Raw genomic sequence first — 57,671 nt, forward strand, 5'->3', positions numbered from 1 at the left:
TTTCAGGTGGTGCAGGAGTAGTTGCTGTTCCTGCAATTAATGCAAGTGGATTAGCAATATCTGGTCATGGAACTGGTGTGTTTACAAGTGCTTGGGGGAACCTTGGGGACGGTTATAGTTATGACTCTGGGAAGTCTGTTAATAACATGGATGAATTTTTTGTTACAGACTTTGGATTTGATTTTAAGACGAATACCTCAAAAACTAAAAAACGTGTGGATGGACAGAATGTTTATAAAGTTGGAAATAAAAATCTAAAAGAATATGGATTGAAAAATGGAGATCAAATTTATCTAGATGGGTTACATAAAGATCATTTGGAAGTATTTAATAGCAATGGAAGATTCCAAAAAGTATTGAACCTAGATGGATCAATAAATGTTGAAAAAACAGCAAAAGGGATGGGGAGAGTTTTAAAATGACGATAAGCTCGCAAGTTTTTCTTGATTTATTAAAACTGTATGAACAAGTAAATGAAAAAAATGGTAATAAGATTGATTTAACAGCATTTAAAATAGATAATGATGTTGCAGAAGGAGAAAAGAGCATTGTCTATGATTTAAAAGAAGATGTGATAGATGACATTATTGATGAACTAAAAAATATGAAAGAAATTATGACAGAGTTGAATAGTATAGATGTGACTAAGAGCATGGAAGAGCTTAATTATATGTACAAATTTAAACTAAATATGGTTAAGTTAATTGGTATCTATTCGAGTCTCAGTAGTGATTTTGATGACTTATATGAGTTTCACAGTAAATTTCTTCAAAGTTTTCCAGAAGGACCAAAAAATGATTCTGAGCTTCTCTAAATAAATAACAGCAGATAAAAGAGTTACAAGATATTATGTAAAATTTTATAAGAGTTCACCTATCCCGAAAATATGGTTTTAGGCTAAGGAATGAACCATATATTTTATAACAAATTAGTAAGTAGTCAAAAGTGATTTTGCACAGCTGCAGTGAGATTACTTTTTCAATTTATATATATATGTGATTGATTATTGTATACAATAGCATTTTGAATTAGGTAGCTTAATCAGATGTTGCTTAAAAACAATAGGAAAGAGGGTGATAGATCATGATGAACAAGCTAAAAAACAAGTGGTGGTTATTTACTATTTTATCTGGTATTTGTTTATACTTAAATCCTTATTTTGGATTGTTTTCTATTGTTACAGTACTTATTCTATTTTTTGATATCATTTATTGTATCCTTATTAAAGGTCACTTTAATATCTTTTCAAAAAGAATAGCAGATAAAACAGAACATAATGATACAATCAAAAAAGTATTTAGCAAAGAAATCCTTTTTTTTAAAATTGGGAAATTGTTTACTACTGTCTTTATGATCTTTGTGATACTTGTAATTTTTATAAATAATATAGAAATACAAAAAATAATGGCTCCATATTATTTTTTATCAATAGAACAAAATTTTGGCATACAAGTAATGTTAATTGTTTTGGCTGTAGCTTCAATAATATTTTCGTTTATTTTATTTTGGATGTATGTAGATCTATATAAACTAAGATTGAATGAATTAGAGTAGTAATGTGTACATTAATAATTAATTCCCAAAAGTATCAATAGAAGGGGGGTAGAAAAATGCGACAAAATCATAAAATGGGTGACTATCTGTATAAAAAAGGGAATATATATAAAATTGTCCCTCATTGGGATGATTTGTTCGCTTATGGTGGTCTCGTCTCATTATTTTTACAAGAATCAACAGGGAAAATGTTTTATAGTCCCTATTTAATAGAAAAAGATGACTTTAGTTACATACCTGCAACAACAGAACAAATAGAAATGTTTGACTTGGTAGAAAAAAATTATCACTGATTCTCAAAAAATGCTGTTAACAGGAGGTAAATTAATGATCGATAAAATCAATAGTATGGACACAGAAATACTAAAATTGCTCACACTTGCAACGTCAGAAAAGAATAGTGAAAAAATATTGGAAGATTACTTAGGACCTTCTAATAAACACTTGTATGTAAAGCGTTGTAATAATGTGGCAGTAGGTTGTATAGGCATTAATATATCCGACGGAAACTCATTAACAATTACTCATATAGCTGTTGGAAAACCTTATCAGAGGAATAGAAATGCTAGTGAAATGATTGATTTTATCAAAAGAGTATATAAACCATCAATGATAATCGCTGAGACAGACAACGAAGCAGTAGGCTTTTATCAAAAATATGGGTTTAAAATAAATAGCCTAGGTGAAAAATATCCTAATGTTGAGCGTTTTCAGTGCTCTCTTATAATAAATCATCATAAGAACGATGTATCAAAAGGACAAACGAAAAAACTGTAGACATCATCCCATTTCAGGACATCGTCTACAGTCTGAGACACCTTCCAAACAATGGAAAGTGTCTTTTTCTTCTTATTCTTAGAAGAAAGCTCCTACAATTGAACCAACTGTATAGCCAACATTATACCAAAAACCTGGTGCAGCTACTTCTTCATATTTTTCGATACGAGATAAAGTCATCATAATTTGCTCCTTTCTATAAAAATTTATTCAAATAATTGCTACTATTTCTTAAAAGAAAGCTCCTACAATTGAACCAATTGTATAGCCTACGTTATACCAAAATCCCGGCGCGGCTACTTCTTCATACTTTTCGATTTGCTTTAAGACCATTGAAAACCCCTCCTTTTTTTAATAAAAATAGTCGTATTAACCTCTAATTCCGTCAACAAGTCCATGACAGAAGTCAATAATATTTGCCACGATCCCTGGAGCTGCGACTGCTTCGTACTTCTCAACTTGAGTTAAAATCATCATTTTAGTTCCTCCTTTTTTTAATCTTTAATGGTTCAAATTAACCTCTGATTCCGTCAACGAGTCCGTGACAGAAATCAATAATATTTGCCACGATCCCTGGAGCTGCTACTGTTTCAAATTTTTCCACTTGCGCTAAAGTCATCATCTTAGTCCCTCCTTTTTATCTACTTGTTGTTGGATAACTTTGACATAATCAACACACTCTCTGATTTCCTGTTTACAAGTCTGCTTCGATTTTGCGGAATCAATAAAAGCCAATGTTCTTATTTTGTACTTGTAACTCAACAGCATGAGCTCTTTTGATAGACTGGAACAGATCACGATAAAGTGTAAAGGCAGATAGTTATCATGGGCTAAAAACTCTTTACTAAACCGCATAAATGTTTCAACAGTTGGAATGTAAATAAAATAGAGGCTTAAAGAATTTTTTACGGGCAAGTGATGAAATGAGCGCTCATTTTTCATGCATACGTATGATGTAGACACATCTTCTTCTGCGACTTCTTTTAGCGCTTTCGTTATATTTGTATATTCAGTTTCATAGATAATTGAATACAAATGTAGTAATTCATTGCTCCCCATGTGACGATCCTCCTTTCAATTTACAACGGATCTTATCAAGTTTGTACGTGTTATCCTTGCTACACCACTAACTATACAGTGCTTCTTCAAATAAATACTTCTCTCCCTTCAAACAGTTCGCTTTTTGTCGCGAACTGTCTTGAATGAACCATTCACGGCGGAAAAATTACCGTTTATGAAACACGATTCTCTTCCTTTAACATATTCGATAAAGTCATAGTATCAATAAAAATTGGAGGACGAAAAAATGAAAATGACTGATTTACAGATAACAGAAAAAGAAGATCATTATGTTGTCCTAAAAGAAGATCAATATTTTCGATTAGGTATTTCAGAAGGAAAAGTTCTAACAGAATTAAAGGAAGGACGTTCACTAGAAGCGATCTCCGAACAATATGGGGTTCCTATCGAGGAAATAGAACGCTTTATTCACTCGTTGGAAGAGCTAGGTGTATTAGGGGAGAAAAAAGTAGAAAAAAAGAATTGGCTCTATTACAGAATCAAGGTATTCAATCCTGATAATCAATTTCAGTGGGTCGTAGACCATTTACTCAAAAATAAGCTCTTTAACCGACTGTTCCTTTTAATCTTGGGTGCTATTTGTCTAGGAGGGATTGTGGAGTGGGGACTGCATTCCCAAATGATTCTCACTAATATTTCTTATGACATAACAGTGAAAAATATTCTGATCCTTTATACAGGAACAATTTTAACAGTGTTCTGTCATGAGCTAGGGCACGGCTTGGTCTGCAAGTATCACGGTGGAAAAGTGAAAGAAATTGGTTTTTTATTTATTTGTGGTTCACCAGCGCTATTTTGTGATGTGAGTGGGGTCAGAGAATTTAATGAAAAAAGAAAAACATTGGCTACATTGTTAGCAGGAGTAATGGTTCAATTTATCATTACAGCGTTATCTGTGATGGTATCTATCCGTATGGGCGGAGCAAATGCGTTGTTAAATACATTCATTTGCTGGAACTTGATCATGATGCTGTCCAATCTTTTGCCTGTGACGAAACTAGATGGCTATTGGATACTCTCGACTCTTTTAAATATTCCCAATCTTTATGACAAGTCGATTAAATTAGCTTTAGGCAAGAAAAAAGATGTTCTGTTTAATAAATATGAAGAAAGTAAAGCTGGACTTATAAAATTTTATGGAATCATGAATCTCGTCATTATGTCGGTAATGATTATTAGTATGATTTTAGGTATTTCAAAAATAAAACTTGAAAGCAATAATGTCTTTTCCACAGGGTTAACTATTTTCCAAGGTATTCTTGGGTTCGCCATGATTTTTTATTTACTAAGAATGATTGTAAAAGTACGGAGAGAGAACTAAATAATAGAAAGAAGTGAAATGTGTAATGATTGAACTTAAGTCCGTTTTCAAAAGCTATAAATTAAAAAAAGAAACGGTTCCAGTATTAAAGGATATCCAACTAACGATAACAAAACCTGGGCTGGTTTACCTAATGGGGGAATCAGGCAGTGGCAAATCTACTCTGCTGAATATTATTGGTGGGTTGGATCAGATCGATCAAGGCAGCTACTGCCTTTTTGGAGCAGATACAGCAACCTTGAGTGAAAAAAAATGGGCTGCGATCCGCCAAAGTAAGATGGGGATTGTATTTCAGCAGTATAACCTGATCGACCACTTATCGATTTTAGAAAATGTTAAATTGAGTTTAATGTTAGGGAAGTCTAATGAAAAGGAACAGAATGCAAAAGCAGAAGCATTATTGAAAAAGGTAGATATGTGGGAAAAAAGGGACTATTTTCCAAATCAATTAAGCGGTGGACAAAAACAACGTGTAGCAATTGCTCGTTCCTTGGCTAATGATCCAGAAATCCTCTTGGCAGATGAACCGACGGGTGCATTGGATTCAGAAAACGCAGATAACATTATGGCCCTCTTCAAAGAAATTTCTGAACAAGGAAAGCTGGTCATCATCGTGACGCATTCACAAGACTATATGGAACTGGCAGATCAAATCATTGAATTGGCGGATGGGAAGATTATCAATGAAACACAGATAGCGACCAATAGCTCAGTCCAATCAGCTAAAAATAAATTAAGGCAAAAAAGATTGTCGCTAGCAGCTGTTGTGAAGCTAGCCTTTCGCAATATCAACAGTAAAAAGAGCCGGACATTCCTAACGGCTATGGGTGCCTCAATTGGAATCATGTCGGTCTTACTGATTTCGTTCTTTAGTCTAGGAATGAACAAGTATATTGAAAATGAATTTAGTATCTATCAAACCAACCAATTGTTAATGGTGAATAAAGCTGGATACGGATTACTCTCAGAGGAAACCAGGGCAGAGCTTGCGAAACAACCGGGAGTGAAAGAAGCAGTAACTGATTATGTTTTTTCAGCGAGTTTGAAAAGTGGAGAAAAGGTCCAAAACATGAGTCTGTATACAGCTTTAGATAAGAAAAATATCTCTTTGTACAATGAAAGTATTTTAGAGAGTGGGCAAATGCCGATCAAAGACACAGAAATAGCTATCCCCGAAGACACAGCAGATCAGTTTTTCGGCAGTGCAGAAAAAGCAATAGGACAAGAAATCGAGCTAGTGACACAATTAATGTCAAAAAGTGAGATGATGCCAACGTCGCAAAGAAAGGTAACCATTTCAGGAGTGACGCGAAAGAAAATCGTAGAACTGCTAAATCTAGCCTATGTTTCCCATTCTTTAGCGGAATCTTTAACGAATGATTTTGACTTAACAGCAAAGCAGTCAACGGGAATGATTTTACTCTTCGATACTGTTGTAGCTAGTGAAAAAGTCAATAAATCACTAAAAAAAGAGGGCTACATCTCCGTTACACCTGAAGAAGATACCGAAACAGGCAAACAGTATATCACCATTCTCTTTGTCTTCTTAGGCTTAGTAGCAGGTATTTCCTTAGTCGTTGCAGCGATCATGATTGCAATTGTGATTTATGTTAGTGTGATCGAACGTAGAAAAGAAATCGGTATTTTAAAATCCATTGGTGCAGCCAGAAGTGATGTGCGACGTTTGTTTGTAACAGAAGGTGCGATGATCAGCTTATTAGGTGGATTTACCGGTGTTCTGTTGAGTTTAGTGATTGGGACAATTGCGAATTACTTACTAAAAAACAAACTAGACTTTGCTACCTCATTACTTGAGTTTAATGGTGGCACAATCATCATCATGCTTGTCTTTAGTGTGCTATTAGGCATGATTGTTTCCTTCATACCTGCTAGAAAAGCAGCAAAAGCATCAATTGTTTCCGTTTTAAATAATCCATAGAGGTGAGAAAATGATTCGTATTGAAAATGTAACGAAAAGTTATCAACTAAAAGATGAAACGATAACCGTTTTAAAAGAACTTTCTTTTGATATCTATTCGGGTTTAACGTATATTTCAGGGAAATCCGGAAGTGGGAAATCCACTTTATTGAATATTATTGGTGGGATCGATCAGGCAAGTAGCGGTCAAATTTACTATGATGATCTAGAAGTCACTGATTATTCAGAAAAGGAATGGGCTGAGTTTAGGAAAAAAAATGTTGGGTTTATTTTTCAATCCTTCAATCTTTTAGACCATTTGACTGCTCTGGAAAATGTAGAAATCAGCTTAATGCTTGCAGGTGTAGAGAAGAAAAAAAGGCGGGCAAAAGCGCAAACTCTTTTAGAAAAAGTTCATATGACAGAGTATAGCCGACACCGACCAGGCGAATTAAGTGGCGGGCAAAAGCAACGGATTGCTATTGCCCGAGCTTTAGCCAATGATCCAAACGTCATTCTTGCAGATGAACCAACAGGGGCTTTAGATAGTAAAAATTCAGATGAAGTAATGGCTGTTTTAAAAGAAATTAGTGAAGAGGCTGGCAAAACAGTGGTCGTCATCACGCATTCAAAAAAATATACCTCACTTGCTGATCAAATCATCTATTTGAAAGACGGCAAAATTGAAGAAATCCAACAGCAAACAACGATAGTTGCTCATTCAAAAGCAGTGGTGAACACTGTTCGTAATTTTTCGTTGTTATCGACCCTTAAATTGGCGTTTAGCAATATGAAAAAAAGGAAAGCAAGAACATTTATTACAGCTTTAGGCGCTTCTGTAGGAATCTTTGGTATTTTGATGATCACGTTTTTAGTAGCAGGTTTAACAAAGCAAATGAATACGATTGCCTCAGACCGAGTGAGTGAAAATACACTTGTTGTTTCCAAAGAAGATAAGCAACTATCGCCTGTTTCAGATAAAAAGAAGTTAGCGAGAGTGGATGATGTGGCTCTTGTTTATGAAACGAACCGTTTCCGTACACAATTAGAGTATGGAGAAAAGCAGCTACAGGCTGAAGCAATCAATATTGCACCAAAAAAATCAACTATTTCTGAGAATTATATTGATTTGGGGGAAGTTCCTTTAAATCCAGGTGAAATCGCTTTGTCAGAAGAGATAGCGAAGCAATTATTCACACAGTCAACAGAAGCTTTAAATAAAAAAGTGACAGTAAAAACGCAGTTGATTACAGCGGATACAACAGCCGTCTATCCTGTAGTAAGTAGTGAATTTACGATCATAGGTATTTTCAAAGATGAAGAACAGCATCAAGCAAGAGTTGAGCTATCCTATAAAAGTGCACAGCAACTGATGCAAAAGGACGAATCCACCAAAAATCTGACGAATTACTTTACCATTGTTCCAAAAAATTTAAACAGTATCGATGGACTAATGAAACAACTAACGAAAATGAACTATTCTTCTGAAGATAATACATTAACATCAATGAAAAATTACTTGAACATTGCCAGAAGTATTTTGGTCGTCCTATCGTCGATTTCATTAGTTGTCTCTACGTTATTGATTTGTGTTGTATTGTATATCAGTGTGACGGAACGAACTAAAGAAATCGGTATTATGAAAGCTTTAGGTGCGACACCTACGAACATTCAGCGTTTATTTCTTGTTGAAGGTGGATTGATTGGATTGGCAGGTGGTGTCTTGGGCTTAGTTTCTGCACTAGGAATTTCTTATGCTTTAAATGCAGTGATCGAACACGCTGTTAAGTCGATCAAGTTTCAGTTCTTTACGTTTGATGTAGCAATTATCGTCGTGTTATTGGCTTTTAGTGTTTTGATTGGTGTATTGGCAGCTTATTTTCCAGCTAGGTCAGCTAGTAAGAAAGTCCCTTTGGAAGCATTGCGTTTTGAATAACACAGAAAGGAGCAGCTTTAATGGTTCAAGGTGTATTAATTGATAATCAGAAAGAAACGATTTTGGTTCCATTCAGTGAACTTCTCTATATTCAGACGACAGAAAATTCGCATAAATTGAAAATCGTTACCTTAAAAAATAGTCACTATATCTATAGCTCATTAGATAAACTAGAAGTAGAATATCCTGCGCTCATTCGTTGTCATCGAACGACCTTAGTCAATCCTAAAGCAATCAAAGGAATCGATAAAAAGAAACGAGCAATCATCTTCTTTGAAAGCCCTCAGGAAACATGTAATATTTCAAGACGTGTCTACCAGAATTTGCGTCTATCTTGGTTAGAATATTAGGAGACTAAATGTTGCAACAGACGAAGGAACAACAAATAACGACTGTTCCTTCGTCTATTTGGCGTAAATTATTGATCATCTTCAAGCTAAAACAATAAGTGAGAAGCTAATTTTTCATTATTTTCTACAAGGCGAAAACATTTTGAGGTGGAAAACGAACCGTTTAGGGTATATAATGACTAAAACATTTCCTTTCTTTTGTATAATTAAATTGTCATAAGGAGGGAAAATTATGTATCATTCGATTTCATTATTTATTCTTAGAAAGAAACTCAATTGTGATCATTTTTTATCAACAGAGGAATTTGCCTATGCAGTATATAATCTAGAAATGTTACTGATTAATCTAGAGAAAGTCATCACTATTTATCTTTTTTCCTATATTTTTCTGACTATTCAAACAACATTGATTGTTCACTTGTCTTATTTTTTGATTCGACTGTTTGCAGGAGGATGGCATGCCCAGTCTTCAAAAGGGTGTACTCTTAGTTCGATTTTTATCTTTATGTTGCTTCCTAATCTTGTACAGTCATTGCAGGTTACGGTGAACACATCGTTGTTTATCATTCTTGCGATGGGGATATGTGCGACTATTTGGACCTATGCGCCTGCTGGGACAGAGAAGCGAACGATAACGGATGCTGTATTACGCAGAAAATTAAAGCAAAAATCATTATTCGTTACATGCCTCCTACTAGTATTTGCTTATGTAACACCCGTAGCCGATTTACGTACGCTAATGCTGTTAGGCATAGGTATTGAAACAATGACGATCCATCCCTGTTTCTATCAACTAATGAAAAGAGGAAATAAAAATGATTAAAAATGTGAAAATCCAAAAATTAATTCGAAAATATTTGCTCAATACTTCCTACGTTTGTCCTTATTTTTTCTATGAACCAACACATCCAAAGCTGAACAAGTCTAAAGAGACGTCGAAATGATTCCGAGTATTACGCTTCTAGTATTACTTTTGATTCAACTTGTAGCACTTATGCTGATTTATCAGCAAATCAGTAAATCAACACTATTCTGGAAGGAAATTGTAGGACTCTTTTTAGTGGCCTTTCTTACGTTGTCCTTTATGAATTATTTTTTCTATTTAATTATTATCCTATACTTCTACGTGATAGGAATACGGCATCATTTAAAGAATAAAAAGCATCTAGCTGCCTTTTACGCCATTTACAGCGTGACAATTTTATCCGTGATTGGAAATATCGTGCAATTACTAATCGACAAGTTTTTTTCGACGAATATTCCGATTACATTATTGTTACAATTGGCACCATTCTTTATGAATACCTTGATGCTTCATCTGTTCAAAACCAATTTTGATTTTCTAGTAGAAAATTATGAACAGATCAATAAAAAAATTCTGGTCAATATTAATGCCTTACTGTTCCTTTTATGCACCATTCAGTTTATTGGTTATTTTTTCGAACTAAGAAGCCAGAATATAGACCGATTGAATGTGATGAAAACCTTTGCTTTTTTTGTGATTATTCTTATTTTGTTGTTTTATTTGAATATGAAAACGCAACTACTCCAAAAAGAACAGCTGGAGAAACTAAAGGAAATGCAACTGAACGATCTAACGGAATATACCGCCCAAATTGAAGCTTTATATGGAGAAATCCGTAGTATTCGCCACGATTATGTGAACATTATTGCTAGCTTGAAAACTGGGATCGAAGAAAATGATATGGCACAGGTGAAAGAAATTTACACGGATGTTTTAAGTGAAGTGAAACAATCATTACAAAACCAAAAATATGATCTGATACAGCTTAGGAAAATCAAAATCCCAGCTGTAAAGGGAATCCTTTCGGCAAAACTGTTGGCAGCCCTTCAAAAAGAGATTGTTGTAAATATAGAAATTTTGAATGAGGTAGAAGAATCCTACTTTAATACATTAGATTTTATTCGGATTCTTTCAATCTTTTTAGATAATGCGATTGAAGCAGCTAGTATTTCAGATCAAAAACAAGTGACGATTTGCTTGATTCAAGAAACAAATAAGCAAGTTATTATTATTAACAATTCCACACGAGACACCGTGATCGACAAGCGAAAGATGTTTACTAAAGGCTATTCCACCAAAGGAGAGCAACGTGGTTTAGGCTTAGCGATCGTAAAAGATATTTTAGGCAATTATCCTAATGCGTCGTTAGAGACAGAGTTTCAAGCAAATCATCTTACGCACACAGTAGTGATTCAGAAGAAAGGAGCAACAGGATGAATGTTTTTATACTAGAGGATGATTTGTTTCAGCAGCAGTACTTAAAACGAATGATCGAGCGAATCGTAAAGCAAAACCTTTGGATGTGTACCAAGCTTATTGCGACATCGAAACCCAAAGAATTACTGGCTGAAATTGCGAATAGTCAAAACGGTGCGAATATTTATTTTTTAGATATTGAAATCAAACGAGAGCAACAGGCAGGACTGGAGCTAGCCAAAGAAATCAGACTGCTGGACCCTTTTGGACAATTGATTTTTGTTTCTACTCATTCTGAATTTCTACCCATTACCTTCAAATATAAATTGACTGCTTTGGATTTTATTGACAAGGGGTTTGATGAAACTGAATTTTCTAAACGTGTCGAAGAATGTCTGGAGATTGCATTTACCAATAAAAAAGAGTTGGTTGCTTCTGATGCATTTGTGTTTAAAAATCAACATTCCGATTTTCAAGTTCCTTTTGCGGATATTTTATTTTTTGAGACAACGGAAATCACCCACAAGATCCGCTTGATCACAAAAAATCGATACACGGAATTTTATGCTAAGCTTCAAGAAATCGAAGCGATGGATTCTCGTTTTTATCGTTGTCATCGCTCGTATGTTCTCAATGTTGGCAACATTCAGTCTGTGGACAGAGTGAATAAGCTGGCCTTTTTTGATGGAGAGGAACAATGTATGATTGCGAGAAATAAAGTGAAAGAATTAGTCCATAAATTAGAAGAAGTTCGGTTGATTCGGTGAAAATAGTCAAATGGATAAAAACAAGCAGCTACTTATCATGTGATAGCAAAAAATGGTTGGTTGTGACAATACGATAAGCAGCAGCTTGAAATCCGCAAGTTCTGGTCGTTTGCGCATTTTTTACTCAATACTTGATTTTCCGCTAAATCAAGTATTAAGGGTACGGCTATCTTAAGAGTAGAACGGGACATTTTATCCTTCAATCGGGTTGAAAATTATTTACTGGTTCTGTGTTCTGTCCTATTTTGTACGCATTGACTCAGCTGCCTTTTTTGATTGAATGACAAATGTCTGGTAGCGATCACTCAGAAGATACCCGATCGTAAGCACCAGTTGGTAGAATGCAAATACGAAAGGAGTCGTATTTGAAAGGAGAGAAAGGTGCTTACGATGTATAAAAAGAGCGAAAAAAGACGGCATTAGCTACCAACTAATACCGTACAAAAGTGCAACAAATACCCACCAACTGCTTCAATCGACACAAGAATTGTAAAAAACACTAGTATTTCTTACAAAAATTGAGTAAAATGAAAGAGTCGATATGAAAATATTGACTTCGGCAACTTATATTATTAGTTTGTGCTGATAATATGAGGCTCTGTATTTGGGTTACCGCCCTTGTACAGAGTGCCTTTTTATTTTGTTTTTCGCTCTAATTACCTGATTTTAAACACAAAAAAATGATATTAGTCAGCTACTAATACCATGAAGCGTTCGTTAAATAACCATTCACTACCAGGATCGAGTACGTAAAAAAGAATGGCAATCCGTTCTTACTTTTAGTACAATAAGGGTAGTCAATAAGAAATTATTGGCGAGGCAACTTGTATTATTAGTTTGTGCTGATAATACAGGGCTCTGTTTTGAAGATTACCGTCTTCTGACAGGGCGTCTTTTTTTATTTTATGTTGTAAATTTATTCTAACTTAAAGGGGTTGGGATAGTCAATAGAATACTTGTGAAAGAATTTGAATTATCAAAAGAGTCCAAAAAAATGGACAAATATGATAAAAGTATGGGATTTTTTAAGATTTATTTGCGTTGTTTGACATTCATTCATGGACGAATGCTTACGTGGCTAAAAATAACTGTCTAAGCTTCTTTTTATGCGCTAAACTGAAACAAAAGTAGTTGAGATGAATAAAAACATGTGGTAAGATTGATTTGTAGATATTATGAAACAAAAAAAGCCTGATTGGCGTCAGACTTCTTTTGCTACTAATTTTGATACGTAACCTAAATAATTAGGCTTGCAAAAACAAGTTGGCATTCCTGATTTAGTATCAAAAAAAGTATTGCATTACATACTTATTTCTTTAACTGACCACAAGATGCCTTCGAAAACTTCTTGTTGGTCTTTTTTTTGCTTTTACATCTGATTTTAGTTCTTTTAGTTTTATGATGTTCTCTGATAATTAATGCAGGAATATCCATAAATAATACCAAAACAAATAAAATCACAGAAATCCATGCTGGAAATCCGCTGATATAGTTAAGCAAAAAAGTACATATAAGTGTACTTTGTTTCATTCTGACCCTCACGTAATTTATTTACCAAAACCAAAGTGAGTTTACAATTATTTTTCATGTATCACACTCCATTTGATAGTATTAGGAGTGCTACTTGTTTTCTAATTATTCAGTTACCTATAACTATATCAAATTTACATAGATATTCGCAATAGATATAGTAATATTTATTGATCTTTGTGTTTTTTTATTCATACTGTTAGCGAGTGAGACAAGATAGATAAAAAGGGTCTTTGCCAACGTTCGTTGATAAAGACTCTTTTTAAGAAGAACAATGATTCAGCTTGTTTATGAACTATTTCATAAACTTCACATTCTGAACGAACGCTTCCAACTCTTCTCTACGCTCGATATTATGGTTACATTTCTCACTATCGTAGCAAATATAATTCCCACGCTTCGTATACATCCCATCACCAGATTCTTTCACCTTAGACAAAAACATCGAAACTTCTGACGTTTCATGACAAATCGGGCAGATGCCTTTTTGCGTCGTAGGAGAAATCGTTCCAGAAACACCAACTAGCTGTCCATCGATGGAAGCGATAATGAATTTTTGCTGTTTCCCACTATCATTCCAGCTATAAAAGGTATAATCACGCAAGTCCATTGTTTCCCACTCTGGGATTTTCAATTTCTTCGTCTTTTTAAAGAGCTTTGTCAGTTGTTGTTTTGAAGGCGGAGCAAACGGAATGACTGCTTCTTTTAACCCTTCCAAATAGTGTTCCAGTCTAGGTTTAGAAGTCGCAGCTTCGAAAAAGTCTTCTAGCAATGGCTGTAACTGATCTTTATCCGCACCAAACTGTTCATTGATTTTCTCAAGAACGATCGCTTGTAGTGTTTTGATTGTATTTTTATCATTTACAGATAAATGGGCTTGCAGTAAAATATTGGCTTGTTTGCGAATAAAATTAAATTGATAGGGTTGTATTTGTTTCATCATAATGGATTTCCTCTCTATCATTCAAGTGATAAAGTACTTTGCGTAAAGGCAATCCTTCAACAACCAAAGCACTTTATTATGTCAAACTTGAATGGGCTTTTGATTGAGATACGTGTGTTTGTTTAAGTATCATATTATCACCCCCTAATTTTCTTTCATTATAACGCAAAGGTCTGAAATTATAAATTGGTATAGCAAAAAAGCAATTGGTTCAGTTGAAAAACCATAAAGAGTAGGCTAAACTAAAACATGCCGCTATTTTAAATTAAACTAAACGATTAAAAATAAAACAAATCTTAGGAGTGAAGCAATTGGAAAACAGATATGTCATCATCCTGGCTGCTGGTAAAGGAACACGCATGAAGTCAAAACTATATAAAGTGCTGCATCCTGTCGCTGGAAAACCAATGGTGGAACACATCATGGATCAAGTAGAAAAGACGAATCCAAGTGAAGTTGTGACGATCGTCGGTCATGGTGCCGAGGCAATCAAAAGCCATTTAGGTGAACGTAGCCAATATGCTTTACAAGCTGAACAATTAGGAACAGGGCATGCGGTGTTGCAAGCAGAAGCACATTTAGCAGGAAAACAAGGCACTACTCTTGTGATTACAGGAGATACACCATTACTAACTGCTGAAACTTTATCGAATCTTTTTGACTATCATCAAGGAAAAAATGCCAGTGCGACGATTTTGACCGCTCACGCAGACGATCCAACTGGATATGGTCGTATCATTCGTGATCATGTAGGGATTGTTGAAAAAATCGTGGAGCAAAAAGATGCTTCTGAGCAAGAGGCGCGTGTGCAGGAAATCAATACTGGAACATTTTGTTTTGATAATGAAGCACTATTCAATGCCTTATCTAAAATTAATACCAACAATGCACAAGGGGAATATTATCTAACGGATATTATTGAGATCCTTAAAAAAGAAGGCAAGACAGTTGCCGCATATCAAATGGCTGACTTTGAAGAAGCGATGGGAATCAATGATCGTGTGGCTTTGGCTGAGGCTAATAAAATTATGCATCGTCGTTTAAACACGATGCATATGAGAAATGGTGTATCATTTGTTGATTCTGATTCAACCTATATTGATGAAGGCGTTGTGATTGGTTCAGATACCGTGATTGAAGCTGGTGTTCATTTAAAAGGGAAGACAGTGATTGGTGAAGATTGTATGATCGGCGCACATTCAGAAATCGTTGATAGTGTCATCGAAGATAATGTAAAAATCACACAATCAGTCGTTGAAGAAAGTATTATTCGCAAAGATGCGGATGTTGGACCCTTTGCTCATATCCGCCCACACGCTGAGATCGGCGAACGTGTTCATGTGGGGAACTTTGTGGAGATCAAAAATGCGACAGTGGCAGAAGATACGAAAGTCGGTCATTTGACTTATGTTGGTGATGCAGACTTGGGTAAAGATATCAATGTTGGCTGTGGTGTGGTTTTCGTTAATTATGATGGGAAAGACAAGCACCGGACAACTATTGGCGATCATGCATTTATTGGTTCAGCAACAAACCTGATTGCTCCTGTGAACGTTGCGGCGAATTCAGTTATTGCAGCAGGATCAACGATTACCGATGATGTAGCAGAATTTGACTTGGCGATTGCTCGTGCTAGGCAAGTGAATAAAGAAGGTTATGGGAAAAACATGCCTTATATGAATAACGAGAAATAAAGAAAAGATGACTGCATTTTTGTTCAGCAGTCATCTTTTTTTTATCCTATTTTCCGTTTCCGGTTATATTCATAGAAACTGTAACTAGAAAGACCAATAATTAGTAACCCTAAACTACCATATGCGACAATCGTTTCACCCATTTTTGGATAATTTGCTGTTTTTCCAACAGGTTTGGCTACTTTTATCTCATCAGGTTTCGTTGGGTCTTTTGGATCTGGATTTGGTACAGGTCCGGGTTTGTTTTGTTTATTGAACTCGGCTTCTGAAATGGAAATGATCCGTTCGCCGGGAAAGGCTTCTTTATATTGTGCAAGATCAATAGTTGTTGCCGCATCATAAAGGCGCAGGGTGGTTCCTTGTTTTAGATGATCGATTAAGACGGTATCTAAAGAAGGGCCTTCTTCTCGTTCGCCGCCTAACATATCGTAGCCATCGCCGCCAGCTGCTAAGAAATCATTCGTTGCCATATGATAGGTTGCCTTTTCATCGATCGGGGCAAATTTTCCAGTTGTGCGGTCCTGCACTTCTATTTGCAGAACTCGTTCGCCGACGAGGGTTTTATCTGTTCCGTTTCCTTCGTCTGCTGGCAGTAAAGAGCCCTTTTTCGTTGAATCGTAGTGTACACGAATTGTACTTGAAACATGGAGGAAACCACCATTTGCACCAAGTTTTGGCTGGTTGGAATCATCTAAAAGGATTGTGCCATTTTCGTCTTTTTGCGCCATTGAGCGAAGAGAAAGTTCAAACATTTCCTTGACTTCAGCACCAGTAACATTGATTTGGGAGATACTATTGCCAAATGGCATAACGGCAATAACATCACCCAAGGTCACTTTACCCGGTTCGATATTTGCTCGAATACCGCCGCCATTTGTGACCGCGAAATCGGTTTGATTATTGAAGCCGTGTTGGCCATATGCGAACATTGCATCGCCAATCAAATTTCCTAGATTGGTTTCTCTCGTGCGTACATTATCGCGTTCGCCATTGAATTGGTAAGGGTTATTTTCAATCACAACTTCTGAGCCCCAGGCTTCAAAATTCGCTCTAGCTTGATCGACTAACGCTTTAACAGCAGGATTTTCTTCTAAATCTGCTAATGATTGTGCGGGAGTTAATGAAGCGGTTTTTTTAGTAAAATCTGCCAAATCAACGTCAACTAAACCGACGTTGTTTAGATAATTTCCGGTTTGTGTGTATATGACATTGCCAAATTTCTTCCCGCCATCAACGGCTGTATGCGAATGACCATCCAAAACTGTAATATTCAAATCAGGAAATTCTTTGCTTAATGCCTCAGCTAAAGTATCACCACGCCATTCATGCGGGGTGGTTTCATCGATGCCTAAATGACCTGTTACGACATAGGCAGTCATTACTTCTCCTGAATTGTTGATTTCATTGATTGCTTTTTTTGTTTCAGTGATTGGATCGGAAAAAGTCACACCTTGTACATTATTTGGATGGGTTTTAGTCGCTGTTTCTGGTGTTGTTACGCCGATGATCGCATATTTTTCGCCACTTTTTTCAACGACTGTAGAGGGTTCAAAAACGAGCTCTCCATCTTTAAATGTATTGTTGGAAAGGATTGGGAAGTTTAATTCATCTTTATAGTCCAATGCAGTTTCCAAGCTAAAATCAAATTCATGATTCCCAACGGCCATTGCATCGTAACCAACTTCATTCATCACTTTGACCATATCTTTACCTTTAGAGAAATTAGAAATCGGCAGTCCTTGAAAGGCATCCCCCACATCGATCAAGAGGTCTGGATTCATCCTATTTTTATAGGTTTTCAAACGTGCCATCCCTAAGACATCTTTGCCATTTCCTTCTAAACGTCCATGTATATCATTAGTATGCATGATTGTGAAGGTTTCTGATTCGGGTTGATATCCTGCATTTTTCACGTCTTCTTTTGTGATAGGCTTAACGTTAGGCGTCCGACCATCGGCAGCAGGTTCGGTCTGTAATGTACCGTCGTTGACTAATCTGACCGCTAAATCTCGCCAGTTTTTGTTAAAATGATAACCGATCACTTCCCAGTTATTTTCGATTTCAACTGTGGGGTCAAGGGTTTGCTTTTCACGAATATAATCAGCAATCAAGCCACGTAATGTTTCAGGATCAGTAGACTTGATTGGTTCCTCTGTGACAATACCTTGTGCTAATAACCCTTCGTAGCGATAATTGTTCATAGCTATCGTATAGTTTGCCGTAAGATCAACTGGTTTCCCGTCGATGGTTGGATTGATTATGCGTTGTCCATGTGGTTTAGAAATATCGATCTTATAAGAAATTCCTGAAAAAATATCATAATTGTATACACGAATTTTTTCGTTAAAGCTGATTGTTAGGTCATCAGGTCCGGGTGTATTGTAGTAATCCGCCTGGTTTTCCATGTATGTCAGTAGGTTTTCGCCAGTAATAGCGACACTGACAAGTGTATTAGGATATTTGTAAATATCAAAAATATTGGAATAAGAAATATCGCCAGCATTTAATTTACTATCTGCTTTAAAGAGGGCAGAAGCGGCTAGTTGAGCGCCTGTTGCTTGTCGTTGCACATTATTGATCAAAGAGATCATCGCAGTGGGACGTAGTTGTGCTTCTGGGATTCCTTTTATTTCTTCAGCTGGTAAAAAATGGCCAGTGGCTGTTCCGATTTTTTCTGAAATGAATTCTCTTGTTTTGTCATGGTATTCTTTCGTTTCAGCTTTTAATGCTTCATCTGCTGGGACCGTTTTGGTGCTTACAATAGCAGCATCACTGTTTTTAACTTGCCACTGGTCCCCATTTTTTTCAATATCAAGATCGATTTTGATCATTTCTGTTCCGGTATCTTTAGGTCCAGCTACTGGAACGAGCCCATTAGGACCTTGGATTTTTTCTGCAAAAGAGCGGTGATCATGACCTAGAATATACGCATCGATGCCTGGAACGTTACTGATGACTTGATCGGCACTCGCAGCAGGATCAGCATTTTGACGGCCAGCATGGATCGACGCAACAATGATATCTGTCTCATCTTTTAATTCAGCAACAGCTTTGGCTGCTTCTTCTTGCAAAGGATTAAAATAAAGGCTGTCTACTTTGGCGCCATCCCATAATGGAATTTGCGGTGTTGTGAGACCGATGATGCCGACAGTCAAATCGGTTTGTCCGTCTCCGTTTAGGTCAATATTTTTTTTCATTGTACCGCCAACAAAGCGATTGTTTGACTCGTTTACATAAGTGTTTGCTGATAAGATCGGAAATTTCGCTTCATTCTCAAGCTTTTTAATTAGATCCAAGCCAAAATTGAATTCATGGTTCCCTAAAACCATTGCATCATAGTTCATATAATTCATGGCTTTGATCATGGGGTTTGGCTGAGCAATCAGAGGTGCTTTATTGTATAGATCATCTGTCAGAATCGTTCCTTGATTCATATCCCCATTATCGATCAAGATGGTTCCATTTGGATTTTCTGAGCGAACACTATTTACAATAGAACTGACTTGAGAAAGACCGACTGGTGTTTGTTTGTCATCTTCGTAAGACCAGTTCCATAGCTGACCGTGAACATCAGAGGTTCCTAAAATCGTCAATTTTTGTGGTAGATCGTCCGTTTCATCTAAAGGTTTTTGAACGACATCTTGTTCATTTTTTACTGTACTTGAAGCAGTGGAACTTTCGGAAGTGCGTGTTGAAGTTTCCTGTGTGTCACTACTCAGAGTGTTTTCAATCGCTAAAGCTGTGGTAGTACTAGTACCTACAAGTAATGTTGAAACCATCAATATCTGTAAACCCAGTTGTACTTTTTTTAAAACTGACTTTTTCACAAAATTCCCCCTCAAAATAATTAATGCTTAACAGGATGAAAGTAAGCGTAGTGCTAGTCTGCGAAGCTAGAAAGTTTTAGTCCAATGACGTAACTAGCTGCAACGAAAGTAATGCGCTTTCATTTTTTCTGCCATCTAAATAGTAATATATATATTGTCTATTGTCATTATAAAATATGCTGATTTTCAAAAAAAAAGAACAAACGCCTCCTCTTTCAACTATTTTTGTTTTTTTACACGAACAGTCACCGACTTTTATTAGAAAATCGTATTAATTTAGAGGAATCCCCCAAAATGACTTGATTTATTTTGAAAAAGTGACTACTATTTATAAGGAAACTATTGTTCAGCAAAAGAAAGTGGAGGTCCTCATGTCAAAACATTATTTTGATCCTAGATTGAAAATCTTTTCTCTTAACTCAAACCGTCCTTTAGCGGAAAAAATCGCAGCAGCTGTCGGTGTAGAATTAGGAAAATCTTCTGTCACGCAATTCAGTGATGGTGAAATTCAAGTAAATATTGAAGAAAGTATTCGTGGTTCTCACGTTTACATCATCCAATCAACAAGCAGTCCTGTTAATGATAATTTGATGGAATTGTTGATCATGATCGATGCCTTAAAACGTGCTAGTGCAAAAACAATCAATGTTGTGATGCCTTATTATGGGTATGCACGCCAAGATCGTAAAGCGCGTGCTCGTGAACCAATCACAGCGAAACTTGTAGCAAATATGCTTGAAAAAGCAGGAGCAACTAGAATGTTGACATTGGATTTACATGCAGTTCAAATTCAAGGATTCTTCGATATCCCAGTGGATCATTTAATGGGTGCGCCATTGATTGCAGATTACTTTATGGAACATGGGATTCAAGGGGATGATGTTGTGGTTGTGTCTCCTGACCATGGTGGTGTGACACGTGCACGTAAACTTGCGGAATACTTGAAAGCACCGATCGCAATCATCGATAAACGCCGTCCGAAAGCAAACGTTGCTGAAGTGATGAATATTATTGGCCACGTAGAAGGTAAAATATGTGTGCTGATCGATGACATGATCGATACAGCTGGAACAATCTCGCTTGCAGCGAACGCCTTACAAGAAGCCGGAGCCAAAGAAGTCTATGCTTCATGTACACATCCAGTTTTATCAGGACCAGCTTTACAACGTATTCAAGACTCTGCAATCAAACGTTTAGTTGTGACGGATTCCATCTATCTTTCTGATGATCGTAAAACGGATAAAATCGATGAAATCAGTGTAGGTGAACTAATTGGAGATGCGATTAAACGTATCCATGAAAATAAACCAGTTAGCCCTTTGTTTGAAACAAAACGCCGTTAAAACAAGTGATAAAAGTTGCCAGACCATGCTGTGTTTTCACATACAGCATGGTCTGGCAACTCTTTTATAAAAAGGATTAATCTTGCTTCACAGCGGCCATCTGTTCACTATACAATTTTCCATCATACATCTTGAAAAATGGATAATAACAAACAATCGAAACCGCTAAATTAATCAACGCAATCAACACTGCGCGGAAATCACCGCCCGTTCCCAGAAATGCCCCGATCCCTACAGGCGAAATCCAAGGAATCCCAGTAATTACTTTATTCACCAACCCAAGAGAAGAAGCAAAATAAGCAATCGTGACATTGATCAAAGGTGTCACAATAAACGGAATAATCAAATAAGGATTATACACGATTGGCGCTCCGAAAATCACTGGTTCATTGATATTAAACAAACCAGGGAGTACAGCGGCTTTACCAAGCACCTTCAATTGATCAGATTTTGCCACAAAAATCATCAATAAAACTAAGCCAAGCGTACTTCCAGCACCGCCGATAAAGATATACATATTGACAAAATCACCAGCAAAAATATTTGATCCCCCGTCAATATTTTCTGTTAATGCTACTAATAAAATTGGATTGATAAAACTATTCTTGATCACTGCAGTCCCATGAACCCCAACAGCCCAAAGCAGGTGGATCAACAGCATGATTACGATGATTCCCAACCAAGAACCGGTCAGATCCTTTACAAATTCAAACGGTTTTGACAGTAATCCATGTAAATCAGTATGGAACACTGCTAAAATCGTATTGATAAATAGCATGACAAAAGCAATAAAAATAGCAGGAATCAACGAAGCAAAGGCTTTACTTACACCATCAGGAACTCCTTCTGGCATGCGAATCGTAATATTTTTTTTCACGCATAAACGATAAATCTGTGTAGCAATCACTGCTGTGATGATGCCAATAAAAATACCCACCCCACTAAAGCGAGTGACCCACCCACCTAATGCAACGCCATTATAAACAATCGCTGTTTCACTTTCAGATTGGATCAACTGCGCACCACCATCAACGATATCCGTTTGGATAATGGTCATCAAAAAGGCAAACAAACCTAAAATAGCACCCACGAAGCTGCTAAGCCCTTCACTTTCTTCTTTCCGATAAATATCGGTCAAATAGTAGGCTGTTGCCAAACAGTAAAAGATCGCGATCGAACCAATCGACATAGTCGTTGCTACACTGTAGATCGGTGCAAATTTCAAAATCGTATGTTCAAAAAAAGGCGCAAGTGGGGGAATGATTTGCGGTAGATTATTGATGATCAGAAAAATCGATCCCACAATCGTAAACGGCACCGTAATAATCCCTGCTTGCATGATTGCCCGAATAAAGCGCAAGTTTGCTACTTTATTCAAAGGCGGCATCAATTTTGTTTCTAAGAATGTAAATACTTTATTCATTTTCTTCTCCTTTCTTTAAGAGGGCAGCTGATTTGTTTTAATCAGCTCTTGATACCAATAAAAACTGTCTTTTCGATATCTAGCAAGATCTTTTTCATCCTGTTCTGTGCGGTCTACGTAAATAAAACCATAACGCTTGCTGATCCCTTCATGGACACTGACTAAATCGATTGCTGACCATGGGCTGTAGCCAATCAAATCAACACCGGCTTCAATTGCCTGTAAGCATTGGTCGATGTGCTGTTTTAAATAGTTGATGCGGTATGTGTCGTGGATTTTGCCATCAGCTGTAAGCTCATCTTTTGCGCCTAAACCATTTTCGGTAATAATGATCGGTAAATGATAACGATCATACAGTGTTTGCAACGTTGTTTTTAAACCATCGGGATCGATCGTCCAGTTGAATTCATTTTTCTTCAAATAAGGATTGGTGAAGCCTTTGTAAAAACCCCATTCCATGATATCTTCACTTTGTTGATCGCTGATTCCGTTTGCCATACCGTCTTTTTTAGTTGGTTTTTCTACAGTGACCGTTGTGTAAAAGTTCATCGCAACAAAATCAGGGAAATGATTTTCCATCAGTTCTTTGTCTTCGGGGGCAATTGTGATTGTCACATTATTGCGGTTCAAATAATCTTTAAAGACAGTATTATAACGGCCAAAACAAGAGAAATCTAGATAAGCCCAGTTGCGGACACTATTAAAATAAAGCGCTGCTTGATTATCTAATGGTTTACTAGTTGCAGGATAAACAAGTGAAATGTTGGGAACAGGTCCGATTTTTCCGCCTTCGATCAGTTCGTGGCAGCGTTTAAACGCATATTTCTCGGCAATCATCAAATGATGGAACTGTTGGTACTTTTCTTGTAGTGGAATCTCCTTACCAAGAATTTTTTTATCTACTAGAAGCATGATGTTCGGTTCGTTGATGGTCAGCCAATGTTTGGCTCGGTCCCCGTAGGCTTCAAAAACAGTTTCTGCATAATGCTTGAAGGCCTCTACAGTGGTGCGAACACTCCAGCCGCCTTCGTCTTCTAAAGCTTGTGGTAAGTCAAAATGATTCAAGGTGATGTAAGGCTGAATCCCATATTTTAATAACTCATCAATTACATCGTTATAGTGTTGTAGCCCCTTTTGATTGATTTCACCTCGTCCATTTGGAAAAATTCTGGTCCAAGCGATCGAAAATCGGAAGACTTTGATCCCCATTTCAGCGAGTAAACGAATATCTTCTTTGTAGTGGTGATAGTGATCGACGGCTACCGTGAAGTCCGCAATGTCATGATTATCTCTTTGGCGTGTGTCTTGAACACTTAAGCCTTTGCCGTCGCTTTGATAAGCGCCTTCAGTTTGATGGGCGGAAATGGATGCGCCCCATAGGAAATGTTTTGGAAATGTATTCGTCATATGATTCTCCAATCTGTTTTTTTATAAAGCGTTTTCTTGGTTTTAGAATAAGCGATTGTTTCGGCAAATTCAATGCAATTTAAAGAACTGTTCATGAAAGTATTTTTATGAACAGTTCTGGATAGGCAATTGCGAAAAAGCGAACACTTTTCAGTATACCTTTTTTATTCAGTTAAGACTTCTGTGGGGATCGACTGATGTTGATAGTGTGCCAAAATTGAAGTAGAAATAGCAGAATCGGTATATAATGTATCGAATAAAAAGGTTCGATCGATCATAAAAGAGCTCACAGATTCTAAATGAGTCGAGGAGGTATAAACGAGTTTAGCTCCTTTTGTATGCTGGATCATGGTTCGATAAACAAAGGATTCACTCAAGGTTTTAGTCGTTACTTCATGGGTATTAAAACCAGCAGCTTCAATGATACAAAGGTCAGCGACGACTTTATTAAAAGAATGGATAGCAAAATCCCCAACTAAAGCCTGTGTGTTTTTTTCCAGTTCCCCGCCACTGATCGAAATCAAGGCTTTTTTCTTAGGATGGTCGATCGAAATCGCAGCAGCATCATTCGTCAAAATCATGAGCTTAAAAAAAGACAGAGCATAAATCAATTCTGTCGAGAAGCGACCTGCTCCGACAAAAAGTTGCCGATCCTCTACTAGCAAAGGGGTGATTTGCTTAATAAAAGCCTCTACTGGAAAGGCTCGTTCCTCCTGCACTGTAACGGTCTGCAAGGGAAGATGAGGGAGTAATCGAACGCCGCCGTAAAACCGCTCGATCATCTTTTTCTTTTCTAAAAACAATAAATCACGTCTGATTGTGACTGTAGAAACGTTAAAAAAATCTGCCAACTCGTTAATGGTTAAGTACTCTGCTTCTTTTAACCGTTCGAGCAAATTTTCTCTTCTTCTAAACACATCGCCCTGACTTGTTTTCATAATTAGCCTCCTAACCTAAGCGCTCTCATTTTTGAATTACTCATAGTATAGACAAAGTGCTGTCAAAAGTACAATTTGTTTCAAAGCGAGAGGAAACGTCCTCTTTTTTGAGAATTAACTCTTAAAACATAGTATAATCTGACTGTAATAGAGTCAGTGACAGGAGCGAGTAGATGCCTATGGAACGACCAGATGAACGAAAAGCCTTAGAAATTCTTTTGGCCGCAGAACCCCAAAAATACAAAGAAGCAATTCTTTTAGATAAACCTGATAGTCAAAATCCAACACGAAATATTGGTGTGGAAGTCACTCAATCATTAAAGGAAAGTGTCTTACAAGTGCTACACCTAAAAAAATCAATGTTCATGACGATGAGCAAATTCTCAGTATCATCAAGAAAAAATACGGCAATGATGTTTTACGAATCAATTTACCTGTACCGGAAGATTCGGAGAAACGAGTGTCTATTTCTATTGCCAACTGGCATTCCTTATTTAATTTGATTGAGGCATATGATAATAAAGTGGAGAAACTTCAAATCGGTAATTATAAACTTTTCAATGAAAACAATCTATTCATTTTTGTATTTGGTGAGGATGAGAAGGGGATTGAGCAATTAGCAAAGCACATTTATAGGAAAAAATCTGAAAAATTGTATGACTTTGTCTATGTTTATAGCCATCCGCATTTATATGTGATCGATCGTGAGAAGAATATACGCGAGAAAGAACTCTTTAACAGACTGTCGTTCGATTGAACGGGATAACAAACTTCTGTAATAGACAATTATTCACTGTTACTGGGTTAGAATGGTAAAGATTAAAAATAGTTGAATAAAGAAAGGCTAGAACAGAAATGAATAGCACTTATGTTCTAGCCTGTATTCATAAATCGTATAATTGCCTCTTCAATCAATCTGTTTCTTTAATATCTAAATGGGTCGTATCATATACCACGCGTGCGTGATTCTCTTTGATTAGTAGGTTTTCTAATAAATTACCTGTTCTTTTATCGATACATTTTCTGAAAATTTGACCATTGCGGAAAACTTGACCATTTTCTCTTGAAAAATATTCATTTTTAGCACGAATATGATAGCTGTTTGTTTGTTCATTATCTGAGCGAAGTTCGCCATTAAGATGGGTTTCGCTAACAGAGATGATCAGTTGATAGGTGTCTTTGGTATTATTTTTGAAGCGATAATCCAAATAATTATAAACGATCGAAGTTCCGGTCCCAAAAGGGATTTTACGTCCGTAATCTGGAAAAAGATCTAGGCCATCATGGTGGTGATGCTCAGTGATTTCTAATGGTGAATGCAGAATGATCCAATGAATCAAATTAGTGAATTGGCAAAGACCGCCACCTAGACCAGGGCGAACAGCATCATTAAAAATGGTTACCCCTTCTTTATAGCCCTCACTTACAGAACACTTCCCCACTAAGTGCCAAAAAGAAAAAGTTTCATTCGGTTTGATTAAAATATGAGATATTTTAGGTGCGGCAAGTCTTAGATTGATTGCTTTATTCTCTTGTAGGACCAAGTCCGTATTTCCTAATTTTCTGTGGATCAAAGAAGTATGCTTGTAAACGGATACAGGTAGAGGCTCAGCATTTTTTGTTTGAGCAAGGTTTTCTGCTTGGATAAAGTCTCGTAACTTTCTCTGCCAAATATTTTTTTTCACTGAAATTTCGTAAGTCACTGGTGATAGTTCGCTAAACAATTTCCTTTTCATTATGCTATAACTCCATTCTTTCTTTGTAATCTATTGTAACACAAAAGACTTTTTAAGGAAATGTAAATGTAATAATTAAAATTAGCTTAACGTTTTTTTCTACTAATCGAAAAAAGCTAGCCCATTGTTACACAGGTTAGCTTTTTCTTTTTCTAAATAGTAATTAGTTGTTCAACAGACAATTCAGTCATAGAAGCTACTTGTAAATCGGAACCAGTTAAAATTTCAGTCTCAGAAATTCCTACAGCATACATTCCAGCTGCTTTGATTCCGTCAATTCCTGCTTGAGCATCTTCAAAACCAATTGCATCCTGTGGTTCAACATGGATACTTTCTGCTGCTTTTACGAAAATTTCAGGATCAGGTTTTCCTTTTTTTAGCGTTTCTGGATCAACGATATGTCCGAAGAAATCGAGTACGCCTAATTTTTCTAGAATCATTGGAGCGTTTTTAGAAGCAGAAGCAATTGCACAAGGAATTGCTTCTGCTTTCGCTTGGACGAGAAAATCATGAACGCCAGGTAATAAGTCTTTTTCTGAAAGATCTGCTAAAAGCTGAACATATGCGTCATTTTTCTTTTGGGCTAGAACTTCTTTTTCTTCTATGCTGAACTCATCGTCCCGCTGTCCGTAAGCTAAAATTTTATCCAACGAATCCATACGGCTAATGCCTTTTAACGTTTCGTTGAATGTTTCATCAATTGTAATACCTAAATCCATTGCTAAGTCTTTCCAAGCAATATAATGAAATTTTGCCGTATCTGTAATGACGCCGTCTAAGTCAAAAATAAACCCTTTTTTCATGGGAATTCTCCTATCTTGTGATTAGTAAGGGATCGTTGTTTTTGTGTCTGCTTGAATATGGTAAGGCTGGTTTTTGATAATGATCATTGTATCTTGTGATGCATAAATTTGGACAGAATGGTTTGAAATAGTCAGTTGATAATGGATACCCTTGTGCTCCACAGTAAAGGTCATATCCGTCCAGTTTTTTGGTAAATTGGGCTGAATCATTAGGTTTTTCTTCTTGATATCGATCCCCGCATACGTGGTCAGTGTGACATAAATCGTCGCAGCCATTACGCCGGTGTGAATACCTTCAGCAGTTGTTCCGCCTTGGATGTCACGATAGTCAGAGTAAAGTGCTTCTTGGTATAGCTCCCAAGACAAGTCATGAAAAGCAACTTCTTCAGCAAGTTGAGCATGGACGATTCTTGAAAGGGTAGAACCATGAGAGGTTCTATTTAAGTAATATAAAAGATTTTTTTCAAGATAATCTGTAGGTAGCGTATAGCCGAGTTCTTCGAAAATTTCATCGATCTTTTCTTTATTTAAATTATAAAAGAGCATCAACGTATCAGCTTGCTTAGACACTTTGTACTCATCAGGTGAGCGGCCTTCCGCTTTTAAGATACGGTCCATTCGATAAATGTTTCCGTATTTTGCTTTTGCTTGCGCCCAATCAATTTCTTTTAAGTTAAAATACCCTTCATATTGAGCAATGATTCCATCTTCGTTGATTTCGATCGACAGGCGCTTACGCATATCGTTCATTTGCTCAAGATTTTCTTTCGTGATTCCTGTTTTATTAAATAATATATCTCGTTCTTGCGTATTTAAAAGTGAGAGGATATTTTCTAGTTCTTCAAATAGCCAAACGACCATTAGATTGGTGTAAGCATTATTTTTCAAACCACTCTCTGAACAGTTAGGATAGCCTTCATGGAATTCATCTGGCCCCATGACTTTATCTATAGAATAGCGATTGCTAATTGGATCAAAGGTTGTTGCACTGCGCCAAAAATTGGCGATTTCTAAAAGCATTTCAGCACCATATTCTTTGATAAATTGGTCATCGTTAGAGTTATTCCAGTACATCCAGATATTATATGCAATCGCTAATGAAACATGCCGTTGCAAAATACTGTGATCTTCTCCCCATTCCCCATTTAAGGGATTTAAGTGAAGCTTTTGTGTATCTTCGCTGCCGTCTAAACCAGATTGCCAAGGATACATTGCACCTTCGTAGTGATTTTCTTTCGCATTTTCTTTCGCTTTACCCAAACGATTATAACGATACATCAATAGCTGTTTGGCTGTTTCAGGAAAATGAATAATATAAAACGGTAAGATGAAAATTTCATCCCAGAAAATATGACCGCGATAAGCTTCACCATGTAAGCCCCGAGCTGTGACTGAAACATCTAATTCATTGTTATTAAAAGGTGAAGCAGAGACAAACAAATGATAGGTATGGATTCTTAGTAATTTTTGTGACATTAAATCACCTGTCACTTGAATATCCGCTTTTTTCCAAAGGGCAGCCCAAGCTTTTTTACTTTCAGAAAATTCTGTTTCAAAGGAAATCGCTGGAACAGATGGACTTGCCCAATTTTTTTCGGCAATAGAGGTTTTGACTTGAACCTGTTTTTCCATAGCATAGGTGTTATTTTGTTTAGCATTAAACGTTATTTTTTGTTCAATAAGTTCTTCACTAATCGAATTTTTGACAACATTTGCTTCAAAAAAATCACCTGTAATCGTCGTGTTTTGTTGAATAGTGATGTTTGATTGGTTTGTTTGGACTTCAATCATTGTTTTATTTTTATCTGCAATCAGCTGAGTTACGTGGAAATGCTTAGCGGTTAAATTGCGGTAACGTTCCACGTTAAAGTTGTAAACGGAGCCGTCTGTTGCTGTTTTTACGGTTATTGATTTAGAAAAGTTCAAGGGTGTGATCGAATACTTAATGCAGTAATTATTCATTTGCGCCATGTTGACTATTTTTTGCGCTGTTATTTTTATTTGGTGCTGCTTGCTGTCTTCAATAATCATATGAGAAGTAAATAGCCCTGACTTTAAGTCGAGATTTCTGTGCAAGTAATGCAAAGTGGACTGTTCAAGCGATAGCCACTCATCTGTTCCTGCTACTTGGATGTTGATATATTGGTTGTTTGGTGTGTTAACGAAATCTTCATTTTCCACAATTTGGCCTGCGACTTCTGATTGCTCTTCATTGTAGAGTCCAGCAATGTAAGTAGCTGGGTAATGGTCTTTTGTCAGTGTCATTTCAGGTATCGTACCACGTAAGCCCATAAAGCCATTTCCAATTGTTAACAAGGATTCAGTGGAATACTCTTCCTTACCTGGAGTGTAGCCAAAATAGTCTAGATTCCAGGTTAAATATTCAGCTTTTTTCTTAAAAGCTGCTATTAAATCAGAGGTTGCGTTTGCTTCAAACGAGGTTAGAATCGGTAAGTTTAGAATTTCTGAAAACTGCTTAATTAGATTTTCTACATTGACGTTCAAAGGTGTTACTTTGGTGTTTTCAGTGTAAAAATCAGTAGGAATATCGTTAAAAATAGCACCGTTAGCAGCAGAGAATTGCTCTTTTATTTGGTTGGCTAAAGCGTCAACGGTTTTCGGAAACTCAAAGTCTGAGAAGGTGAATGTCTGCTCTGCGATTAGGTTTTGTTGCTCTTTTTCTTGGATATGTAGGGTATTTTTAGTAATGGTGAGAGATAGGAATTTCATGATAACGGCTCCTGACTAATAGTTATTTCGAAACTTGTATAGACATGTTGCGTTTTCGGTTTCATTATAGTATGGATTGCTTGTAAATACAAGTGTAATCACTAAAAAGAATTCTTTTGGGTTATGGTTTTACTTATTGAGAATGCTATTTTTTTAGGGGAGAATGTGCTATCATTTTCTTTGAGTATCCTAAGGTGGAGGGATGGACATGAATAAATTTCATGATATATTTTTGGAACTTGAAAAAGGTATTTTAGAAGGGGATTATCAACCAGGAACACTGTTGCCAAGTGAAAACCAATTGGTTGAGCAATATTCAGTATCAAGAGAAACGATACGTAAAGCACTGAATTTATTGATCAATGCTGGATACATCCAGAAGAAACAAGGTAAAGGATCAATTGTTCTGAATGTTAGAAAATTTGATTTACCAATTTCTGGTGTCATCAGCTATAAAGAACTGCAAAGCGCCCAACAAATACATAGTATAACGAGAGTTGTGGAGCTTGAAGAAGAACGTGTCAGTGAATCCTTGGCACGATTGACTGGCTGGAAAAAAGATGCAGCAGTTTGGCGCTTAGTTCGCCAAAGAGAAATCGATGGAGAGGTAGTTATTATCGATATCGACTATTTGTTAAAAGAAATCATTCATGAATTGCCAAAAGAACGAGCAGCCGACTCTATTTACGATTATTTTGAAAACGATTTAGGTCTGGCGATTAGCTATGCTCAAAAAGAGATCACCGTTGAGGCGGTAACAGATGCGGACCAGAAATTGATGACTATTCAGGATGATACACATGTAGTAGTGGTCCGTAGTGTGGTAAGTTTGGAAGATACGCGTTGTTTTGAATACACAGAGTCCAGACATAGATTAGATAAATTCAAGTTTGTCGATTTTGCCAGAAGAAGAAAAGTATAGAGCAAAAGCGGTTATTTTGAGGAGATGAAAACTGTGTATATAGGAATCATTTATTTTATTGTGATTATTTTAGCAAATACAGTTGGTGCAATTTCAGGAATGGGCGGCGGAGTGATCATTAAACCGGTACTGGATACACTACATTTTCATCCATTAGCGGCGATCTCGTTTTATTCTAGTGTGGCTGTGTTTACCATGTCGATCGTTTCAACGTTGAGGCAGATGAGGAATGGGTTAAAATTACGAGTACCGATCGCAGTCTTTGTGTCTTTAGGTTCGGTGATCGGTGGAGTTTTAGGGAATACTGTATTTGAATTATTATTAAGACTATTTTCAGATGAAAAATATGTACAGTTGCTCCAGATTGTATTAACGATCGTCACATTATTATTTGCGTATTTTTATACAAAAGTTGGGAATGAACGCTCCATTGATTTATCTCATCCTGTTTGGTATGTGGTGGTTGGACTATTTTTAGGCTTCATTTCCACATTGTTGGGAATTGGCGGTGGACCAATCAACGTGGCTTTATTGATGCTGTGTTTTGGGATTCCGATCAAAGAGGCGACAGTTTACTCAATCATTACGATTTTCTTTTCACAAGCAGCAAAATTAGTGACAATCGCACAAACTACTGGCTTTGGGCGTTTTGATCTGTCTATTTTGGTGTATGTGATTCCAGCCGCTATTGTTGGTGGCTTTGTAGGAGCTTTAATCAGCGGGAAAATTTCTTCTGAACGAGTAACTCAGGTATATCAAGTAGTTATTCTTTTAGTCTTGCTACTGAATCTTTGGAATGGTGTCCAATTATTTATTTGATCTGTATAAACTGCTAAAACGTGACAAAATTGTAGGAGTAGATGCTTTCATTTGTGCTATAATAAAAGCTTTAAATGAAGAAAAAGGAGAATAAAATGAAAAAAATAGTGTCAGTTGGGTTATTGGTTATATTCAGTGTCTTGCTTGTCAGTTGTGCATCTAGTACAGCTGCAGAAATTGAAATCAATGAGGATAAGGTTCCGTCGATTTATTCCGTCATTGGCGAGAAAAAAATTGTTGGTACGAGTAGTGAAATAAAAAATAAAGTTCGATCAACAACCTTGACGTATAAAGCTGGTAGCATCAGTGAAAAAGATATACAAAAATATATTGATTACTTACAAGAAGAAGAGTTTATTCATACTCTTGATTCCAAACAAACATCAGACGGAACGCTAGTTCAATTAGGGAAAGACTCTGTGACAACAGGTGATATTGTGCTGGTCGATTTGATCTATCCGACAATGGATAGTGAAAGTGTGAAAATCATGTATCGTTCTGGTCCTGGCACGCTGAAAATGAAGTAAGCAAAAATTTTTATTCTTATTTGTTTTATTGAGGAGGGCGATAAAATGGACTATCATATTAAAAAATTGACAGAGCTGACGACGAAAGAGTTTCTTGAAATCGTAAAACTGCGAATTGTTGTATTCGTAGTGGAACAGAATTGTCCTTATCAAGAAGTCGATGATGCAGATGAAGTTGCTTGGCATACTTGGCTGCAGGAGGGAACAGATATTGTTGGCTATACTCGAATCATCGATCAAGGGGATACGGTAACGTTTGGTAGAGTGTTGATCAATCCTAAGTACCGTAACCAAAAATTAGGGAATAAGCTTTTAAAAGAGACATTAAAAGTAGTCGAGGAGAACTATCCAAATCGCCCAATCGTGATTGGTGCTCAAGCACATCTTACTAAATTTTATGGTGCTTTTGGATTCGAAGCTGTTTCAGAAGTTTATTTAGAAGATGATATTCCTCATGTTCAGATGAGAAGAAACTAAATGGAAAGTTGGTAGGCATTTTGGTGTTTACCAACTTTTTAGGAGTAGAACTGAGCATCAAGAATGATTAAGCTAGAAAGCTTAAGGATTCAGAAAATCAAAAGTTAGAGTTAGTTATTCTCACTGTTCGATTCTTCGATTTCTGAAGAAGATGTGAAGGATACCATTGAAATTTCAGCAACTAATGATCAACGATTAGTAAAAGAACGAAAGCTGTGATACTATTTTACTATAGAAATTTTGATAGAATAGAGGTGGTCTGATGGATGAAAAAGAACAGCAAAAAGAACAAATACGTAAGCTAGGACAGGAAGCTGTTGCACAAAGTAAACAAAAGCAACTAGAAGTAGAAGAAAAAGTCAGCCAAAGGTTAGCAAATATTCAAGAAATAATGCTAGAAACACAAAAACTAGTAGAACAATGGACAAAAAAAATGCCCGCTGAGCCACCAGTAAAAGAGAATCATTTAAAGCTAGTTCCTCCAATCAAAAAAAGAGAAGAAGAGGAAACTACATCAAAGAGTTCACTTGATAAACCAGACGAGATTAGAGAATAAACATATTCAGCAATGAGTGTGTTGTCTAATCTCGTCTGGTTTTGTTATGAAAATCAAAATTGAGGATTGTTAAACCCGGTTACATAATATAAAAATAAGTATAAAAACCAAAGCACACCTAATGCAAAAATAATTCGAGCGATCCAACTTTGCTTTATTTTAAGTTGCCAACCACCAATGATAAGCGCAAGCCCCAAAGCACAATTGAAAACAAGCGTTCCTAGGCGAGGATCGATTATCCCGGCAAGAAACCCAAAAATTAATATGTAAGCACTAGCTACAGTCCATTTTCTTCTCATCCTATTTCCTCCCTGATATGGTACAGACTGTCTTTAGTATAGCGCAATCACTGGGAAAATGTTGTTTTTTTAAGAATTGTTCATCAATCAAAAAAACTTTTCCAACAAATGGAGAGCCATTTGTTGGAAAAGTTTTCAGGTGACTAAATAGTTATTATTGCTAATTATTCTTTATGATTCTCAGCATGATCCTTCGTAGCATTCAGTGTTGTCGCAGTATTTTGTGCTGCTAACAAATCACGGATTTGTTCTAATAAATCATCTGTTGTAGGACCCGCAACTTCTTCTTCCTCAGGTTGTGGTTTCTTTTTCATCTTATTGACAGCTTTTACGATTAGGAATAAAACAAAGGCTGTAATTAAAAAGGTAATAAGAGCACTGATCACATCCCCAATGTTGAATGCCACGCCTTTAATGTTAAAAACAAGTGCGCCTAACGCGTCATCTGCACTTTTTTCTCCAGTGGTCAGCACGAAAACTAAGCTAACGAGCGGCGTAATCAATCCATTGACGATTTGTGTCACAATCGCAGTAAAAGCAGAACCAATAACAACCCCAACAGCTAAATCAAGGACATTGCCACGCATAATAAATTCTTTAAATTCTTTGATCATAAGTTTAACCTCCCTTTCTCAAATTTAGTATACAGAAAAAATGAAAAAAATTGAAATGAAAGACTCTTCCAGCAAGGAAAGACTGATGAGCTGTGCTATAATTAAATGGATGTAGAAAATCTTAAAAAAACATTTAAAAACGTCCAGATGATTGTATTTCAGACTGGGCTTTATTATGATGAAAAGCAAAGAGGAGCTGACAAGATGCCGATCACATTAGCACAAGGGGTCAATTTACATGTTGTACCAACAGAAAAATATAAAACGGTGCGTATTTTAGTTCGTTTTAATACGCGTTTGAATAAAGAAACAATAACGAAGCGGACGCTGCTATCTAGCTTACTTGAAACAAATAGTTTAAATTACCCAGATCAAGTGAAACTAAGTGAGAAATTAGCAGAATTATATGGTGCTAGCTTTGGCATCAATGTTAACAAAAAAGGCAATTTGCATTGGTTGAATCTCTCAATCAATTTGGTCAATGATAAGTACTTGGAGCATAGTCATGTTTTGGCGGATGCAGTTGATTTTGTCAAAGAAATCTTATTTTATCCCAATATCATTGATGGGAAATTTGAGGAAGAAACATTCCAGCGTGAAAAAGAAAATTTAAAAGCCTACTATGAAAGCATTTCTGAAGATAAGCAAGTCTATTCTTCTTTGGCATTACAAAACCTATATTTTAGTCAGTCAGAAGATCAAAAAATCCCAAGTTTCGGCAATAGTACCGATTTGGAAAAGGAAACGTCAACTAGTATTGCTGCGTATCATCAACAAATGTTACGTGAAGACCAAGTGGATATTTTTGTCCTTGGAGATGTCGAAGCAGCAGCAGTTACTGCGCTATTCAGTAAATTGCCCTTTGAAGACCGCGCATCAGGAATCGCTGATATTTTTTATGCACAACCCTCAAGAAATGTCATTGAAGAACGTTCTGAACAAGAGCCATTAGCGCAATCTAAGTTGAATTTAGGCTATCATACTGATGTTTATTATGGTGATGAGAATTATTTTGCCTTGCAAATATTTAATGGAGTTTTCGGTGGATTTCCGCATTCTAAATTATTTATGAACGTCCGGGAGAAAGAAAATCTAGCGTATTATGCGTCTAGTAGTATTGATACATTCCGCGGCTTCCTAAGTGTTCAGACAGGAATTGACGGAAGTAATCGTAATCAAGTGCTGCATTTGATTGCAACGGAATTAGAAAATATCCGTCAAGGAAAAGTCACAGATTTAGAAATCAAACAAACCAAAGCAATGTTAAAAAATCAATATTTACTTTCTTTAGATAATGCGGGAGCAGTTTTAGAAAATGAATACTTGAATGATTTGATTCCCCACCTACGTTTAAAAGATGATGAGTGGCTTCGTCGGATGGAGGCTGTCACAGTGGCAGATGTTCAACGAGTAGCTAAATTGGTCCAATTACAAGCCATTTTCTTTTTGGAAGGAGAAAAAATCGATGAATAAAAAAGAATATCCACAAATCAACGAAGTTCTCTATACAGAAGTCCTAGAAAATGGATTGACTGTTTATTTATTGCCGAAAGAAGACTATAACAAGACCTATGGCTTGTTCACTACAAACTACGGTTCGATCGATAATGAATTTGTACCAATCGGTGAAAAAGATTTTATTAAGGTGCCTGATGGAATCGCTCATTTCCTAGAACATAAAATGTTTGAAAAAGAAGACGGCGATGTTTTTCAACAATTCGGACGTCAAGGTGCTTCTGCTAATGCATTTACAAGTTTTACAAAAACAAGCTATCTTTTTTCAACAACAGATCAAGTGGAACAAAATTTAGAAACCTTATTAGATTTTGTTCAAGATCCGTATTTTACAAAAGAAACAGTTGAGAAAGAAAAAGGAATCATTGGACAAGAGATTCAAATGTATTTGGATGATTCAAACTGGCGCTTATTTTTTGGCACGTTGGGCAACCTTTATCCAAAGCATCCGCTACACATTGATATTGCTGGGACAGTTGAAAGTATTGGGGAAATTACCGCAGAAGATCTGTATACCTGCTACAACACATTTTATCATCCGAGCAATATGACATTATTTGTTGTTGGAAAAATGAAACCAGAAGAAATGATGACGTTTATCCGAAATAATCAATCGGCCAAAACATTTGCGAAAGCAATGCCGATCAAACGCCATTTTCCAAAAGAAACAGCAGCAGATATCATTAAAGAAAGTTCAATCGAGATGCCAATCAGCCGTTCTAAAGTGATCGTGGGCTTGAAGGGTCTGGATGAAGTGCCAACAGATGGGAAAGAATTACTTAAATATAAAACGACTGCCAATCTTTTATTGCAATTATTATTCGGTAACACCTCTCAAAATTATTTGAATTTGTATAATGAAGGGTTATTGGATGATAGTTTTGGTTATGAATTTAATTTAGATCGCAGTTTCCATTTTGCAGATTTTGGCGGTGACAGTGATCAGCCGGAACTATTGGCACAACGGATTGAAGAAATTCTTCTAACGGTAGATGGAAACCCTGAATTGACAGAAGCTAACTTATCTTTATTGAAGAAAAAATTGATTGGCAAATACTTCCAATCTTTAAATTCACTAGAATATATCGCCAATCAATTTTCGCAATCACTTTTTGGGGAAACAACGTTGTTTGATACACCAGAAGTAATCGAGAGTGTTCAATTAGCGGACGTGAAAAACTTAGCAAAAGTATTCATCAATCAAGAAGGATTGAGTCGCTTTTATATGTATCCTAAAAAATAAGGATCGAACTAGTGAGAGAGCAAGCCTTTGAAGTATGTTGTATGTGATGTAGCCAAGATGATAAGGCTTGCTTGAACTCTGAATAGCAGAAACAAAAAAAGTCCGAAATTTAGTTGAAAACTTTCAAAAATGTTACCCTCATCAGTAATTTTTTATGGTATGCTTAGATAAGTAGAGTAAAGTAAATCTATCAGCTCTTGGAATAGCTTAATCTAAGGATTTACCCAAAGATTTTACAGAGCACTGTGAGATAGGAATCGATACAAAGATAGACTATCTAACTCTTACAGAGACAGATGCGAGAATGGATTACTGAATGAAAGCCTGCTTTAAATAGGCAAAATTGATAAATTAGAGAGACTGGAGAAGATGGACGAGTGGCCAGCGTAAATATAGGAAAAAAATTAAGAGATGCACGACTGCAGCAAAACATGTCATTAGACGAATTGCAGCAAATTACTAAGACACAAAAGCGTTATTTGATCGCTATCGAGGAGAATGACTTTGATTCTATGCCGGGAACTTTTTATGTGCGTGCGTTTATTCGTCAATACGCAAGTGCAGTAGGACTAGATGGCAATGAATTAGTGGAAATTTATGATGGGATCGAGGAACCAGAAGATATAGAAACAGCGATCCAATACCAAACATTAGATGAATCACGAACGCAAATGTATGATGAGAACACTCAGGGCAAACGTTTCATGCAAAGTTTACCTGCGGTTATTTTTTCTTTGATTGGATTAGCCATTGCAATTGTTGTTTTTTATATTACATGGCAAGATCGTCAAGCAAATCCAATCATTCAAACGCCAGCCTCTGAGATAATCAGAGAATCAGATTCGACGCCTAGTTCTGAATCAAGTCAATCGTTGGCTTCAAGTACAAGCACGACAGAATCGTCAACATCAAGTTCTTCATCAGAGCCTAAAGCACCAACTGAAGTGAATTTTGTTAGTGAATCAGGTGTGACAGTCAATATGAATGCAATCAATGTTTCAGAGCCTGCTAAGCTTGAATTTAGTGCTGTAACTGGGCCTTGTTGGGTTGGTGTTTATATTGCGACAGCTGCTAATAATGATAATGGCTATTTTTATCAAGAGACGATTCAGCCAGGGCAACCTAAATCTGTTGAAATTCCAGCAGGTACAACGCAGATTGTTGTTAGTCTAGGTGCATCTGAGTACATGGAATTTAAATTAGATGGTCAAAAAGCGGAATTCAATCCGAATGGTACAGGAATTGGACCGAGAAATATCAATATGTCATTAGCTTATGCACAAACACAACAATCTGAGCACTCACAACCAGCACAATAAAGATCCGCAATTAAGGACACAAGAAATAAGCGAAGGACAACGAAACACTGTTCATCGCTTATTTTTTGAGAACTTACGTGAGTATTCCATTTTTGAATAAAAAAAATATCATTTTTCGTGACACCTTCTATAAGATAACGTAAAATAGGTAAATAGAAGAGAGGGGCAACAGGCATTGAACTTACCAAATAAATTAACAGTTATTAGAATATTCATGATTCCAATTTTTATCGCTGTCGTTAGCATACCGATGGATTGGGGTACACTTACCATAGCGGGTACATCTCTAGCAGTTACGCAATTAGTTGGAGCGATCATTTTCGCAGTAGCAAGTATTACCGACTGGTTGGACGGAAAAATTGCTCGTGCACGTGGTTTAGTAACAAATTTCGGTAAATTCGCTGATCCATTGGCAGATAAAATGTTGGTGATGACTGCTTTTATCGTTTTAGTAGGACAACAAAAAGCACCAACTTGGGTCGTTGCGATTATTGTATGTAGAGAACTAGCTGTAACTGGATTACGCTTGTTATTAGTTGAAGGCGGCGAAGTAATGGCTGCTGCTTGGCCAGGAAAAGTAAAAACGGCAACGCAGATGGTGGCAATCATCTTATTGTTTATCAATAATATTCCGTTTACAGCAATTGGTTTTCCTGTTGATCAAATCATGTTGTATATTTGTCTGCTGTTTACGATCTATTCAGGAGTCGATTATTTTGTGAAAAATGCAGATGTATTTAAAGGCTCAATGTAACGATTATTTCCTCTAATGATGAAAAAAATATCCTTTTTACTTGATCTCATGTAAAAAGGGTATTTTTTTAACCTTTTTTATTTAAAAAAAAGAGCATAAATCCTTGATATAACAGTCTTTTTAAACTTTTTCGATCAAAGTGGAAATAATCAACACTACTATTTATAAAATAATAGTTTACTTTTTTTGAAACAGTGGGTATAATCTGTGTATCGGGACTATTATCATATAAACAGTAGTATTCGAACAAAAAAATAAATTGGAGGAATTTAGAATGAACAAATTTGTAAAAGGTGCAGTAGTTGCTGGTTTAGCTTTATCAATCGGAGGAACAGGATTTTTAGCAAGTGCGACTCAAGTACAGGCAAACTCAACTCAATTTGTAGATAATACTGAAAAAATCAATGAGTTGATTCAAGAAAAACAAGAAGCGATCAATAAGAAAAAAGTTAGTCGTGATTGGCAAGAACAAAAAGCTTTAGGCATCCGTATCGGTGAAATCGAACGTGAAATCCAAGCATTAAAAATAGGCGGATCAACAGGCGGTTCAACTGGAAATACAACACCACCACCAACGTCAGGCGAAGATACAACTTCAAAAATCAATGCCTTGATCCAAGAAAAACAGGAAGCAATCAACAAGAAAAAAGTTAGTCGTGATCCGAAAGAGCAAAAAGCCTTGGGTATCCGTATTGGTGAAATCGAACGCGAAATTCAAGCGTTGAAAAATGGTAGCACAACAGGCGGTTCAACAGAAGAGGCAACAACACCATCTACATCAGTAGAAGATAATACAGCTAAAATCAATGCCTTGATCCAAGAAAAACAAGAATTGATCAATAAGAAAAAAGTTTCACGTGATAAAAATGAACAAAAAACTTTAGGTAAACAAATTAGCCAAATCGAAAAAGAAATCAAACAACTAAAGAAAAATAAATAATTCCCTACTATCTAAATACTAATTTTTAATATTCTGACCCAATTTCTTACCCAAATTTGTGTGAATCTTATAAAGTATAGCTTTGCCAAGTCATGTTGGAAAAGCAAATAAAAACAGTGAAGAAGCGATTCTTCACTGTTTTTCGTTATCAATATCATTAAAAATATAATCAAATTAAAGGTCCAAAAATCACTGTATAAATACTGAGACCAATTCCGGCAAGAATAAATAAAATCCCTATGGTTAATAACAGATTGAATTTTTTCGCCTTGTTTGCATCTGTTGCTTCTTTTTTAAACAGCTTTGATAAGACCGCAAACAAGAGACCTAGAATAATCAACAAGCCGTTAAGGAAAAAGGTTGAAAAACTATTCTTCTTCTTTGTATTTTTAAGGAGAGGCGAGTTTTGTAATGCTTTTAGCTTTTTAGCGTATTTAAATTCAGCACTTGGCGCTTTGATCGTAGGGGAGACTTGAGCAAGGCCATTATTCATTGTTAATGTATTAGCAGATAGTGTAAAAACTGGTTCGGTATTTTTTTGAATAACACCATAAAAATCTTGCTCTAAGATTACTTCTTCTTTATTGATGGTCTGATTTCCTTTAGAAAGCAATTGTTTATACTCATAGGTGGCAAAAGCCTTGTCGAAAAGGGCATTACCAAATGCGTGGCGTTGAAGTTCACCTTCTTGATCTTCCCAATTTCCAACACCTAATACAATTTCGATCAAACGCGTATTTTCACGTTTAGCAGTTGCTGCATAGTTGAAACCACCAGTAGGACTGGATCCTGTTTTTAACCCATCAGCCCCTTCATAGCCATACGCTAGGCCAGGTAAAGAATAGTTATGATTTTCCAAAATCTCAGCGTAGGGTGTATTTTCCATAATGGTGATTTGGGTTGGACTAGTATACATGACTGTATCTGGATAATTTTTTAATAAGTGATAAGATAAGATCGCCAAATCTCGAGCAGTTGTTATGTTATCAGCGTTAGGATCGATTCCTTCTGGTTTGTAGTAACCGTTGAAAGAACCTGTTTCAGCACCGCTGCAATTATAAAATGTTGAATTTGTCATACCGAGTTCTTTGGCTTTATCATTCATCATATGGATAAACTTTGCTTCATCGTTTGCTGTGACTAAATTAGCTAGCATCACAGTTGCCACATTAGATGACTGAACAAGAGTTGCATAAAGCAAATCACGAACAGGATAATCGACACCTGCAACGATCGAATTGTTACTTAACTCGTAAATTTGAGAAATTGCTTGGTCGCTATCTGTCGCTTTAACTGTGGTATCCAACGTAAATTTACCTTGTTTCATCGCTTCAAAAACAAGATAAACGGACATTAACTTGGCGATACTGGCTGGATTCCATTTTAAGTCGGGATTATCTTCCCAAAGGACTTGCCCAGTTTGAGCTTCAATCACGATTGAGGCCTGAGGTTTGTATACTTCGTTTGTTTGATAGCCGGCATTTTGAGTGATCGTTAAAATATCTTCTTGGGCATAAGCGTCAGCAGCCGTAAAAATGCCTGAAAAATAACCTATAACTAATATAAGTGAGCAAATTTTCAATAAAACGTTTCTTTTCTTCATATAAACATCCTTTGTCATTAATCAGGTTCTTCTAGTAAAATCGGGATATTTTTGAAAGCTTCTCGATTAGAATAATGAATCATTTCCTCGTCAACTTCTTCCCAGTTAGGTCTAAAAACGTGCGCTAATCTACCTTGTTCATCAAATGTACGTATCAATTTTTCTTCTTGGTCATTATCTTGATCAGAAACAATAAATTTTATTTGAGTTTGTTTCACGAGATATAGAGACTCTTTTGTCGATTTTAAGAAATAGGGGATTCAATTTATTTTCTATAACAGTATTCATATTTTCTGAAAGGTAGTCAGTGTATTCTAACAGATTTTGCAGTTTATTGTCAGAAAATAGGAATTTTTTTAGAAAAATAGTAGTTAGACTTTCTGAATTTAGTTCAATTGATCGTAGCAAGCATTAAAATTTTTTAGGGACTCATAACCATAATCCTTTTTCTAGCTCATCTAGTTGTTGGGTGATTTCGGCCGCAGTTCGTTTCGTTAAAATTTCTTCTTGTTTTTCTAGGACATCTCTGAAATGAAAGAGTAGTAATTGAACTTGTTCTCTCATGGCTCCTGTTGTTTCTGCATAGAGACGTTCTAAACGCGCTAGCAATAAACGATTTTCAGCGCGATCTCGTGGATGAACTTTTAGCGCGTTTAATTTTGCTAAACTTTCCTGCATTTGTTTTTGTGTTAGTTTTCCAGGAGAGCTTTCAATGATCAATTGTTTAGAACGACCACTTTGATCGGTGACGAGTACTTCCAAAAGGCCATTAGAATCATAGGTGAACCGACAATCAATGGGACTATTTTCTGGTGCAGGAGGAATCTTAATATCCAATTCACCGATTTTTAAATTATCTTTTGCCATTGGATTTTCTCCTTGGTAAATTGCGAAATGAACATGATCTTGGTTATCTCTCAGTGTATAAAAAGTTTTCATTTTACTGACAGGGATCGTGGTATTTCGTTCAATAATCGGGGAAAAGACACCATCGATATAGCCTGTACTAGTTTGATTAACAGAGTCGACACCTAGGGTATGCCCGCAAACGTCTGTTAAGATCATTTCACTGACCATCGAGCGGTCTTGTTTTAGAGCAGCTTGAAGTCCTGCTCCACGACCCACTGCTTCATCCGGATTGATTTGCGTGTAAGGGATCGTTTTTAACAAACGGGCAAAATAGTTGCGAACAATCGGATTTTTTGTAGCTCCACCGATCAAAATGACTTGATCGACCTCCTGAATACTGATTCGGCCATCATTTAAAACACGTCCGATCGGTTGACGCATTTTAGCAAGTAACGGCTCACAAAGTTCTTTGTAATGTTCTTGCGATAGCTGGTAAGAGTAGGTAGTATCTTCCCATTCAAAATCAAATGAGCCTAATAATTGTGTTGTTAATGTATGCTTCAATAGCTCTGCTTTTTGGTATAACACAGATTGTGTTATTGCAGGTAAAACAGTACCGGTTAATTTAAGCTCGCTTATGCAGTCTCTGACGATCACCTGAGTGAAGTCTTCTCCGCCTAAGTGGTTATCTCCAGAAATAGCTTCCACTTGCATGATACCGTCGAACATCTCCAATAAAGACACGTCAAAGGTTCCACCACCTAAATCAACGACTAAGATCGATTGATCGGCTTCTTTGTAGAAACCATAAGCTATAGCAGCTGCTGTAGGTTCGCTAATCAGATTTTGCACAGTCAAGCCTGCTAACTTCGCCGCTTCTATAGTTGCTTCACGTTGCGCATTATTAAAATAAGCTGGTACACTGATCACAACATCATTACATGGTTGCTGTAAAACTGTTTCAGCATCTTCTTTCAAACTGCGCAAAATGAAAGAAGACAATTCGATAGGTGTAAAGGAATGTCCGCCTAAATCATATGTTTTATCCGTTCCCATAAATCGTTTAAAGGTAGCTGCTGTTAATTGTGGATGACTGATCAGCCGCTCTTTAGCAATCGCTCCAATCAAAATATCACCGTTATCATCCACGCCGACGACTGATGGTGTGAGTGTTTGTCCAAATTGATTCTTAATCAGTTGAACGGTCGTGCCATCCCAAAAAGACACTAAACTATTTGATGTCCCTAAATCAATTCCGATTATCCCCATAATATTCTCCTTTTTTTACCAACTTCTATATTCTCCTATAAAAATAGGTCTATTTCATTTTACGTGAAACAAGAGTAAAAAAGTATGCTTTTTGGCTTTTTTTAATAAAAAGTAATTTTTGGATTATTTTGGTATACTTTAACTGATGGAGGTGTTTGTAATGAGAAGTGAGCAAATGGTTGCTTCAGAATGGCCGAATTTTGCTGAACGAGTAACAAGAAGTATTCAGCTACTGCCTTTTTATGAGACACACACTTTGGCGAGACAAGTATTTAGTAAAAAGGTACGAGAGAATTCTGGGACTGGATATGTCATTTACAAAGGGAAAACCCCTTATTTATTTATGACCGTGGAAGCGGGGAGAGTCACAAATTTATTGATGCAAGAAAATCTGAAAAACAGCTGGACAGCAATTTTTTTAGCTATAGAGCGCTTATTCAAACAAACCTTTCAACCAAAAATCACCTTTTTGTTTCCGCAGTCGCTAACCCTTCACTTGCAAGAAGTGTTTTTAAACTATGGTTATGTAGTAGAATCAAATCGAGTAGTTGTCAAAGAGTTGCAGTATCATACGAGCTTGATTTTAGGTGGCGGCGGCGCAAGAGGTGCGTATCAGATTGGCGTTTGGCAAGCATTGAAAGAGCTAGAAATTCCTATTAAAATCATTACTGGGACCTCAGTAGGTGCACTTAATGGTGCTTTGATCTTGCAAGATGATTTTGAAGCGGCTAAAAATATGTGGGAAAAAATTGAAACGAATCAAATTCTCTCTTTTCCTACACCTGACGTAACAAGTGATACGTTAGGTGGTATGATGAGTCAAATCGGCTTGTTTACTTTGAGCGCGATTCAATCCAAAGGAGTCTCGACAAAACCTTTGCAAAAGTTGATTCATGATACCTTTTCAAAAGAGCGGATACAGCAAGTCACCACAGATTTTTACTTGGTTACGACAGAGTTGCCAACTATGCAAGAAAAGAATATTCATTTTAATGACTGTCACAGTGATCAATGGCAAAGATGGCTGTTAGCTTCGGCGTCATTTTTTCCAGCTATGGCTGCAACGAAAATCGCTGATAACTATTATATAGACGGTGGTTATCGCAATAATATACCAGTAGATATTGCGTTGCGCAAGGGTGCAACAGAATGCATTATCGTGGATGTGAAAGGTCCAGGAATCACAAAGCCTGTAAAAATACCTGCAACAACCAGTTGTCTGACCTTGCAAACACCGTGGTCGATGGGAGCAGTCCTTTTATTTGATGGGGTTCGTTCAACCCAAAATATCCAATTAGGTTATCTAGAAACGATCAAGGCAATCCGGAGAAATTATTTTGGCCACTGGTACACAGTGGATGAAACAATCGCTCGTTTAGAGAACTTTCAGCAAGATTTTTTCACTTTTATCAAAGAGACCTATCAAATAAAACTATGGACTTCTTTAGAACAACAAGATAAAATCTGCAAGAAATTGCGTAAAGTTTATAAAGACAGGGTGTATACCGAAAATCTTGGACTGGTTTTGGTAGAATTATTAGCCAAGAGTCAAGAAATCTCTGCATCGAAGTTATATACAATCCAAGAGCTAGCAGAGATGCTACAAAAAACTGGTCAAATGAAGACCGATTTTATAGAATCTAGAGGAATGATCTCGGTTCAAGAATGGTTGCTGCGGTACTATGAAGATTACTTTTTACTTTCTGATAAACAACAGTTATCATTAATGAATAATTTACTGAATGCAGATGAAAAAGAAAAAACACAGCGTGTTATCTTTTTGCTTGATAAATTACCAGCTCAAGTGTTACAAATCTTAATGAAAGAATTTATACTAAAAGGAGCGGATGAAGAATGAAACAAGAGTTTTCATATGAAATCGTAGAAGAAATTGCCATCTTATCAGAAAATACACAAGGTTGGCGGAAAGAATTTAATTTAGTAAGTTGGAATGGACGACCACCGAAATTTGACTTAAGAGACTGGTCGGCAAATCATGAAAAAATGGGCAAAGGCATTACTTTGACCAATGAAGAATTTGAAGTGTTAGCTAAAGCGATAAAATCCATGTAGAGAGGACACCCTGTCAATGAAAAGTATGACTGGTTTTGGAAAAGAAACATTTTTAAATGACACGTACCAAATCGATGTAGAAATCAAGAGTGTCAATCAACGGTTTTTAGATATTCAATTGCGGATGCCAAAAGAGATCAACCCTTACGAGATGGCTATTCGTCAATTGATGAAAGAAACGTTACAGCGAGGACGAATTGAGGCGTACATCAATATCAAGCAAACCGGTAGTGGGAATAAAGAGGTATTAGTTCATTGGGATTTGATTCATCAATTGTTGGGTGAAGTCCAACAAGAGCTGACAGCCCATTATCCTGAGACGGTCTTTGATCCAGCCCAAACAACCAATCAGCTATTGAATAACTCTGATTATGTTGAGGTTACAGAAAAACAAGAAGTGGATGAAACATTTGGCTTGTTGGTTCTAGAAACTGTCAAAAAAGCAGTAGAACGAATTGATGCCAGTCGTCTACAAGAAGGCCAAAAAATCCAACAAGTTTTGACCATATATTGTCAAGATTTTATCAATCTAGTTCATGAATTAACAGACTTTGTAATGGTTTATGAGAAAGAGTATCGTGAGAAATTTGAAACAAAACTAAATGATTGGTTGGGCAGTCAAGTAGATGAAACACGATTATTGACAGAACTGGCAATTTTACTGGAAAAAGGCGACATCCACGAAGAATTAGACCGTTTGGCGATTCATGTGACTAAGCTACAGGAATTATTGTGTCAAGCTGAACCTGTTGGTCGTGAGTTAGATTTTCTGATCCAAGAGATGAATCGTGAAGTCAACACGGTGGGTTCTAAATCAAGTTCTATTGAGATTAAAAACATTGTTGTCCAATTGAAAACCATTCTTGAAAAAATTCGTGAGCAAATCCAAAATGTTGAATAATGAAAAATAGTTTGTGATTCTATTTTTTAACGTTATAATTGAACAGAAGAAAGCAAAGAGGTGAATAAGAATGTCAAACTATTATGATGTAACGTTCCATGAATTGAGTGGGAAATCTGTAGTGAAAAGAGAAGTCATTTCTGACAGAGAACCATTTGAGGTCTGGGAAGATGCTTGCGTATCATTTACCAAGGATGAACTAAATATCCGCGTGAACGAAGAGGCTTTTGTGACGTTGAATCGTCGTTTTGTTGTGCGTGTGGATGTAGAAGAAGTAGATGGTCCGGTAGATAAAAAAATCAAACGCCATGATGAAATTATGGGTGTTGTGAATACATTATCGAATATGGGCTTTTAGGCTAGTGAATAAAAACCGCACATTGCGCTTTATGCATTGTGCGGTTTTTAGTCCAATTGTTTTTTATAGAAGAAATAGGCTGCCTGCTAAAAGCAGTAAAAGAATACCTAGCGTAAAGAATAGCCAAGTCATTGGTGTGGCGATTTTACGGCTACCTCGTTTAACGCCAGCGACTCGTTTTCTAAAGACGCTTGAAAAGATCAGTAACAACAAACCAAATCCAGCAAGAAGGCTGCTGGTTAATTGTTTTTGTCCCTTTTTTAGGCGAACTGGAGTATTACTCTTTTTGTCTGATTTAGCAGGTTGAGTCTCTGTTTTTGTGGCTTCAGACTCTTGGTAGCTGACACTTTTAACAGGGATTTTTGGTGAAACTTGACCGTATTCGCTAGCCAAAGAAAGTTGTCCGTCTTCTAATGTAAAGCTTGGCTTGGTGCCCTTTTTTACAAATCCATAAAAATCTCGTTCTATATTGATTTCTTTTTGATTGATTTTGTTTGACCCTTTGGAGAGTAATTTTTGATACTCATAGGTAGTAAAGGCGTGATCTAAAATGGCGTTTCCTGCTAAATGTCGTTCATATTCACCTTCTTGATCCGACCAATCCCCTACACCTAAAATAACTTCGATTAGTCGTATATTGTCTTTTTTAGCTGTAGCAATGTAATTGAAGGCTCCTGTTGGGCTAGAACCTGTTTTTAACCCATCAACCCCTTCATAACCATATTTTGCCCCAGGTAATGAGTAGTTGTAGGTTTCAAACGTTTCTTCTTGCGGTGTATTTGCCATGGTAGTAACGACTGGTTGGTTGGTAAATTGCAGTGCTTCTGGATATTTTTTGAGCAAGTTGTAAGTCAGAATAGCTAGGTCTCTCGCTGTGGACTTGTTTTCTCCGTTAGGATCGATGCCAGTAGCTTCATATAGTCCGTCAAAGGCTGCGATTTGTGCTCCGCTACAATTAAAATAAGTGGTGTTGGTCATGCCTAATTCAGCTGCTTTATCATTCATTTTACGAATAAAAGCAGCACCATCATGATCAGAAACCAGATTTGCTAACATCAAAGTAGCGACGTTTGACGACGGAACAGCGACCATAGTGAATAAGTCACTTACGGGATAATCGATTCCTAAGCTAATTTTATTGTTACTCAATGCGTAGATTTGTGAAATACGAACATCATTTTCAGTTGCTTGGACAGTTGTATCTAGCGTGAATTTCCCTTGTTCGATCGCTTCAAAGGCTAAGTACATGGTCATAACTTTAGCGATACTCGCAGGACTCCAAGACAAATCGGGCTGATCTGCCCACAAAATTTGCCCAGAATCAGCATCGATCACGATAGATGCTTTAGGGCGATAGGCTTCTTTGACAGGGAAACCAGATGTTTCTGCAAAGTCCATCAAATTTTCTTCTGCATAACTTTTTTGAATAAAACTCCCGAGAGAAAGACATGCAATTAGTAGGAGGCTACTAATTAATTTAGACAGTATGTGACCTTTTATCATAAGTTTGAGTCCCTTCATTTTAAAATAAACAGGTAGTTGACGTTGTTTGAAAATAAGCAATCACTTTATTCTACTTGAAAAATAGGCGTGCTGTATACGTTTTTCGAGAATGTTTTTGTAAATAGAAGTGACAATTTTGATTGTTCAGGAAAAAAGCTAGCTATTTTAGAGGACTAGTATAAGTGAACAAATACTTCATTGACTTTTAGTGAAATAAACAGGTTTCTGAGTATCTGACTAAAAAGTATCTTATTTTCAAAGATATTAATGATAAAGTCTTGAAAATTACAGAAAAAAAGTGCATTATAGAACTAATACTGTAATCACTTATGGTTGTTCAGACGAGTCAGTCTGTTCAGCTTTTAAATTATCTAGCTTCATGAACCAGTTCTTTGGTAAAAAAGATGAAAGTTGCCTAGCGCCAAAGAGCAGCACAATCTACTTTCCCTATTTTTCAGTCAGAACTAATCAGGTTCATTCAGCTTTCAACGAAAGGAAGTCATCATGTCAGAGCGTGGATTATTAATTGTACTATCAGGTCCTTCTGGAGTTGGTAAAGGAACAGTACGAAAAGCAATTTTTGATAGTGAAGAGAATGATTTTCAGTACTCAATTTCTATGACTACCCGTAAGATGCGGGAAGGCGAAGTAGAAGGAGTCGATTACTACTTTCGCACAAAAGAAGAATTTGAAGCAATGATCGAAGCTGGTGAAATGTTAGAATATGCACAGTACGTAGGGAATTACTACGGAACGCCGCTTTCTTACGTTAACCAAACGCTTGATAAGGGAAAAGATGTCTTTTTAGAAATAGAAGTTCAAGGTGCGGAACAAGTCAAAGAGCAGGTGCCAGATGGCGTCTTCATTTTTCTAACCCCACCAGATCTAGCTGAGTTAAAATCACGAATCGTAGGGCGCGGTACAGATGATCATGAAGTGATCGAAGAACGGATGCGTGTGGCTCGCGAAGAGATCGAAATGATGGCATTATATGATTATGCGGTTGTGAATGATGAAGTGCCCTTAGCTGTGAAGAGAATCAAGGAAATTATCGCGAGTGAACATTTTCGCGTTGATCGAGTAATTGGCAACTATATTAAAATGTTGAAGGAGATGTAGCCTTATGATGCTAAAACCATCTATTGACTCATTATTAAAAGAAGTACCATCAAAATATTCACTTGTTATACTAGCAAGCAAACGCGCACACGAATTAGATGAAGGCGCACAACCAACTCTTGAAAGCTTTGAATCTGTAAAAAGCGTGGGTCAAGCATTGGAAGAAATCGATGCAGCGACAGTCATCAATGATCCTAGACCAGAAGAAAAGCGTGAAAGAATGCGTATGGCAAAAGAAGAGAAAAAAATGAGACATGAACAAGAACAAAAAGAACTTGAAAATCGTATCCGCGACGAAAAAGGACTATAAAATAAAAAACTGGGATGAAACCATTAAGAGCTTTCATCTCAGTTTTTATGTGCTATGAAAAGAAACACGAGACGTACAGCTTAATTTTTTACAACAGAAATCAGAGGAACAAGACAAATACCTGATTCTTTAGTACAATAAGCAAAGAAAAGCTGGATGAATCCGTTTGGCATCAAAAGAAAATTTTTACAGAATGGAGGAATGTTTATGAGAAAAGCGGCACAAGTAATTGTTGATGTACCTACAATGCAGACAGACCAACCGTTTACTTATTTGATTCCTTTTAACTTAGAACAACAATTAGCAGTTGGCATGCGGGTAGAAGTCCCTTTTGGAAATGGGAATCGGCATCTGCAAGGCTTTGTCTTGGAGATTGATGAAGTAACTGATGATGTGATTGCTGCTCAAAAATTTGAATGGAAAGAGATTCTTTCTGTTTTAGATTTAAAACCAGTTTTAAACACAGAATTGCTGGAACTAGCTGATTATATGAAAGAAAAAACGTTTGCCTTTAAGATTACTTGTTTGCAAACGATGCTGCCAAGTGTGATGCGTGCAGATTATAGCAAGTACATATATTTAACAGATGAACTAGAAGCAACCGTTCAAGATGAGTTATTTTATGGATTAGACGAAATCGCTTGGGACGACGCGTTGGCTCGCAATATTTTGCCTCAGTTGATGCAGTTGAGAAAACAACAAAAAGTCGATATTCGTTATGAAGTCAATACACGAAATAGAGTCAAAACGATTCGCTATATACAAGCGCTAAAAGACTTCCAGCAATTGGAAGAAGCGCGGATGGAGCTTAGAAAAGGGTCTCAGAAAAAAGAACAATTGATTCACTATCTACAACAACTTGGCTTAGAAAAAATGACTACCGTAAAAGAAATGAAAGAGCTAGGCTTTAGTACGGCTGTTTTAAATGATGGGGCGAATAGACAGTGGTTGACGTTTGTTGAAGCAGAAGCGTATCGTGATCCATTTGCAGATCAGACCTTTGAAAAGACGACGGCTTTAGCTTTGAATAATGAACAACAAATCGCTGTGGATAACATTTTAGAATCCGTTGATCAAAAGTTGAGCCAAACCTATTTACTAGAGGGAATCACGGGAAGCGGAAAAACAGAAGTTTATCTTCAAGTAATCGCAGAAGTCTTGAATCAAGGAAAAACCGCTATGATGCTTGTGCCGGAGATTTCACTAACACCGCAGATGGTCCATCGCTTTAAGAGTCGTTTTGGTGAGCAAGTTGCAGTAATGCACAGTGCTTTATCGCAAGGGGAAAAATATGATGAGTGGCGAAAAATCGAACGTGGTGAAGCACAAGTTGTGGTTGGGGTTCGTTCTGCTATTTTTGCACCATTGGAAAATCTAGGTGTTGTGATCATCGATGAAGAGCATGAAGCGAGTTACAAGCAAGAGGAAACACCACGCTATCATGCACGTGACCTCGCTATTTGGCGAGGAGCCTACCATCATTGTCCTGTGGTTTTAGGGAGTGCGACGCCTTCATTGGAAACTAGAGCGCGAGCGCAAAAAAAAGTGTACGAACGATTAGTCCTATCTAAACGAGCTAATCAGACAGCGACGTTACCGACAATTGATGTAGTCGATATGCGTGAAGAAATTCAAAATAAAAATACCTCTTCATTTTCACTGGCGCTGCAAGAAAAAATACGAGATCGTCTAGCGAAGAAAGAACAAAGTGTTTTGATGTTAAATCGTCGCGGTTATTCCTCTTTTGTGATGTGTCGGGATTGTGGCTATGTGTTACCTTGTCCAAACTGTGATATTTCCCTAACGCTGCATATGGATACTAAAACGATGAAATGCCATTATTGTGGCCACGAAGAACGAATTCCTTATCACTGTCCTAATTGTGGTGGAGATAAGATCCGTTATTATGGAACTGGAACCCAAAAAGTCGAAGAAGAACTCAAAGCCTTGTTCCCAGAAAGCCGTGTGTTGCGGATGGACGTAGATACAACTAGACGAAAAGGGGCCCATGAGAAAATTCTGACGGCCTTTGGTCATCATGAAGCAGATATTTTACTTGGTACACAAATGATTGCTAAAGGGTTAGATTTCCCTAATGTGACACTAGTAGGTGTGTTGAATGCAGATACAGCACTTAATCTGCCTGATTTTCGTTCGAGTGAACGAACATTTCAATTGTTGACCCAAGTTAGCGGCCGAGCAGGTCGAGCAGAAAAACCTGGTGAGGTCATCATTCAGTCTTTTAATCCAGAACATTATGCAATTCAGTTAGCAAAAGCTCAGGATTATGAAGACTTTTATCAAAAGGAAATGTACGTCCGCCATCGAGGGGACTATCCGCCATTTTACTTTACGGTTCAAATTACGGCCAGCCATCCAGAGGAAAATCAAGCCGCTAAGCAAATGTTTGAAATCGTCAAAGAACTAAAAGAAGGTTTATCCGACCAAAGTATTTTACTAGGACCTACGCCAAATGCGATCATGAGGGTGAACAATCGGTACTTCTATCAAGTGATCATCAAATATAAAAACGAACCTAACTTACAAACTATCTTAAAAAAAATACTGACCGACACTCAAAGGGCCACGGCACAAGGATTGAAATTATCGATCGATGCTGAACCAATGAATTTTATTTGACTTGAAACATACCAAGAAATCACAGTGAGAGAAGAAACTGATGATGATTGGTCCAAAGAAAGGAAACCGAATGCGCTATCCTATAGTGATACACCCTAATGAACGTCTGAAACAAAAAGCAAAGCCTGTAACCATGATCACCGATGAAACCATCTCTCTTTTAGAAGATATGTATGAAACAATGGTTGCCCACGATGGGATCGGCTTAGCTGCCCCGCAAATTGGTAAAAATTTTCAGCTCGCTGTAATTGAAATAGATGACGAAACAGGCCTGTTTGAACTGATCAATCCTGAAATCATCGAACGTAAAGGCTCAGATATTGATGTAGAAGGTTGCTTAAGTATTCCAGAAACTTATGGAACGGTCGAAAGAGCAGATGAAGTGACTGTACGTTATTTTGATCGTGAAGGGGACGAGATCGAAGTTACTGCTTATGGCTATCTTGCTAGAGCGTTCCAACACGAAATCGATCATCTCAATGGTGAGCTATTTATCGATAAAATCATTGAACCAATCAAACCAGAAGATTTAGAGGCATATATGGAGGAACATTTAGATGACTAAACTAATTTTTATGGGAACACCCGCTTTTTCAGTACCTATTTTAGAAGGGCTGATCGAACATGGCTATGAAATTCAAGCAGTCGTGACGCAACCAGATCGTCCAGTTGGGCGAAAAAAAATAATCACACCAACACCTGTCAAAGAAGCTGCGATGAAACATGAGTTGCTTGTTTTACAACCTGAAAAAATTTCAGGCTCACCAGAAATGGACAAAATCATCGAGCTTGCACCAGACTTGATTGTGACAGCGGCTTTTGGCCAATTTTTACCTGAGAAAATCTTAAATGCCCCAAAATTCGGTGCGGTTAACGTCCACGCTTCATTACTGCCAAAATACCGTGGTGGTGCTCCCGTTCATTATTCGATAATCGAGGGAGAAAAAGAAACAGGTGTGACGATCATGGAAATGGTGAAAAAAATGGATGCTGGCGATATTCTTTCTCAAAAAGCAATTCCGATCACTAAAACAGATGATGTCGGTTCAATGTTCGACAAGTTAAGTATTGTCGGCAAAGAATTGTTGCTAGAGACAGTGCCTAAAATTTTAGCCAATGACATCACACCGATGCCTCAAGATGAAACGCAAGTCACCTTTTCTCCCAATATTACTAGAGAACAGGAAAAAATCGATTGGCATAAAACTGCGGAACAGGTGGACAATCAGGTCCGTGGTATGCGTCCGTGGCCAACTGCGTTCACCACCTATAACGAAACGACTTGGAAGTTATGGGATGTTACACCTTTGAGTGAAACAACAACAGCCGAAGCGGGAACGATCATTAAGCGTAGCAAAAAAGAATTATGGATTGCTTGTGGGAACGGAACCGTTCTTTCTGTGAACGTGATTCAGCCGTCCGGCAAAGGGAAATTATTGATTCAAGACTTCTTAAACGGGGTTGGCAAAACAGTTACACAAGCAGATAGGGTGGGTTAATCAATATGGGAAAAAAAATACCAGCAAGAGTGAAGAGTTCTGTTCGTTATGTCGCGTTGAGAACGATCGAACGTGTAGATAACGGTGGAGCATACTCCAATCTCTTATTAAATGAAATGATCAATAAATCCGCATTAGGAGAAAAAGATAGTCGCTTATTTACAGAACTTGTTTACGGAACAATCAGCCGTAAGTTGCTATTGGAATACTATCTAACACCATTTATCACCAATCCTAAAAAAGTGGACAGCTGGGTAAAAAATTTACTTAGCTTATCGATTTATCAATTAGTCTTTTTAGATAAAATCCCTGATCATGCAATCATTAATGAAGCCGTGGAAATAGGGAAGCACCGTGGAAATGTCGGCATCGGTAAATTTGTCAACGGCGTACTGCGGGCTTATCATCGTGAAGGTGCACCTAGTTTAGACAACATCAAAGATCCGGTGGAACGTCTTTCAGTAGAAATCAGCATGCCAAAATGGTTGACTGAAAAGCTGATCTGTCAAATGGGGATGGAAGAGACAAGAAAATTAGGGTTGTCACTTTTTGAAAAAAGTCACGTTAGCGGTCGTGTAGACACACGTGAAATCAGTATTTCTGATGCGTTAGACGTGTTACATGAAGACCATATCGAAGCAAGAGCGAGTAACGTTTCGCCTTATGGTGTAGTGGCAGATAAGGGGTTTATGGCCGGGAATTATTTATTTGATGCAGGAAAATTAACTATTCAAGATGAAAGTTCTATGCTCGTTGCACCAGCGATGCAAATCGAAAAAAATCATGTTGTATTAGATGCCTGTGCAGCTCCTGGTGGCAAAACTACTCATATCGCAACATTTCTTGATGCAGCACAAGGTGGACGTGTGAAATCTTTAGATATCCACGATCATAAAATAAAATTGATCAAACAAAATGCGGCACGCCTGCATGTAAAAGATGTTGTCGACACTGAAAAATTAGATGCACGTAAAGTAGGAGAAGAATTTCCTGCCGAATACTTCGATCGAATCTTAGTAGATGCACCTTGCTCAGGCCTAGGTTTGATGCGTCGAAAACCCGATATAAAATACAATAAATCAGCGCAAGATTTTGAGCAATTACCAGAAATTCAATTAGAAATTCTAGAAAGTGTTGCACAAACCTTGAAACAATCGGGTATAATGGTCTATAGCACATGTACAATTGCCGAAGAAGAAAACCAAGAAGTTATTGCAACATTTTTAGAAAAGCATCCAGAATTTAAAAAAATCGATGTGTGTGTCAGTGAGGCGGTCCAACCGTCTGTACAGGATCAAATGCTTACGTTATACCCACATCAGTTAGGAACGGATGGATTTTTTATTTGCTGTATGCAAAAAGTTTGTTAAACGAGGTGAAGCATAGTGGAAATCAATTTTCAAACAGATGTCGGTCGAAAACGCAATACAAATCAAGATTATGCTGGTCTATTTGAGAACCAGTCAGGTGTTTCTTTAGCTATTTTAGCCGATGGAATGGGTGGGCACCAAGCAGGAGACGTTGCCAGCCAGATGGCAGTCAATAATTTAGGTGAACGTTGGCGTGAAAGTCAAATCGACACGTCGGAAAAGGCAGCCCAATGGTTGATCAAAGAAATTCAAGATGAAAATGAAATGATTTATGACAAAGGTCAGTCTCAACCTGAATATTTAGGCATGGGAACAACGATCGTTAGTGCGGTATTGTTGGATCAGGCCTTCGTCTTAGCGAATATTGGCGATAGCCGAGCTTATTTAGTACGCAATAATCAACTGCGTCAATTGACGGAAGATCACTCTTTAGTTAATGAATTAGTAAAATCTGGCGAAATTACGCGAGAAATGGCTGCGAATCATCCACGGAAAAATGTATTGACACGTTCGCTAGGTATGCCAAGAATGGTTGAAGTCGATGTAGCAAATCATCTTTGGGTACCTGATGACTATATTTTATTATGTTCAGATGGATTAACAAACATGGTCTCAGAAGAGGATATTTTGGCTACGTTACTTTCAGAAAAAACCTTAAATGAAAAAGTTACAACACTGATCTCAGCTGCCAATGAAGCTGGTGGTGCCGATAACATCACTGTTTTAGTAATACATTTTGACGAACAGAAGGAGGAAAACCAATGATTGAAATCGGCAGAAAATTAAATGGTCGATATCATATTATTGGCAATATCGGCAGCGGCGGCATGGCAAATGTTTTTTTAGCGCATGATTTGATTTTGGATCGTGATGTTGCTGTTAAAGTGCTGCGCTTTGACTTTCAAAATGATCAAGCAGCAATTCGCCGCTTTCAAAGAGAAGCGTTAGCCGCAACTGAATTGGTTCATCCGAATATCGTCAGTGTCTATGATGTAGGGGAAGAAGACGGGTTACAATACTTAGTAATGGAGTATGTGAAAGGGATGGATCTAAAACGATTTATTCAAACACAATACCCAATTCCATATGCAAAAACAGTTGATATCATGGAACAAATTTTATCAGCAGTGTCACTTGCGCATGAACATAGAATCATTCATAGAGACTTAAAGCCGCAAAACATCCTGATGGACGAAAGCGGTGTTGTCAAAATCACTGATTTTGGGATCGCTATTGCGCTAACTGAGACATCAATCACACAAACCAATACAATGTTAGGTTCAGTTCATTATCTCTCGCCAGAACAAGCACGTGGCAGTATGGCAACCAATCAGTCAGATGTTTATGCCGTGGGAATCATTTTATACGAAATGTTGACAGGCAATGTACCATTTGATGGAGAATCAGCAGTAACGATTGCATTGAAGCATTTCCAAGAAGAAATGCCTTCTGTGAAAAACTTTGATCCGAATATTCCTCAATCATTAGAAAATGTGGTGCTACATGCAACTACGAAGGATCCAGCGGACCGTTATAAAACAGCGGAGGAAATGTCACGGGATTTATATACAGTTTTAGCTGCAAATCGTTTAAATGAACCTAAATGGCAGCCGACAGGACTAATGGGTGAAACCAAAATCTTAACACCGATCACAGATGATATGACCATGCCATCGTCTTTTAATTCAATGGAAACGCCAACGGAAGAACGAAATGAGCATGAGGAGATCGAACAACAAGAAGCAGAAGCTAAGAAGAAAAAGAAGAAAAAGAAGCCGCTGATTATTTTTTTGAGTTTATTAGCACTCGCTTTAATTATTGGTGGGATTTTCTACTTTGCAGGTCGCGGCAGCAGTGAAGTCAAGATTCCTAATGTGGAGGACCAAACAGAAGC

General features: G+C 37.1%; 52 protein-coding genes (1 of these 52 running past the window's edge). 37 read left to right on the forward strand and 15 right to left on the reverse strand.

The features are described from left to right. The 5 genes from BCR24_RS17025 to BCR24_RS03150 form a co-directional block, all read left to right on the forward strand. Positions 1-422 (forward strand): hypothetical protein (locus BCR24_RS17025; protein WP_244884606.1); only part of this gene is annotated, 422 nt, incomplete at its 5' end. Further along, on the forward strand, positions 419-814 hold the full coding sequence (locus tag BCR24_RS03135) for a hypothetical protein (protein WP_069639114.1): 396 nt from the start codon (positions 419-421) through the stop codon (positions 812-814). The genes BCR24_RS17025 and BCR24_RS03135, both read left to right, overlap by 4 nt. 269 nt (positions 815-1,083) lie before the next feature. Beyond that, entirely contained in the window at positions 1,084-1,554 is a 471-nt protein-coding gene (locus BCR24_RS03140) for a hypothetical protein (protein ID WP_069639115.1), read from the forward strand. 56 nt (positions 1,555-1,610) lie between these two features. Then, positions 1,611-1,847, forward strand: coding sequence for a hypothetical protein (locus BCR24_RS03145; protein ID WP_069639116.1), 237 nt, complete (start codon positions 1,611-1,613; stop codon positions 1,845-1,847). A 34-nt stretch (positions 1,848-1,881) separates the two neighbouring features. Further along, positions 1,882-2,331, forward strand: coding sequence for a GNAT family N-acetyltransferase (locus BCR24_RS03150; RefSeq protein WP_069639117.1), 450 nt, complete (start codon positions 1,882-1,884; stop codon positions 2,329-2,331). A gap of 618 nt (positions 2,332-2,949) precedes the next feature. On the opposite strand, the gene BCR24_RS03155 is transcribed toward BCR24_RS03150, so the two are convergent. Beyond that, positions 2,950-3,390 (reverse strand): hypothetical protein, encoded by a 441-nt coding sequence (locus BCR24_RS03155; RefSeq protein WP_069639118.1) that lies wholly within the window; start codon positions 3,388-3,390, stop codon positions 2,950-2,952. A gap of 247 nt (positions 3,391-3,637) precedes the next feature. On the opposite strand from BCR24_RS03155, the gene BCR24_RS03160 reads away from it, so the two are divergent. From BCR24_RS03160 to BCR24_RS03190, 7 genes are all read left to right on the forward strand, one after another. After that, positions 3,638-4,732, forward strand: a complete 1,095-nt coding sequence (locus BCR24_RS03160) for a zinc metalloprotease (protein ID WP_069639119.1) — start codon at positions 3,638-3,640, stop codon at positions 4,730-4,732. Positions 4,733-4,757: 25 nt separating this feature from the next. Beyond that, positions 4,758-6,671 (forward strand): ABC transporter ATP-binding protein/permease, encoded by a 1,914-nt coding sequence (locus BCR24_RS03165; protein WP_069639120.1) that lies wholly within the window; start codon positions 4,758-4,760, stop codon positions 6,669-6,671. Positions 6,672-6,681: 10 nt separating this feature from the next. Further along, positions 6,682-8,586: an ABC transporter ATP-binding protein/permease gene (locus BCR24_RS03170; protein ID WP_069639121.1), complete on the forward strand. Its 1,905-nt coding sequence runs from the start codon at positions 6,682-6,684 to the stop codon at positions 8,584-8,586. Positions 8,587-8,606: 20 nt separating this feature from the next. Continuing rightward, positions 8,607-8,936 carry a LytTR family DNA-binding domain-containing protein gene (locus tag BCR24_RS03175; RefSeq protein WP_069639122.1) on the forward strand — a complete coding sequence of 110 codons (330 nt, stop codon included), beginning with the start codon at positions 8,607-8,609 and terminating at the stop codon, positions 8,934-8,936. A 232-nt stretch (positions 8,937-9,168) separates the two neighbouring features. Beyond that, positions 9,169-9,759 carry an accessory gene regulator AgrB gene (locus BCR24_RS03180; RefSeq protein WP_069639123.1) on the forward strand — a complete coding sequence of 197 codons (591 nt, stop codon included), beginning with the start codon at positions 9,169-9,171 and terminating at the stop codon, positions 9,757-9,759. A gap of 117 nt (positions 9,760-9,876) precedes the next feature. Next, complete coding sequence (locus tag BCR24_RS03185; protein WP_069639124.1) at positions 9,877-11,178, forward strand: sensor histidine kinase; 1,302 nt, start codon at positions 9,877-9,879, stop codon at positions 11,176-11,178. Beyond that, a complete protein-coding gene (locus BCR24_RS03190; protein ID WP_069639125.1) occupies positions 11,175-11,924 on the forward strand; it encodes a LytR/AlgR family response regulator transcription factor in 750 nt (249 codons plus the stop codon). Before BCR24_RS03185 ends, BCR24_RS03190 begins: the two co-directional genes overlap by 4 nt. Before the next feature lie 1,825 nt (positions 11,925-13,749). On the opposite strand, the gene BCR24_RS03200 is transcribed toward BCR24_RS03190, so the two are convergent. Beyond that, on the reverse strand, positions 13,750-14,397 hold the full coding sequence (locus BCR24_RS03200; RefSeq protein ID WP_069639127.1) for a FusB/FusC family EF-G-binding protein: 648 nt from the start codon (positions 14,395-14,397) through the stop codon (positions 13,750-13,752). Positions 14,398-14,708: 311 nt separating this feature from the next. Between BCR24_RS03200 and glmU the strand changes: the two genes are divergently transcribed. Then, a complete protein-coding gene (gene glmU, locus BCR24_RS03205) occupies positions 14,709-16,091 on the forward strand; it encodes a bifunctional UDP-N-acetylglucosamine diphosphorylase/glucosamine-1-phosphate N-acetyltransferase GlmU (RefSeq protein WP_069639128.1) in 1,383 nt (460 codons plus the stop codon). Between the two features lie 41 nt (positions 16,092-16,132). Here the strand turns inward: glmU and BCR24_RS03210 are convergent, their stop codons facing one another. Continuing rightward, positions 16,133-19,918: a 5'-nucleotidase C-terminal domain-containing protein gene (locus BCR24_RS03210; RefSeq protein WP_069639129.1), complete on the reverse strand. Its 3,786-nt coding sequence runs from the start codon at positions 19,916-19,918 to the stop codon at positions 16,133-16,135. Between the two features lie 371 nt (positions 19,919-20,289). Here BCR24_RS03210 and BCR24_RS03215 point away from each other — a divergent pair, with 371 nt between their 5' ends. Next, positions 20,290-21,261 carry a ribose-phosphate diphosphokinase gene (locus BCR24_RS03215; RefSeq protein ID WP_069639130.1) on the forward strand — a complete coding sequence of 324 codons (972 nt, stop codon included), beginning with the start codon at positions 20,290-20,292 and terminating at the stop codon, positions 21,259-21,261. A 76-nt stretch (positions 21,262-21,337) separates the two neighbouring features. Here the strand turns inward: BCR24_RS03215 and celB are convergent, their stop codons facing one another. The 3 genes from celB to BCR24_RS03230 all read right to left on the reverse strand — a co-directional run bounded on the left by celB (position 21,338) and on the right by BCR24_RS03230 (position 25,029). Beyond that, the gene (gene celB / locus BCR24_RS03220; protein WP_069639131.1) at positions 21,338-22,684 is read right to left on the reverse strand and encodes a PTS cellobiose transporter subunit IIC; all 1,347 of its coding nucleotides are present in this window, start codon (positions 22,682-22,684) and stop codon (positions 21,338-21,340) included. Between the two features lie 15 nt (positions 22,685-22,699). Beyond that, a complete protein-coding gene (locus BCR24_RS03225; RefSeq protein WP_069639132.1) occupies positions 22,700-24,091 on the reverse strand; it encodes a glycoside hydrolase family 1 protein in 1,392 nt (463 codons plus the stop codon). Positions 24,092-24,255: 164 nt separating this feature from the next. Beyond that, positions 24,256-25,029 (reverse strand): DeoR family transcriptional regulator, encoded by a 774-nt coding sequence (locus tag BCR24_RS03230; protein ID WP_069639133.1) that lies wholly within the window; start codon positions 25,027-25,029, stop codon positions 24,256-24,258. Positions 25,030-25,202: 173 nt separating this feature from the next. Here BCR24_RS03230 and BCR24_RS17030 point away from each other — a divergent pair, with 173 nt between their 5' ends. Beyond that, complete coding sequence (locus BCR24_RS17030; RefSeq protein WP_239574004.1) at positions 25,203-25,532, forward strand: hypothetical protein; 330 nt, start codon at positions 25,203-25,205, stop codon at positions 25,530-25,532. Between the two features lie 408 nt (positions 25,533-25,940). Here BCR24_RS17030 and BCR24_RS03240 read toward each other — a convergent pair whose 3' ends face one another. From BCR24_RS03240 to BCR24_RS03250, 3 genes are all read right to left on the reverse strand, one after another. Beyond that, the gene (locus BCR24_RS03240; RefSeq protein WP_069639134.1) at positions 25,941-26,765 is read right to left on the reverse strand and encodes a VanW family protein; all 825 of its coding nucleotides are present in this window, start codon (positions 26,763-26,765) and stop codon (positions 25,941-25,943) included. Positions 26,766-26,917: 152 nt separating this feature from the next. After that, on the reverse strand, positions 26,918-27,568 hold the full coding sequence (pgmB, locus tag BCR24_RS03245; protein ID WP_069639135.1) for a beta-phosphoglucomutase: 651 nt from the start codon (positions 27,566-27,568) through the stop codon (positions 26,918-26,920). Between the two features lie 21 nt (positions 27,569-27,589). Continuing rightward, positions 27,590-30,298 carry a glycoside hydrolase family 65 protein gene (locus BCR24_RS03250; RefSeq protein WP_069639136.1) on the reverse strand — a complete coding sequence of 903 codons (2,709 nt, stop codon included), beginning with the start codon at positions 30,296-30,298 and terminating at the stop codon, positions 27,590-27,592. A gap of 208 nt (positions 30,299-30,506) precedes the next feature. On the opposite strand from BCR24_RS03250, the gene treR reads away from it, so the two are divergent. From treR to BCR24_RS03275, 5 genes are all read left to right on the forward strand, one after another. Continuing rightward, complete coding sequence (gene treR / locus BCR24_RS03255; RefSeq protein ID WP_069639137.1) at positions 30,507-31,220, forward strand: trehalose operon repressor; 714 nt, start codon at positions 30,507-30,509, stop codon at positions 31,218-31,220. A gap of 24 nt (positions 31,221-31,244) precedes the next feature. Then, positions 31,245-32,039, forward strand: coding sequence for a sulfite exporter TauE/SafE family protein (locus BCR24_RS03260; protein ID WP_204638564.1), 795 nt, complete (start codon positions 31,245-31,247; stop codon positions 32,037-32,039). 95 nt (positions 32,040-32,134) lie between these two features. Continuing rightward, positions 32,135-32,566, forward strand: a complete 432-nt coding sequence (locus BCR24_RS03265) for a hypothetical protein (RefSeq protein WP_069639139.1) — start codon at positions 32,135-32,137, stop codon at positions 32,564-32,566. A gap of 45 nt (positions 32,567-32,611) precedes the next feature. Further along, a complete protein-coding gene (locus BCR24_RS03270; protein ID WP_069639140.1) occupies positions 32,612-33,043 on the forward strand; it encodes a GNAT family N-acetyltransferase in 432 nt (143 codons plus the stop codon). Positions 33,044-33,305: 262 nt separating this feature from the next. After that, positions 33,306-33,599, forward strand: a complete 294-nt coding sequence (locus tag BCR24_RS03275) for a hypothetical protein (protein WP_069639141.1) — start codon at positions 33,306-33,308, stop codon at positions 33,597-33,599. Between the two features lie 53 nt (positions 33,600-33,652). On the opposite strand, the gene BCR24_RS03280 is transcribed toward BCR24_RS03275, so the two are convergent. Both BCR24_RS03280 and mscL read right to left on the reverse strand, forming a co-directional pair. Further along, the gene (locus BCR24_RS03280) at positions 33,653-33,898 is read right to left on the reverse strand and encodes a hypothetical protein (RefSeq protein WP_069639142.1); all 246 of its coding nucleotides are present in this window, start codon (positions 33,896-33,898) and stop codon (positions 33,653-33,655) included. Between the two features lie 164 nt (positions 33,899-34,062). Then, positions 34,063-34,512 carry a large conductance mechanosensitive channel protein MscL gene (mscL, locus tag BCR24_RS03285; RefSeq protein WP_069639143.1) on the reverse strand — a complete coding sequence of 150 codons (450 nt, stop codon included), beginning with the start codon at positions 34,510-34,512 and terminating at the stop codon, positions 34,063-34,065. Between the two features lie 204 nt (positions 34,513-34,716). Here mscL and yfmF point away from each other — a divergent pair, with 204 nt between their 5' ends. From yfmF to BCR24_RS03310, 5 genes are all read left to right on the forward strand, one after another. Next, the gene (gene yfmF / locus BCR24_RS03290) at positions 34,717-35,985 is read left to right on the forward strand and encodes an EF-P 5-aminopentanol modification-associated protein YfmF (RefSeq protein ID WP_069639226.1); all 1,269 of its coding nucleotides are present in this window, start codon (positions 34,717-34,719) and stop codon (positions 35,983-35,985) included. Beyond that, entirely contained in the window at positions 35,978-37,270 is a 1,293-nt protein-coding gene (gene yfmH / locus BCR24_RS03295; protein ID WP_069639144.1) for an EF-P 5-aminopentanol modification-associated protein YfmH, read from the forward strand. The genes yfmF and yfmH overlap by 8 nt, the downstream gene beginning before the upstream one ends. Before the next feature lie 377 nt (positions 37,271-37,647). Beyond that, a complete protein-coding gene (locus tag BCR24_RS03300; protein ID WP_069639145.1) occupies positions 37,648-38,589 on the forward strand; it encodes a helix-turn-helix domain-containing protein in 942 nt (313 codons plus the stop codon). A 175-nt stretch (positions 38,590-38,764) separates the two neighbouring features. Beyond that, complete coding sequence (gene pgsA / locus BCR24_RS03305; RefSeq protein ID WP_069639146.1) at positions 38,765-39,343, forward strand: CDP-diacylglycerol--glycerol-3-phosphate 3-phosphatidyltransferase; 579 nt, start codon at positions 38,765-38,767, stop codon at positions 39,341-39,343. A gap of 274 nt (positions 39,344-39,617) precedes the next feature. Continuing rightward, positions 39,618-40,283: a hypothetical protein gene (locus BCR24_RS03310; RefSeq protein WP_069639147.1), complete on the forward strand. Its 666-nt coding sequence runs from the start codon at positions 39,618-39,620 to the stop codon at positions 40,281-40,283. Positions 40,284-40,452: 169 nt separating this feature from the next. Here BCR24_RS03310 and BCR24_RS03315 read toward each other — a convergent pair whose 3' ends face one another. The 3 genes from BCR24_RS03315 to BCR24_RS03325 form a co-directional block, all read right to left on the reverse strand. Further along, positions 40,453-41,886, reverse strand: coding sequence for a DUF1958 domain-containing protein (locus BCR24_RS03315; protein WP_069639227.1), 1,434 nt, complete (start codon positions 41,884-41,886; stop codon positions 40,453-40,455). 17 nt (positions 41,887-41,903) lie between these two features. Continuing rightward, positions 41,904-42,104, reverse strand: coding sequence for a hypothetical protein (locus BCR24_RS03320; protein ID WP_069639148.1), 201 nt, complete (start codon positions 42,102-42,104; stop codon positions 41,904-41,906). Between the two features lie 211 nt (positions 42,105-42,315). Beyond that, positions 42,316-44,004, reverse strand: coding sequence for a molecular chaperone HscC (locus BCR24_RS03325; RefSeq protein WP_069639149.1), 1,689 nt, complete (start codon positions 44,002-44,004; stop codon positions 42,316-42,318). Positions 44,005-44,164: 160 nt separating this feature from the next. Here BCR24_RS03325 and BCR24_RS03330 point away from each other — a divergent pair, with 160 nt between their 5' ends. The 4 genes from BCR24_RS03330 to BCR24_RS03345 all read left to right on the forward strand — a co-directional run bounded on the left by BCR24_RS03330 (position 44,165) and on the right by BCR24_RS03345 (position 47,336). Beyond that, the gene (locus BCR24_RS03330; RefSeq protein WP_069639150.1) at positions 44,165-45,862 is read left to right on the forward strand and encodes a patatin-like phospholipase family protein; all 1,698 of its coding nucleotides are present in this window, start codon (positions 44,165-44,167) and stop codon (positions 45,860-45,862) included. Continuing rightward, positions 45,859-46,077: a YdbC family protein gene (locus BCR24_RS03335; RefSeq protein ID WP_069639151.1), complete on the forward strand. Its 219-nt coding sequence runs from the start codon at positions 45,859-45,861 to the stop codon at positions 46,075-46,077. Before BCR24_RS03330 ends, BCR24_RS03335 begins: the two co-directional genes overlap by 4 nt. Positions 46,078-46,093: 16 nt before the next feature. After that, positions 46,094-46,978, forward strand: a complete 885-nt coding sequence (locus BCR24_RS03340; RefSeq protein ID WP_069639152.1) for a YicC/YloC family endoribonuclease — start codon at positions 46,094-46,096, stop codon at positions 46,976-46,978. A 70-nt stretch (positions 46,979-47,048) separates the two neighbouring features. Continuing rightward, positions 47,049-47,336, forward strand: a complete 288-nt coding sequence (locus BCR24_RS03345) for a hypothetical protein (RefSeq protein WP_069639153.1) — start codon at positions 47,049-47,051, stop codon at positions 47,334-47,336. 63 nt (positions 47,337-47,399) lie between these two features. Here the strand turns inward: BCR24_RS03345 and BCR24_RS03350 are convergent, their stop codons facing one another. Then, positions 47,400-48,839 carry a DUF1958 domain-containing protein gene (locus tag BCR24_RS03350; RefSeq protein ID WP_069639154.1) on the reverse strand — a complete coding sequence of 480 codons (1,440 nt, stop codon included), beginning with the start codon at positions 48,837-48,839 and terminating at the stop codon, positions 47,400-47,402. Between the two features lie 504 nt (positions 48,840-49,343). On the opposite strand from BCR24_RS03350, the gene gmk reads away from it, so the two are divergent. The 8 genes from gmk to pknB form a co-directional block, all read left to right on the forward strand. Then, the gene (gmk, locus tag BCR24_RS03355) at positions 49,344-49,958 is read left to right on the forward strand and encodes a guanylate kinase (RefSeq protein WP_069639155.1); all 615 of its coding nucleotides are present in this window, start codon (positions 49,344-49,346) and stop codon (positions 49,956-49,958) included. Positions 49,959-49,962: 4 nt separating this feature from the next. Then, entirely contained in the window at positions 49,963-50,268 is a 306-nt protein-coding gene (gene rpoZ, locus BCR24_RS03360) for a DNA-directed RNA polymerase subunit omega (RefSeq protein ID WP_069639156.1), read from the forward strand. A gap of 207 nt (positions 50,269-50,475) precedes the next feature. Continuing rightward, a complete protein-coding gene (gene priA / locus BCR24_RS03365) occupies positions 50,476-52,908 on the forward strand; it encodes a primosomal protein N' (RefSeq protein ID WP_069639157.1) in 2,433 nt (810 codons plus the stop codon). Between the two features lie 70 nt (positions 52,909-52,978). Then, positions 52,979-53,473 carry a peptide deformylase gene (def, locus tag BCR24_RS03370; RefSeq protein ID WP_069639228.1) on the forward strand — a complete coding sequence of 165 codons (495 nt, stop codon included), beginning with the start codon at positions 52,979-52,981 and terminating at the stop codon, positions 53,471-53,473. Continuing rightward, positions 53,466-54,407 (forward strand): methionyl-tRNA formyltransferase, encoded by a 942-nt coding sequence (fmt, locus tag BCR24_RS03375; RefSeq protein WP_069639158.1) that lies wholly within the window; start codon positions 53,466-53,468, stop codon positions 54,405-54,407. Before def ends, fmt begins: the two co-directional genes overlap by 8 nt. 5 nt (positions 54,408-54,412) lie before the next feature. Then, entirely contained in the window at positions 54,413-55,777 is a 1,365-nt protein-coding gene (rsmB, locus tag BCR24_RS03380; RefSeq protein ID WP_069639159.1) for a 16S rRNA (cytosine(967)-C(5))-methyltransferase RsmB, read from the forward strand. 15 nt (positions 55,778-55,792) lie between these two features. Continuing rightward, complete coding sequence (locus BCR24_RS03385) at positions 55,793-56,542, forward strand: Stp1/IreP family PP2C-type Ser/Thr phosphatase (protein ID WP_069639160.1); 750 nt, start codon at positions 55,793-55,795, stop codon at positions 56,540-56,542. Continuing rightward, a protein-coding gene (gene pknB / locus BCR24_RS03390; protein WP_069639161.1) for a Stk1 family PASTA domain-containing Ser/Thr kinase crosses the window boundary here: on the forward strand, positions 56,539-57,671 show its 5' portion. It continues 1,051 nt past the right edge of the window; only the first 1,133 of its 2,184 coding nucleotides appear in the window; the start codon lies at positions 56,539-56,541; its stop codon lies beyond the right edge, outside the window. The genes BCR24_RS03385 and pknB overlap by 4 nt, the downstream gene beginning before the upstream one ends.

Origin of the sequence: Enterococcus ureilyticus, assembly GCF_001730315.1 — a bacterium.
Taxonomy (GTDB): Bacteria; Bacillota; Bacilli; order Lactobacillales; family Enterococcaceae; genus Enterococcus_L; species Enterococcus_L ureilyticus.

What these genes read in the sequence shown, in the direction of transcription:
- BCR24_RS03350 (WP_069639154.1), bottom strand. Translation starts at nt 48,839, where the DNA reads ATGATAAAAGGTCACATACTGTCTAAATTAATTAGTAGCCTCCTACTA.
- BCR24_RS03165 (WP_069639120.1), top strand. Translation starts at nt 4,758, where the DNA reads ATGATTGAACTTAAGTCCGTTTTCAAAAGCTATAAATTAAAAAAAGAA.
- BCR24_RS03270 (WP_069639140.1), top strand. Translation starts at nt 32,612, where the DNA reads ATGGACTATCATATTAAAAAATTGACAGAGCTGACGACGAAAGAGTTT.
- BCR24_RS03335 (WP_069639151.1), top strand. Translation starts at nt 45,859, where the DNA reads ATGAAACAAGAGTTTTCATATGAAATCGTAGAAGAAATTGCCATCTTA.
- pgmB (WP_069639135.1), bottom strand. Translation starts at nt 27,568, where the DNA reads ATGAAAAAAGGGTTTATTTTTGACTTAGACGGCGTCATTACAGATACG.
- def (WP_069639228.1), top strand. Translation starts at nt 52,979, where the DNA reads ATGCGCTATCCTATAGTGATACACCCTAATGAACGTCTGAAACAAAAA.
- treR (WP_069639137.1), top strand. Translation starts at nt 30,507, where the DNA reads ATGAATAAATTTCATGATATATTTTTGGAACTTGAAAAAGGTATTTTA.
- BCR24_RS03175 (WP_069639122.1), top strand. Translation starts at nt 8,607, where the DNA reads ATGGTTCAAGGTGTATTAATTGATAATCAGAAAGAAACGATTTTGGTT.
- BCR24_RS03225 (WP_069639132.1), bottom strand. Translation starts at nt 24,091, where the DNA reads ATGACGAATACATTTCCAAAACATTTCCTATGGGGCGCATCCATTTCC.
- yfmF (WP_069639226.1), top strand. Translation starts at nt 34,717, where the DNA reads ATGCCGATCACATTAGCACAAGGGGTCAATTTACATGTTGTACCAACA.
- BCR24_RS03340 (WP_069639152.1), top strand. Translation starts at nt 46,094, where the DNA reads ATGAAAAGTATGACTGGTTTTGGAAAAGAAACATTTTTAAATGACACG.
- BCR24_RS03160 (WP_069639119.1), top strand. Translation starts at nt 3,638, where the DNA reads ATGAAAATGACTGATTTACAGATAACAGAAAAAGAAGATCATTATGTT.
- BCR24_RS03170 (WP_069639121.1), top strand. Translation starts at nt 6,682, where the DNA reads ATGATTCGTATTGAAAATGTAACGAAAAGTTATCAACTAAAAGATGAA.
- BCR24_RS03200 (WP_069639127.1), bottom strand. Translation starts at nt 14,397, where the DNA reads ATGATGAAACAAATACAACCCTATCAATTTAATTTTATTCGCAAACAA.
- BCR24_RS03280 (WP_069639142.1), bottom strand. Translation starts at nt 33,898, where the DNA reads ATGAGAAGAAAATGGACTGTAGCTAGTGCTTACATATTAATTTTTGGG.
- priA (WP_069639157.1), top strand. Translation starts at nt 50,476, where the DNA reads ATGAGAAAAGCGGCACAAGTAATTGTTGATGTACCTACAATGCAGACA.
- rsmB (WP_069639159.1), top strand. Translation starts at nt 54,413, where the DNA reads ATGGGAAAAAAAATACCAGCAAGAGTGAAGAGTTCTGTTCGTTATGTC.
- BCR24_RS03135 (WP_069639114.1), top strand. Translation starts at nt 419, where the DNA reads ATGACGATAAGCTCGCAAGTTTTTCTTGATTTATTAAAACTGTATGAA.
- BCR24_RS03150 (WP_069639117.1), top strand. Translation starts at nt 1,882, where the DNA reads ATGATCGATAAAATCAATAGTATGGACACAGAAATACTAAAATTGCTC.
- BCR24_RS03215 (WP_069639130.1), top strand. Translation starts at nt 20,290, where the DNA reads ATGTCAAAACATTATTTTGATCCTAGATTGAAAATCTTTTCTCTTAAC.
- BCR24_RS03315 (WP_069639227.1), bottom strand. Translation starts at nt 41,886, where the DNA reads ATGAAGAAAAGAAACGTTTTATTGAAAATTTGCTCACTTATATTAGTT.
- BCR24_RS03190 (WP_069639125.1), top strand. Translation starts at nt 11,175, where the DNA reads ATGAATGTTTTTATACTAGAGGATGATTTGTTTCAGCAGCAGTACTTA.
- rpoZ (WP_069639156.1), top strand. Translation starts at nt 49,963, where the DNA reads ATGATGCTAAAACCATCTATTGACTCATTATTAAAAGAAGTACCATCA.
- BCR24_RS03325 (WP_069639149.1), bottom strand. Translation starts at nt 44,004, where the DNA reads ATGGGGATAATCGGAATTGATTTAGGGACATCAAATAGTTTAGTGTCT.
- BCR24_RS03265 (WP_069639139.1), top strand. Translation starts at nt 32,135, where the DNA reads ATGAAAAAAATAGTGTCAGTTGGGTTATTGGTTATATTCAGTGTCTTG.
- yfmH (WP_069639144.1), top strand. Translation starts at nt 35,978, where the DNA reads ATGAATAAAAAAGAATATCCACAAATCAACGAAGTTCTCTATACAGAA.
- BCR24_RS03345 (WP_069639153.1), top strand. Translation starts at nt 47,049, where the DNA reads ATGTCAAACTATTATGATGTAACGTTCCATGAATTGAGTGGGAAATCT.
- BCR24_RS03330 (WP_069639150.1), top strand. Translation starts at nt 44,165, where the DNA reads ATGAGAAGTGAGCAAATGGTTGCTTCAGAATGGCCGAATTTTGCTGAA.
- BCR24_RS03250 (WP_069639136.1), bottom strand. Translation starts at nt 30,298, where the DNA reads ATGAAATTCCTATCTCTCACCATTACTAAAAATACCCTACATATCCAA.
- BCR24_RS03140 (WP_069639115.1), top strand. Translation starts at nt 1,084, where the DNA reads ATGATGAACAAGCTAAAAAACAAGTGGTGGTTATTTACTATTTTATCT.
- mscL (WP_069639143.1), bottom strand. Translation starts at nt 34,512, where the DNA reads ATGATCAAAGAATTTAAAGAATTTATTATGCGTGGCAATGTCCTTGAT.
- BCR24_RS03275 (WP_069639141.1), top strand. Translation starts at nt 33,306, where the DNA reads ATGGATGAAAAAGAACAGCAAAAAGAACAAATACGTAAGCTAGGACAG.
- BCR24_RS03260 (WP_204638564.1), top strand. Translation starts at nt 31,245, where the DNA reads ATGAAAACTGTGTATATAGGAATCATTTATTTTATTGTGATTATTTTA.
- BCR24_RS17030 (WP_239574004.1), top strand. Translation starts at nt 25,203, where the DNA reads ATGCCTATGGAACGACCAGATGAACGAAAAGCCTTAGAAATTCTTTTG.
- gmk (WP_069639155.1), top strand. Translation starts at nt 49,344, where the DNA reads ATGTCAGAGCGTGGATTATTAATTGTACTATCAGGTCCTTCTGGAGTT.
- BCR24_RS03230 (WP_069639133.1), bottom strand. Translation starts at nt 25,029, where the DNA reads ATGAAAACAAGTCAGGGCGATGTGTTTAGAAGAAGAGAAAATTTGCTC.
- BCR24_RS03310 (WP_069639147.1), top strand. Translation starts at nt 39,618, where the DNA reads ATGAACAAATTTGTAAAAGGTGCAGTAGTTGCTGGTTTAGCTTTATCA.
- fmt (WP_069639158.1), top strand. Translation starts at nt 53,466, where the DNA reads ATGACTAAACTAATTTTTATGGGAACACCCGCTTTTTCAGTACCTATT.
- BCR24_RS03240 (WP_069639134.1), bottom strand. Translation starts at nt 26,765, where the DNA reads ATGAAAAGGAAATTGTTTAGCGAACTATCACCAGTGACTTACGAAATT.
- BCR24_RS03180 (WP_069639123.1), top strand. Translation starts at nt 9,169, where the DNA reads ATGTATCATTCGATTTCATTATTTATTCTTAGAAAGAAACTCAATTGT.
- celB (WP_069639131.1), bottom strand. Translation starts at nt 22,684, where the DNA reads ATGAATAAAGTATTTACATTCTTAGAAACAAAATTGATGCCGCCTTTG.
- BCR24_RS03145 (WP_069639116.1), top strand. Translation starts at nt 1,611, where the DNA reads ATGCGACAAAATCATAAAATGGGTGACTATCTGTATAAAAAAGGGAAT.
- BCR24_RS03185 (WP_069639124.1), top strand. Translation starts at nt 9,877, where the DNA reads ATGATTCCGAGTATTACGCTTCTAGTATTACTTTTGATTCAACTTGTA.
- BCR24_RS03155 (WP_069639118.1), bottom strand. Translation starts at nt 3,390, where the DNA reads ATGGGGAGCAATGAATTACTACATTTGTATTCAATTATCTATGAAACT.